A 44,861-nucleotide genomic window follows, 5' to 3' on the forward strand; every position below is an offset into this window, starting at 1 on the left:
TTCACAATGCCTCGATCTGCGCCGTGCAGCCGCTGTGGTACGAGCCGATCTACAACGTCACCAAGGCGGCGCTGATGATGTTTTCCAAGACGCTCTCCACCGAGCTCGTCAAGGACAAGATCCGCGTCAATTGCGTCAATGCCGGCCTTATCCTGACGCCTGACTGGATCAAGACCGCCAAGCAACTGACGGCCGAAACCGGCGGCGACTGGGAGGGTTATCTGCAGAGCGTGGCGGACGAACATGCCTCGTCCAAGCGTTTCGGCACGCCGGAGGAGTTGGCGAATTTCTTCGTCTTCCTCTGCTCCGACCGGTCTAGCTATAGCATCGGCTCTACCTATTTCGTCGATGGCGGTATGCTGAAGACGGTCTAAACGCGATTTAATGGTCCTACGCCGCGGGTCTGTGCGGGGCCGGCTGTCAGACGACGGAAGACTTTGTAGGCGCGGTTTTACGGCAACATAGAAGACCGAAATAACCTACTAAAAATGGTTATTTTGTTGTTTCTTCATGGTTCTGACTTTATTTCCCTGTTATTACTGAAGCATAGTGCCGCAAAGTGCAGGGCGACCCAGATGTTGACGAAAAAGGGAAAATACGGACTGAAGGCGCTGGTCGATCTGGCGCGGCTTGCGCCGGGCGAAACCGCCTTCATCAACGATATCGCTTCGCGCAATAATATTCCAAAGAAGTTCCTCGATACGATCCTGCTCGAACTGCGCAATGTCGGCATCCTGCGGTCGAAGAAGGGGCCGGGCGGCGGCTACTCACTTTCGCGGCCTGCGTCGGATATCCGCATCGGTCACGTCATCCGTACGCTGGATGGGCCGCTTGCGCCGATCCGGTGTGCCAGCCGGACGGCTTATGAGGCCTGCGACGACTGCGCCGATCCCGAGACTTGTCAGGTGCGGCGCTCGATGACCGAGGTCCGGGACGCGATCGCCGCCATTCTCGACAACATGACGCTCGAACAGTTCGTTGCCGGCGGCGGCATCGAGACGGTCGAGGAAAAGCTTCCTGTTTCCGCCGCAAGCTGATCCGTCTCATGTTGTTTTCACGCACGCTCCCGCTCAGCATATTGCTGCTGGGACTCCTTCAGCTTTCCCTGATTTTTTGAATATGGGCACCTGCCGCATCGAGCAGCGCCGCACGCGGGATTGCCATGTCGTGAATGCGGGCGTTGCGCCAGTGGCGGTCGAGGTTGAGTACGAGGCTGCCTGTCACGCTGCCTGCCAGTTCGAAGAGGGCATTCGCCGTATCCAACGCCACTTCGGTTGCGCCAAGGCAGACCGATGAGGCCGAGAAATGGGCTTCCGCCATGGCAGTTTCGGTGGGGCTGACCTGCGCGATATCGAGCTTGCGGCCTGCCTGTTCAAGCGCGCCGGTCGCGGTTTCAATGCGGATGGCGTGCTCGCCGATTTTGCCAAGGAGGCCAGAGGGAGCCTTCGCCATGACGAGCAGGTCGGCAAAGGCGGCGCGAGCGATGCCGAGGCTGACGGCCGCCTGCAGCAGAAGTCCCAAGGATTTTTCCGTGGCGTAATCGCCAGACAAAGCGGCGGCAACAGTCTCGGCATTCACATGCAGCTTGCCAGCAACCAGCGTCGCCGCGCCGTTGGTGCGCAGGCCGAAGGCGTCCCAATCGTCCACCGCCTGCAGTTCATCGCTGTCGTGCTGAAGATAGAGAATTGGTCTGCGGCGGTCGGGATCGATCGCTGCTGCGGCAATCCAGTCGGCGAAAAGAATGGCAGTTGCCTGTTCCGATCGGCCTGTCAGGCGAAAGCCGGAGCCCTCGGCAACGAGGCTTGCCTGATCGGCAAAACGGGCAGCAGCGAAACGGTCACCATCCAGCGCGCGGCTGAAAAGGGCGATCTTCAGTTCTTCCGAAGGCTGGCTACGCAGCCCTTCCAGCACCCGGAAGTGAGATGCCAGCACGTTGCCGATCGAGGCGTCGCTTTCGGCGATGATGGCGACGATCTCAGCGAGCAAGGTGTTTGAGATATCGATCCCGGTATATTCGGGGGGAACGGTGATTGCGGTAAGGCCGGATTGCGAGAGCATGTCGAGTTCGGCGTTCGGCATGAGGCGGGTGATGTCCCGTTCGCTTGCCTGCTGGCGAAAGGCGGTGGCAAGCTCGCGGGCCGCGGAGACGGCCTCCTCCTCAGTCTCGATGCGGTGCGCCGGAGAACGCATATTGTCGCGAAGTTGCGATACGGTGCCCATCTGCCACTCTTTCCTAATGCTAAAAAAGTGCGTGATTGCATTGGCTTGCGTAAGGCCGCTTTTTCCACAAAAGTCCGGCTGGGCGAATTTTCTTACCAACTTGATCGCCTTGCCGTATGCTCTACTTATGGTTAAGGGACGGCGAACCGATCAGGAATAATGATGAGCGATTCTCTTGCACGAAGCCGCGAGGGTTCGAAGGCTGGACGTCAGCCGCGTCCGCGCGTGAGCATGGATATAGCCGACATCCCGACCTATGCCATCGGCGACGTGCATGGGCGTCTCGACCTGCTGCAGAAAGCGGAAGAGGCGATCGTACGCGACGCCGAGCATCTGCCGGGAACCAAACTCATCGTCATGCTCGGCGACTATATCGATCGTGGTCCGCAATCCGCACATGTCATCAACCATCTCATGGATCCAGCGCCCGAAGGATTCGAACGCATCTGCCTTGCCGGCAATCATGAGATCGTCATGCTCGACTATATCGACGGCTGGGCATCCTATGACGACTGGATGACCATGGGTGCTGCTGAGCTTCTGCGATCTTACGGCCTCGATCCCGATCATCTGCCTCTCGTCTTCCGCTCGGGTGCGCAGCTCGACGCCTTCATCCGCCAGTCGCTGCCGCATACGCATATCGATTTCATCCGCTCTTTGCCGATCATGCTCGATACGCCCAACGTCGTCTTCGTGCATGCGGGCATCGACCCCCGGGTGCCACTCGACGAGCAGGCCGACGACGACCTGGCCTTTATCCGCCAGCGCTTCCTGGAAAGCCCGCTGCCGCTGCCGAAGCTCATTGTGCATGGCCACACGCCCGGCGACCAGCCGGATGTGCAACCGATGCGGCTGAACCTCGATACCCGCGCCTTCAAGAGCGGCAGGCTCTCCGTCGCCCGCTTCTGGCAGGGACAGGTTTACCTCTTCTCCACCTGAGCCTTAAGGTATTTCCAGTTTTCTTCGAAACACGAAATACTCTCTTTGTTTCACGGAGTTCCGGACGCAAGGTCGCAATGCACTTTTGCTGGAATTGCTCTAGGCAGCATTCTCCTCCGCATCGACGCGGGCCGGCGCTTCTGCCGGCTTTTTACGCCAGCGGCGCAGCACGACGTAAAAGACCGGCGTCAGGAACAGGCCGAAGATCGTCACGCCCAGCATACCGAAGAACACGGCCGTGCCGAGCGATTGACGCATTTCGGCACCTGGGCCGGTGGCGATGGCAAGCGGCAGAACGCCGAAGATGAAGGCGAAGGCCGTCATCAGGATCGGGCGCAGGCGCAGATGACTTGCCTCGATTGCAGCATCAACGACGCTTTTTCCTTCTTCCTCCGCCTGTCTTGCAAACTCGACGATCAGGATAGCGTTCTTCGCCGCAAGGCCGATCAGGACGATCAGGCCGATCTGGGTCAGGACATTGTTGTCCATTCCTCTGAGCCACACGCCGATCAACGCGGCGAGCACTGCGAGTGGGACAATAAGGATGATCGCCAGAGGCAGGACCCAGCTTTCATATTGTGCCGCAAGCGCAAGGAAGACGAAAATGACAGACAGGGCGAAGATGTAGACGGCGGTATTGCCGGTGTGGGTTTCCTGATAGGCAAGCTCCGTCCACTCGAAGGTCGTTCCCGGCGGCAGGATCTGCCCCGCCAGCGCTTCCATCTTCTTGATGGCATCGCCGGTCGATGTGCCGGGCGTCGGATTGCCCTGAAGCGGCACCGAGACATACATGTTGTAGCGCTGGACAAGTGCCGGACCGCTGGAATCCTGGATGTCCATCAGGGTGCCAAGCGGAACCAGTGCGCCGGTTGCCGAGCGAACTTTCAGGGCAAGAATATCGTCCCTGTCCATGCGGTATTGCCGATCGGCCTGGGCGCGAACCTGGTAGACGCGCCCGAACGCATTGAAATCATTCACATAGGCCACACCGAGGTTAATAGAGAGCGCGTTGAAGATGTTGGGGATCGGCACGTTCAGGAAACGTGCCTTGTCGCGGTCGATCGCGAGGAAATATTGTGGGCTCGCATCCGAGAATGTCGTGAAGACGCCTGTCAGACCCGGAGTCGTGGCCGCGGCGCCCATCATCTGGCGGGCCAGACCAAGGACTCGCGTCATGTCCGCGTTTTCAAGATCCGAAATCTGCATCTTGAAGCCGCCGGAATTGCCGACGCCGCGCACCGATGGAGGCGGGATGGCAATGATGAAGGCTTCCTGTATGCTCTGCAGCTTGCCATAGAGCTCGCCGATGATCTTGTTGGCGGTTTCGCCACCTTCCTCACGCTCGGCAAAGGATTTGAACGGGACGAAGACGACGCCAGCATTCGAGGCATTGGTGAAGGTCGCCCCGCTGAAACCGGCAAATTGCACGGCATTGCCCACACCGGGCACCGTGCGGGCAATTTCGCCCACCTGTTTGACGACGGCATCGGTACGCGCCAGCGAGGCGCCGTCCGGAAGCTGGATGACGACGATCGCGTAGCCCTGGTCCATGGTCGGGATGAAGCCGGAGGGAACCTTCTGGCCCATGTACCAGGTCGCGCCCAGCAAGCAGGCGAAGACGACGAGCGAAGAGATCAATCCAACCCAGCTGCTGACCAGATGCCGGACGATCCAGGAATAGCCCGAACTCATTCGATCGAACCCGCCGTTGAAGCCGTTCGCAAGTCCGCTTCCCAGCTGAGAGAAGATATTCTTGCGCTTGGCTTCGTGATCATGGGCTTTCAGCAATATGCCTGCGAGCGCAGGCGAAAGGGTCAGCGAGTTCAATGCGGAAATCGCCGTCGTGACCGAGATCGTCACCGCGAACTGCTTATAAAATTGCCCGGAAATGCCGGGAATGAACGCCGTTGGCACGAATACTGCGATCAACACCAGCGAGATGGCGACGACGGCGGTTCCGACTTCGTCCATCGTGACGTGCGAGGCCTGTTTCGGGGTCATGCCGCGCGCCAGGTTTCGCTCGACGTTTTCCACCACCACGATCGCGTCGTCGACGACGATACCGATCGCCAGCACGAGACCGAACAAGGTGAGCATGTTGAGCGAGAAGCCGAAGGCGAGCAGGACGGCGAAAGTACCGATCAGCGATACGGGGATGGCGATGATCGGAATGAGGGCGGTTCGCCAGGATTGCAGGAAGACGAGGACGACGATCGCCACGAGGATCGCGGCTTCGGCAATGGTCCTGTAGACCTCATTGATGGAATCCGAGATGAATTCGGTCGTATCATAGATGATACGGTACTCCAGACCCTGCGGGAAATTTTGAGACAGGTCCTTCATGATGCTTTGGATCTGATGGGCCGTGTCCAGTGCATTGGTTCCCGGCCGGGCGAATATGCCGAGAGCAACTGCGGGGTCGTTGTTGAGATAGCTGTTGGTGACGTAATCCTGTGCACCGAGCTCGATACGGGCGACATCCTGCAAGTTTACAAGCCGGCCGCCGGCTGTCGATTTCACGATGACGTAGCGAAACTGGCGCACGTCCGAGAAGCGTCCGTCCGTGCGCACCGTATATTCAAAAGCATTCTTGCCGGTCACGGGCGGGGCGCCGATCTTGCCGCCTGACACCTGGACGTTCTGGTCTCTCAACGCCGCAACAACGTCGTCAGATGTCATTCCGTAGGCGGAGAGCTTTTCCGGATCCAGCCAGATTCTCATCGAATACTGGCGCTCGCCGAAGAGCTGCACATCGCCGACGCCGTCAAGGCGCACGAGAACGTCGCGTATGCGGTTACGAGCGTAGTTCGAGACATAGAGCTGGTCATAGCGGTGCGACGGCGACAAAAGGTGCACCACCATCATCAGGTCAGGCGAGCTCTTGTCGGTGGTCACGCCAAGCCGCTGGACTTCCTCGGGAAGACGGGGCAGGGCGATGGAAACGCGGTTCTGCACAAGAACCTGAACCTTATCGAGATCGGTACCGAGCTTGAAGGTGATCGTCAGCGACATGGCGCCGTCGGCGCTGGAATAGGAAGACATATAAAGCATGTCTTCGACGCCGTTGATCTGCTGTTCGAGCGGGGTCGAAACCGTGTCGGCGATCGTCTGCGGATCGGCGCCTGGATAGGAGGTGCGCACGACGATGGTCGGAGGCGCGATCTCCGGATATTGTGAGACCGGCAATTGCGTATAGGCGATGCTGCCGACGACGAGCAGAACGATCGAGATGACCGCCGCAAAAATCGGCCGGTCGACGAAGAAATGGGCAAATCTCATTGGCCGCTCTCCGCACCGGCGGCTTCCGGCGGCGCGTCTGTCCGCTCCTTCGGCAGTTCGGTCATCTGAGATGTTACCTTTGCGCCGGGCCGGGCGCGTATCAGGCCGTTGACGATGATCGTCTCGGTGCCGTCAAGGCCTTCGCGGATCACGCGATAGCCGTAGAGCCGCGGACCGGGCCTCACGGGCTTGGTCGAGACCGTGCCGTCTGCGCCGACGACATAAACGACGCGCTCATTCTGGTCCGAGCCGATTGCCTCGTCAGGGACGAGAATGGCCTGATAGGTGTTGGAGGCTTCGACCTCGATGCGGCCGAAGAGGCCGGGCTGAAGGACGAGATCGGGGTTGGGGAAGCGGGCACGCAGACGAATGGTGCCACTCTCATTGTCGATCCGGTTCTCGGCGAAATCGAGTTTTCCCTTGAAGGGCTTGGCATTCGGATCCGAGATCGTGACCGTCACATCCAGTCCGCCACCCCCCTGCTGGAGATCCTTGCCGAGCTTGCGTGCCGTGTCGGCGAAATTCAGCAGGCGGCGCTCGTCGACGTCGAAATAGAAATCGATCGGGTCGAGTGAGACGATCGTCGTCAGCACCGTCTGATCTGTCTGCACGAGGTTGCCGGCGGAGATCAGGCGGCGGTCGATGCGGCCGCTGAGGGGCGCGGCGATCTCGGTATACTCCATGTCGAGAGCCGCACGATCGGCTGCAGCCTGCGCGCCGCGGACATTGGCCTGTGCCGAATCGAATTCGCGGCGGCGATCGTCCAGCGTCTGCGCCGACTGGCTGCCGCTCGAAGCAAGTGACTGGGCCCGCTTATACTGAGCATCGGCAAAGACCAGAGCCGATTTCGACGCCTCGAGCGCAGCATTGGCCTGATTGAGCGCGGTTACGAACGGCCTCTGATCGATGACAAAAAGCCGGTCGCCCTTCTTCACCAGGGCACCGTCGGTGAAGTCGATTTCCTGCAGGTAACCACCGACGCGCGAGCGGACGGAAACCTCGTCGACAGGCTCGAAGCGGCCGATGAACTCATCATTGTCGACCACATCGCGCACGACGGGCTTGGCGACGGTGACGGGCGGGGGAGCAGGCGCCTGCTGCGCCTCAGCAATGAGCGGCAGGAAGGCCGCAAAGCAGCCGAGCGCCAGTGTCTGTCGAAGCGAATAAGCCATTCCGGTCCCCCTTGCGGGCGGCCGAATGCAGCCGCCTGAACCTATGCCTAAGATAAGCTGTTCATGTCTGCTGGAACGAAAGCATGAGCCTCGTCCTAAGTCCGAATTCTACTCATGCGTGGCTGCCGGGAAGATGACAGATGCAAAACCAGCATCTCTAAATCAACCGGAGGGAGAAATTCTGCTTCTCCGTAACCCTCTGAAGGCAGACTATAAACGGGAGAATCCAAAAATTGCAAATGCCAATTGAGTGCACGGATTTGGAGTTCGGCAAACTCCCAGCATTTCCGGTGATATGCCACTTCATCACATTGTGGAGACGAATTTGCCCGCTGCTTGAACTTTTCAAAGACCGAAACGAAGGCTCTGCTTGGCCGTGAGCGCTGCGGCATTTTGGCCGCAGGTGCGGAATCTTACGGTTGCATCCTTGTGCATTGCATATGCTCAATATATGTACCGATATCATAAGGGTGCTTATTAATAGCCGGCGAAGGTACATGACCAACAATCCAACACTCGGTTTTCTTCTGCACGACGTTGCCCGTCTGCTGCGCAAGCGGTTCGAGCAGCGCGCAAAGGACCTTGGGTTGACACGGTCTCAGTGGCAGACGCTTGCCTATCTCGCCAACAATGAGGGCATCCATCAGAGCGGGCTTGCCGAAATCCTCGAAATCGAGCCGATCACGCTGGTCCGCATCCTCGACAAGCTCGCCGAGCGCGGCCTGATCGAGCGCCGCCAGCACCCGACCGACCGGCGCATCTGGCTGCTTTACATGCGCGAAGCTGCTCATCCGATTCTCGCCGAAATGCGAAAGATCGGTGACGTGACACGCGGCGAAGCGCTGGAAAGCATCGCACCCGAACAGCGCGAGCAGCTTTTCCATATCCTATCCGTAATGAAGACGAACCTGGTGCAGGCGTGCCGGTCCCCGGTCGCCGAGAATGAGACGAAACATGGCTGATCAATCCTCCCTGCGCGTCGTGTCCGACGCGAATGCCAAGAATCCTGCCGAAGAAAAAGAAATTCCCCAACAACCGGAAACGGTGGCTGAGGCGCCTTCATCCAATTCAGCGCCCGCGGCCGCCGCGGTGGCTGCGCCTGGCGGCAACAAGGTCCGCCGCCGGCGCAGCTTCACCCGACCCGTCCTATTTGCCCTGCTGCCCGTCGCGCTCGTCGTCGGCGGCTACTATTACGTCAACGGCGGTCAGGTCATGTCGACCGACAATGCCTATATACAGGCCGATATGGTGGGTATCACGACCGACGTTTCCGGTATCGTCGCGCAGATAAACGTGCATGAGAACGAGCAGGTCAAGGCCGGACAGGTGCTCTTCAGCCTGCAATCGGACGCCTTCAGGATCGCGCTTGATGGCGCCAAGGCGCAGCTCGGCGCACAGCGCAACCAGATCATGAACCTCAAGGCCAGCTATCAGCAATCGCTTGCCGAGATCACCCAAGCTGAGGCCGATCTGCCCTATTACCAGGATCAGTTCGACCGGCAGCAGAATCTTGTCAACAACGGCAGCGCGACCCAGTCGGCCTATGACGAAGCCAAGCACAATCTCGAGGCTGCGCAGCAGAAAGTTTCCGTCGCCAAGGCGGAAGCAGCAACGACGCTTGCCCAGCTCGGCGGGAGTGCCGACCAGCCGGTCGAAGAAAACCCGCTCTATCTGCAGGCCAAGTCGCAGGTCGACAATGCCCAGCGCGAGCTTGATCACAGCGTGGTCAGGGCGCCCTTCGACGGCATTGTCACCAATGTGAATGCGCTGCAGGTCGGCTCCTACCTCCAAGCTTCGCAGCAGGCCTTTTCGCTGGTTTCGACCTCGCATCTGTGGATTGCCGCAAGTCCGAAGGAGACGGAACTTACTTACGTGAAGCCCGGCCAAGCGGTAGATATCTATGTCGACACCTATCCGGGCGTCCTATGGAAGGGAAAGGTCGAGAGCATCAGCCCGGCATCGGGTTCTTCCTTCTCACTGCTGCCGGCGCAGAACACCACCGGCAACTGGGTAAAGGTCGTACAGCGCATTCCGATGCGCATCAGCATCGACAACTCTCAGGGCAAGCCACCGCTTCGCGTCGGCATGAGCACGGTCGTCGATGTCGATACCGGCCATGCGCGGGGCCTGCCTGACTTCGTCAGCAAGTTTCTGGGCGACATCAAGAGCCACGAGTAACGGCTATGAGTAATGCTCCGTCATCACCGGCAATCCCGGTTGCCAATCGCGGCGCGATCACGGCCTGCGTAATCCTGGCCGTCATTATGCAGGCGCTGGATACGACGATCGCCAACGTGGCGCTGCCTTACATTCAAGGCAGCGTTTCGGCGTCCGCCGACCAGATCAATTGGGTTTTGACCTCCTACATCGTCGCGGCCGCGATCATGACGCCGCCGTCGGGCTTTCTTGCTGCCAAGTTCGGCCGCAAGCGCGTGCTGTTGACGGCGATTGTGGGCTTCGTCGTCGCCTCCGTGCTTTGCGGTCTGGCGCAATCGCTGCCGCAGATTGTTGCTTTCCGTCTGCTGCAGGGCCTGTTCGGCGCCTCGCTAGTTCCGCTTTCCCAGGGCATCCTTCTCGACATTTATTCCGTCGAGGAGCGCGGTTCGGCCATGGCCCTATTCGGCGTCTCGGTCATGGTCGGGCCGGTTCTGGGTCCTGTCATCGGCGGCTGGCTGACCGACAATATCAGCTGGCGCTGGGTCTTTTACATCAACGTGCCGATCGGTGCGCTCGCCTTTGCCGGCATCGTCATCTTCGTTTCAGAGACGAAGAGGGATGCGCTCGCCAAGCTCGACTGGTTCGGCTTCGGGATGATGAGCCTGTTCATTGCCGCGCTCCAGCTCTTCCTCGACCGCGGCGAGCAGCTTGACTGGTTTTCCTCCGGCGAAATCGTCATCGAAGCGATTGTCTGTGCCGCAGCCTTTTATCTGCTCCTGGTGCATACGCTGACGGCGGAGAAATCCTTCGTCAATCCGCGGCTGTTCCTCGACCAGAATTTCACCGTCAGCATGATCTTCATCTTCGTGATCGGCATCACCTATCTCGCCTCGCTGGCGCTGATGACGCCATATCTGCAGACGCTGATGGGCTATCCGGTCATCACGGCGGGCATCGTCATGGGGCCGCGCGGCCTGGGGACCATGCTCTGCATGTTCATCGTCGGCCGGCTGATCGGCAAGGTGGATACGCGCTGGCTGCTGCTGCTCGGTCTCGGCCTGACGGCCTGGGCAATGTATGACATGACTGGCTGGACGCCTGACGTTTCGCAGTGGACGATCGTTTCGGTCGGCTTCATCCAGGGTGCCGGCCTCGGCTTCCTGTTCGTACCGTTGACGACAATCGCCTTTGCGACGCTGCCGGCGCAGATGCGCGGCGACGGGACCGGCCTCTACAACCTGTCGCGTAATATCGGGTCCTCTGTCGGCATCTCGATCGTCTCGGCGCTGATCGTCGAGAACACGCAGAGCAATCACGAGTCAATCGCAGCCTATGTGACGCCGTTCAACCACGCTTTCAATGCCACGGCGGCACAAGGCCTCAACCCGCTGACGGCGGTCGGCCGCGCGGCGCTTAACGACGTCATCACGCTGCAGTCGACAATCATTGCCTATATGGACGACTTCAAATTGCTGATGCTGATGTCGCTTGCCGTCATGCCACTGGTCCTGTTGCTGCGCAAGCCGAAGGCTGCGCCCGCCATGGACCATAGCGCCGTCATGGAATGAGGTTGAAGGTTCCCATTAGCGGAACGGCTTGCTCAGATATCGCGATCCCTGAATGCCGAAGCGCCATGGTGCTTCGGCATTTTTCGTAATGCCGATCCGCTTGCCTGAGACGATGGGCACAGGAGCGGAAGGCGAGATCGCATAGGGTGGCCGGTCGAGCGTCCGATCGTTGACGGAGATATCGATGTCGAGTGCCTGGCAGAGTTTGCCTGGGCCGCTGCAGAGCTGGGTCAGCACATCGGTGCCGCGCCGCTCCATCATGGCCGGCAGGCCGATTTCCGGCTCCAGCGCACGGATCAGCACTGCCGAGCCCGGTGTACAGACGAAGTTCAGGCACCAGTACATGCCGTAGATGCGGTAGATATAGACATTGCCTGGGCGACCGTACATGGCGCCGTTGCGCTTGGTCGGGCCGCGGAAACTGTGGGAGGCCTCGTCATCGGGGTAATAGGCTTCCGTTTCGGTAATGCGCCCGCCTGCGTCGTTAACCGTCAGATGGCAACCGAGCAGGTCGCGGGCGACCTCGACCGCATCGCGTTCGAAGAAATGGCGCAGGCTTTCCCCGGCAAGCGGACCGGCGCCGATCGCGCCATTGATCGTCTCTATGCTCATGGAGAGTGGCGATAGCATTCCCATCGACGATCTGTCACCCGAACAATGTATGGCTTATGATCTCGTCAGTATCATTTTGGCACGGATTCAGTGGCCGGCATTGGGGTCGCGCATTGGAATGGAGGATACGGTGACGGAAACCGGATCGCTTGCCGGGAAGGAATCTTCGAGGCCTTCGTTCAGTTCTTCCTCCAGCAGAGCGGCATCCTTGCTGCGGGCGCTGTCGCCGTGGACAGGTTCGAGTCCGGAAGAAAGCAATGCTTTTGCCCTGGCTACGGCATTTTCGTGCGTGAGGTCGGGGGCGCTGCGCAGCGTGACTGCTATCCTGTCTTCACCCTCGTTGCCGAACTCGACGACGAAGCCCTCATCCGTCTGGTAAACCATGATGTCGCTGAGTGCCATACTCGCTCCTCCGAGAACGCTAATATGAGTGAAGCGTGTTTTCGGAGTTTTGTCGAGCGAAGACCTTCACCAGCCAGTCTATGAAGACGCGCACGCGCGGCGAGAGCTGGCGGTTGCGCGGATAGAGCAGCGAGACCGGCGTCGGCGTGAGCGGAAAATCAACAAGAACTTGGACGAGGGTGCCGGCGGCAAGATCCTGTTCGGCGTGGTAACGCGGGATCTGGATCATGCCGAGACCCATACGTGCGGCGGAGATGTAGCTTTCGGCTGCGTTGACGGTCACGGTTGCGGGAATGGTGATGTTGTGGATGCTTCCATCGACGATGAATTCCAGGGGCAGGGGGCCGGTGCTGCCGGTCGCGCGGAAGCCGACCATGCGATGCGCATCCAGCCTGTCGGGATGTTCGGGCTGACCGAAAGCAGCGACATAGGACGGCGAGGCGAGGGTGATCTCTTCCAGCATGGTGACGCGCCGGGCGACCATGTCGCTGTCCTGCGGAGTACCGACACGCAGAACGCAATCGATGCCCTCGCGCACCAGATCCACCAGTCGGTCGCCCTCACTCATATAGAACTCGATATCAGGGTAGGCTTCCAGAAAGGACGGCAGGCTCGGCAGCACGAAATGGCGGGCGAGCGTGCCGTGGACGTCTACCCGCAGCAGGCCTTTCGGTTTGGCACCGGCAAAGGCACCCTCCGCGTCTTCGATGTCGGCGAGGATCGACAGACAACGCTGGTAGTATGCCTCGCCGTCGAGTGTCGGGCTGACATGGCGCGTGGTGCGCTGAAGCAGGCGCACACCGAGGCGGGCTTCCAGTTGTTTGACCGCGTCGGTCACCGTCGAGCGCGGCAGGCCGGTATCTTCGGCCGCGAGCGTGAAGCTGCGGCGTTCCACGACGCGGGAAAAGACCCGCATGGCATCAAATCTGTCCATGTTATTTGTTCGCATTCGCCGGATAGTGATGCCGAATAATGGCCGATTATCCGCAAAGTGAAAAGGGGCATCTTCTTCTCATCAAAAGGGCGCTGCGGCGCCGAACCAAAGGAGAAGAACATGTCTGCTAATCAAAACAAGGTCGCTCTCGTTACCGGCGCTTCCCGTGGCATCGGTGCTTCGATTGCTGAGCGACTAGCAAAGGACGGCTTCACCGTCGTCATCAACTATGCCGGCAATGCCGCTCTTGCCGAAGAACTGGCGCAAAAAATCGAAAAAGCTGGCAGCAAGGCACTGACGGCACAAGCTGACGTCGCCGATGCTGACGCCGTGCGCCGCATGTTCGATGCTGCAGAAGCAGCCTTCGGCGGTATCGACGTTCTCGTCAACAACGCCGGCATCATGTTGCTTTCGCGCCTTGCCGATGTCGACGACGCGACGTTCGACCGCCAGATCAGCATCAATCTCAAGGGCACGTTCAACACGCTGCGCGAAGCTGCCAAGCGTCTGCGTGACGGTGGCCGGGTCATCAACTTCTCGAGTTCGGTCGTCGGCTTGAAGCCGGAAACCTACAGCGTCTACGCTGCCACGAAAGCCGCCGTCGAGACGATGGGCGCTATCCTGTCCAAGGAAATGCGCGGCCGCCAGATCACCGTCAACACGGTCGCGCCAGGCCCGACAGCCACCGACCTCTTCCTTAACGGCAAGTCCGATGAGCTGATCGATCGTCTTGCCAAGGCAAACCCGCTCGAACGTCTCGGCACGCCCGAAGACATTGCAGCCGTCGTTGCCTTCCTTGCCGGCCCGGATGGGGCCTGGATCAATGGTCAGGTACTGCGCGCCAACGGCGGCATGGTTTGACATTGAATTCGTGGCGGCATGACGCGTCGCCACGCTCTTCCCTCGCATTCTTTCAACCAACCACTCTCACAGAAGGAATAGGACCATGAGCAGACAAGTCATCGTCATCACCGGCGCCTCCAGCGGTTTCGGCGCTCTTACCGCCCGCGCGCTCGCCAGGGCCGGCCACACGGTTTATGCCTCGATGCGTGAAACCCAAGGCCGCAACCGGCCGCAGGTCGAGGCCGTCGAAGCCTTCTCCAAAGAAAACGGTGTCGATCTGAAGGTCGTGGAACTGGATGTCGCCTCCGATGTCTCGGTCGAAGCTGGTATCGCCAAAGTGATTGCCGCCGAGGGTCATATCGATACCATCGTCCACAATGCCGGGCACATGTCCTTCGGCCCGGCTGAGGCCTTCACGCCGGAGCAATATGCCGAACTTTTCGATATAAACGTGCTCTCGACCCAGCGTGTGAACCGCGCGGTGTTGCCGCATCTACGCAAGCAGGGCAAGGGCTTGGTCGTCTGGGTCTCCTCCTCGAGTACTCGAGGCGGCACGCCTCCCTACCTTGCTCCCTATTTCGCTGCCAAGGCTGCTATGGATTCGCTTGCCGTCTCCTATGCTGGTGAACTGACCCGGTGGGGTATCGAAACCGCAATCATCGTTCCCGGCGCTTTCACCAGAGGTACGAACCACTTCGCTCATGCTGGCTCACCTGCCGATACGGCCCGCGTCGCCGAATATAGCCAAGGTCCGTACAGGGATGGGCCGGAACAGGCGCTGAAAGGTCTTGCCTCGCTCGAACCTGCCGATGCGGATGCCGCTACTGTTGCGACCGCCATCGTCGATGTGGTGAATATGCCTTTCGGCAAACGGCCGTTCCGCACCCATATCGATCCATCGGAAGACGGCGCAGAAATCGTCAATGGCGTTGCCGACCGCGTTCGCGCCGAACTCTTCCGCCGCATCGGCCTCGAGGATTTGCTGAAAGCCGTTGTCAGGAAATAACCGTCTGTAGCAAACTTGTGAACGGTCTGTTGGGTGCACCCCCTTATTATCTGGCGCAGCGCACCTATATCAAAATGGACGGAGGCGGACGGTATCTGCCGTCAGCCTCCCGACCTCCACTCCAGGGCCTGCCGCGCCTTTCCTGCGGTGCGACAGGCCTTCAAGTTTCAGACATCAGATCAAGGCCCGTGACGGTTATCCCTCCCATCACGGGCCGCTCTCCTCTGCGAATGATCTTTTGTCAGCGGGCGTTCAGTTTCGCGTCCGCCAGCAGTTTCACCAGCCAGTCGACGAAGACGCGAACCTTGTTGCTGAGGTGCCGGTTCGGCGGATAGACGACGTAGAGAGGCAGCGACTCGCGCGTCCATTCCGTCAGGGTCTGAACCAACTCGCCTTTCGCAAGTGGTTCACGCGCCATGAACACGGGGATTTGGGCAAGGCCGAGACCTGCGAGCGCTGCGGTCATGTAGGTGCGGCTGTCGTTGACCGAGAGAATGTAGCGCGGATTGACCTCGACAACCTCATTATCCTTGCGGAATTCGAACGGTACCGTACGATTGTTCTGAGCGCGGAAATAACTGACGGAATAATGTTCGGTTTCAAGCTCTTCCGGCCGCTGCGGCAGGCCGAATTTTTCCACATAGAGAGGCGCGGCGCAGGTGATCATCTCGATCTCCGAGACGCGCCTTGCAATGAGCGACTGATCGGCCGGCGTGCCAGCTCGCAGCGCGCAGTCGACGTTTTCAGCGAGATAATCGACGGTGCGGTCACCGACGCCGAGGTCGATGCGGATATCGGGATAACGCTGATAAAAATCACAGAGCGCCGGCACCAGAATGGAATCGGCAAAGGCGCCTGCCATCTCGACGCGCAGCCTGCCCGTCGGCAGGCTTTGGGAGTTTGAAAGACTGCCGTCCAATTCCTCGAGTTCGGAAATGATCTGCGCGGCGCGTTCGTAATAAAGTGCGCCATCCGTCGTCACCATGACCCGGCGTGTCGTGCGATTGAGGAGCTTGGTGCGCAGATGCGCTTCCAGCCCCTGAATGAGATTGGTCACCGTAGCCTTGGGCATGGCGAGCATGTCGGCGGCGCGGGTGAAATTGCCGGTCTCCACCACGCGGATGAAGACGCGCATAGCCGAGAGCTGATCCATCGGTTCAATTCCGCAGTTTGCATTGCAACATTGTTCAGGATTTGGAATAGTGTTATCGCGATATCGCTTCTTATTCCCCGATTTGAATAACAATATGTTTTTGGTTCAAAATGCAAGAGGCGGCTGTTGTCCGCCTATCGCAAGCAGCGAAGAGATAGAGACTATGGTGCCCGAAATCAAAGACATGATGCTGGAAAAGGTGGCTGCTGGCCCCGTTTCCGCGCGCGTCTATATGGGCGCCGATTTCGGCAAGGGTCCGCCGATCGTCCTCTATCTGCACGGCGGGGCGTTTCTCGACAGCGACCCTAAGGCCGATCGCCCGATTGCACAGAGCCTGGCAAAGGCAGGTGCGATTGTCGTTTCCGCCGACTACAGCACCCTTTCGGACAATGTCTTTCCAAAGGCGCTCGAAGTTTCCTTCTCGATCTTTTCTTACCTCGCTCTCAAGAAAGCTGGCCTGGGGGACCGTAAGTCGCTGCTCTTCGTTGCCGGCGAAGAGGCGGGCGGTAACGTCGCCGCCGGTGTCGCGCTGAAAGCGCGTGACCAGATGCCGGATGTGCTCGACGGCCAGATCCTGCTTTCTCCTCTTCTCGATCCTTTCATGGGGACGTCCTCGATCCGCAAGGCGGACAAGGTCGGCATGCGCCAGCGCTGGACGGAAGGCTGGAGCCATTACCTGAGCGGCGGCGGCTGCCATCCCTATGCTGCGCCGTGCCTGTGCTCGCGTATATCGGGCGTTGCACCGGCCCTGATTTTTACGGCGGAGGATGATCCGCTGCACGACGAAACCATCGGTTATGCCGCTCGCCTCAAGAAGGCAGGCGTTGGCGTGCGCCAGCATGTTCTTCCCGCCGGGACAGGCTGGCCTTCCATTTATGGCGGAAAATCTGAGGGAACTTCGAGCTGGCAGGACAACGTCAGCCGCCACTTCGGGGATTTCCTTCAGGACGTGAGCGTTCAGCCACTATTGCATTGACGACGAACTGATTTTTACGGCCATTTGGGCCGCAAGGAGAGTACCAATGACGTCCAAAAATAAACGCTGGGCCCTTGTGGGCGCTGGCCTGGGCCTCGCTGCGTCCGTTTCAGCAACGGCCATCTTTTTCGAACTGCCGATGAGCGCAACCGCTACGGCCGCCTCAGAGCCTGCACAGCCTCCGGCCGTGCCGGTGACCGTCGCTGTCGTCGCCAGCCGCGACGTGACGAACTGGGAGAGCTTCTCCGGTCGTCTGGAGGCCATCGATCGCGTGCAGATCCGTCCTCGCGTCGGGGGTGCGATCCAATCCGTGCATTTTCGCGAAGGCGCTTTGGTGAAGCAGGGCGACTTGTTGTTTGCCATCGATCCTGCTCCCTATCAGGCGGCGGTCTCGCAGGCACAGGGTCAGGTCGCTTCAGCCGAAGCCAAGGTCAGCCTGGCGCAGACCGAACTCGATCGCGGCCGCCGTCTCTCGGACAACCGAACGATCTCGCAGAGCGATCTCGACCAGCGCCAGAGCACACTGGCCGAAGCCAGGGCGAGCTTGCGCTCTGCGCAGGCGGCGCTGCAGTCCGCTCAACTCGATCTTGATTACACCCAGGTACGTGCTCCGGTTTCCGGGCGTATCGGCAAGATCGAGGTCACGGTCGGCAACATTGTCGCGGCCGGTTCGGCTTCACCTGAGCTGACGACGCTGGTCTCCGTCGATCCGATCTATGCAAGCTTCAATGCAAGTGAAGAGATGGTCACGAAGGCTCTTTCAGAGCTTCCGGCAACTGATGCCGCATTGCCGGCTGTTGAACAGATTCCGGTTGAAATCGGCACGCTTGCCGATGAGGGAACGCCGATCAAGGGCAAGCTTCAGCTCGTCGACAATGAAGTCGATGCTGCCAGCGGCACCATTGCAGTGCGAGCAGTCTTCGACAATCCCGGCGGCAAACTGATCCCCGGCCAGTTCGTTCGGGTGCGCATGGGCCAGCCGAAGGCCGAGAACAAGATCGTCATCAGTGACCGCGCTGTCGGAACCGACCAGGACAAGAAATTCGTCTTCGTCGTCGACGGTGAGAACAAGGTCAACTACCGGCAGATCAAGCTCGGTTCGCTGTTCGATGGCCAGCGCGTGGTCGAAGGGGGCCTCGAAGTCGGCGACAAGATCGTCGTCAACGGCCTTCAGCGTATTCGTCCGGGTGCAGTCGTAGCACCTCAGATGGAAGAGAAGGTCGCGACCGCTCAGTAAGAGTTGAGCCTCCTTCCCTCGGGGAGGCGGCCCTTACGCCAAATAACATGACCTGCCGGTGCGCCTTGGAGCCGCCGGCGAGGGACTTTGCATCCATGTTCACCCCGGAGAGGGCTTTGAAATGAACATATCCAGATTCTTTATCGACCGTCCGGTCTTTGCCGGTGTTCTTTCGGTCCTCATCGTGGTCGCCGGCCTCATCGGCCTCCGGGCGCTGCCGATCTCCGAATATCCCGAGGTTGTGCCGCCGTCGATCGTCGTGCATGCCACCTACCCCGGCGCAAACCCGTCCGTTATCGCCGAAACGGTAGCCACACCGCTCGAAGAACAGATCAATGGCGTCGAGGGCATGCTTTACATGGCGAGCCAGGCGACGTCTGACGGCGCCTTGAACGTCACCGTCACCTTCAAGCTCGGCACCGACCCGGACAAGGCGCAGCAGCTCGTGCAGAACCGCGTGTCGCAGGCCGAACCCCGCCTGCCGGCGGAGGTTCGCGCGCTCGGCATCACGACGGTCAAGAGCTCGCCCGACTTTATCATGGTCGTCAACCTTGTCTCCGACGGAGACAGCCACGACATCACCTATTTGCGCAACTATGCGACACTGAACATCAAGGACCGGCTCGCCCGCATCGCCGGTGTCGGCCAGGTGCAGGTCTTTGGCGCCGGTGACTATTCCATGCGTGTGTGGATCGATCCGCAGAAGGCCGCCGAGCATAATCTTGCCGCAAGCGACATCAGCAATGCAATCAGCTCGCAGAACGTCCAGGCCGCTGCCGGGATCATCGGCGCTTCGCCGAGCCAGCCGGGTGTCGATCTTCAGCTTAACGTGAACGCCCAGGGTCGTCTGCGCACGCCCGAGGAATTCGGCAGCATCATCGTCAAGACGGGCGCCAATGGCGAGATCACCCGCCTGCGCGATGTTGCCCGCATCGAACTTGGTGCCGCTGACTACACGCTGCGTTCGCTGCTCGACGGCAAGCCTGCTGTGGCTGTTGCCGTTCTCCAGGCACCTGGTTCGAATGCGATCGAGATCGCCGACAATGTTCGTGCCACCATGGACGAGCTGCAACTCGCCATGCCGACAGGCGTGAAATACGAGATCGTCTATGATACGACCAAGTTTGTTCGCTCCTCGATCGAGAAGGTCATCGACACGCTGCTCGAAGCAATCGCGCTCGTCGTTCTCGTCGTCATCCTGTTCCTGCAAACATGGCGTGCCTCGATCATTCCGCTGATTGCCGTTCCGGTATCGATCATCGGGACATTCGCGGTCATGTACATGTTCGGGTTCTCGATCAATGCACTCAGTCTTTTCGGCTTGGTGCTAGCGATCGGTATCGTTGTGGACGACGCGATCGTGGTCGTTGAAAACGTCGAACGCAACATCGAAGCCGGGCTCAGTCCGCGTCAGGCGACTTACAAGGCCATGAAGGAAGTCTCCGGCCCGATTATCGCGATCGCGCTGGTGCTTGTTGCGGTCTTCGTGCCGCTCGCCTTCATCTCCGGCCTGTCGGGTCAGTTCTATCGCCAGTTCGCGCTGACGATCGCGATCTCGACCGTCATTTCTGCCTTCAATTCGCTGACGCTGTCTCCGGCTCTGGCTGCTCTTCTCCTGAAGGGTCACCATGCGCCGAAGGACTGGCTGACGCGGTTCATGGACGCGATCTTCGGCTGGTTCTTCCGTGGCTTCAACCGCGCCTTCGGGGCCGGCTCGAATGCCTACGGCAAGGGTGTGGGCGGTCTCGTATCGCGCAAGAGCATCGTCATGGTGATCTATCTTGCGCTCGTCGGTGCGACCTACAGCATCTTCAATACGGTTCCGGGCGGCTTCGTGCCGTCGCAGGACAAGCAGTATCTGATTGGCTTTGCTCAGCTGCCGGATGCCGCAAGTCTCGACCGCACGGAAGACGTTATCAAGCGCATGACAGACATCGCCTTGAAGCAGCCGGGCGTTGCCAACGCGATCGCCTTCCCGGGCCTGTCGATCAACGGTTTCACCAACTCTTCGAATGCCGGCATCGTATTCGTGACGCTGAAGGATTTCGAGGAGCGCAAGACGCCTGACCTCTCGGGTGGGGCGATTGCCATGGCCCTGAACCAGAAGTTCGGCGCCATCCAGGATGCCTTCATCGCCATGTTCCCGCCGCCGCCGGTCAACGGCCTCGGCACGACCGGCGGTTTCAAGCTGCAGATCGAGGATCGTGCGGGTCTGGGCAATCAGGCGCTCGACGAGGCGACCAAGGCCGTGCTTGCCAAGGCCTATCAGGCGCCTGAACTCGCCGGCCTGTTCTCCAGCTTCCAGATCAACGTGCCGCAGCTCTATGCCGATCTCGACCGCGCCAAGGCCGAGCAGCTTGGAGTGTCCGTCACCGACGTTTTCCAGACGCTGCAGATCTATCTCGGTTCGCTCTATGTGAACGACTTCAACGCCTTCGGCCGCACATACAGCGTCCGTGTACAGGCCGACGCCAAGTTCCGCGCCCAGCCGGAAGATATCGGCCAGTTGAAAGTTCGCTCGGCATCGGGCCAGATGATCCCGCTTGCGGCCCTTCTGAAGGTGGATGCGAGCACGGGTCCGGAACGCGCGAACCGTTACAACGGCTTCCTCGCTGCCGATATCAACGGCGGTCCGGCGCCGGGCTTCTCGTCCGGCCAGGCTCAGGCGGCGATCGAGAAGATCCTGCATGAAACCCTGCCCTCGGGCATCGACTTCGAGTGGACGGACCTGACCTACCAGCAGATCCTTGCCGGTAACTCCAGCGTCGTCGTCTTCCCGCTGGCCCTGCTGCTCGTCTTCCTGGTACTCGCTGCCCAGTATGAAAGCCTGACACTGCCGCTTGCGATCATCATGATCGTGCCGATGGGCGTTCTGGCCGCCTTGACCGGTGTCTGGCTCACCGGTGGAGACAACAACATCTTCACGCAGATCGGCCTTGTCGTCCTTGTCGGCCTATCGGCGAAGAACGCGATCCTGATCGTGGAATTCGCCCGCGAGCTGGAATTCGAAGGCAGGACGCCGCGTGAAGCTGCAGTCGAAGCCAGCCGCCTGCGTCTGCGCCCGATCCTAATGACCTCGATGGCCTTCATCATGGGCGTCGTGCCGCTCGTCACCTCGACCGGTGCCGGTTCGGAAATGCGTGCGGCGATGGGTATCGCGGTCTTCTCGGGCATGATCGGCGTCACCTTCTTCGGCATCTTCATGACGCCGGTGTTCTATGTGCTTCTGCGTCGGATGACGGGCAACCGTCCGCTTATCCAGCACAACGACAATCATCCGCAGGACGAGGACGACCATATGAAGGTCGCTGCGGAGTAACTTCTCCTTTGTCGGGTAAATCGGGCGGGGACCTTGGTCCTCGCCCGTTTCGTTTTGGGGATGCGACAAAAATGCGTTACGTCCATCAAAACGGTTGCATGCTGGGGCGAGGGAGATATCAAGGGCAGGCAACATTTCGGGAGAGCTGGAATGCCCGACCGGGAGGAAAGAAATGACCGATAGCAAGACCGCCAAGCGCCGCCTGCGTTCGCAGGACTGGTTCGATAACTCCGATCATATCGACATGACGGCGCTCTACCTGGAGCGCTTCATGAATTACGGGGTAACGCCTGAGGAATTGCGCTCCGGCAAGCCGATTATCGGCATCGCCCAGAGCGGCAGCGATCTGACGCCCTGCAATCGCGTCCATATCGAGTTGGCAAAGCGCGTGCGTGACGGCATCCGCGATGCTGGCGGCATCCCGATCGAATTTCCGACGCACCCGATCTTCGAGAACTGCAAGCGCCCGACGGCAGCACTCGATCGCAATCTCGCCTATCTCGGCCTTGTCGAAATCCTCTACGGCTATCCGCTCGACGGCGTCGTGCTGACGACCGGCTGCGACAAGACCACGCCTTCGGCGATCATGGCGGCTTCGACGGTCGATATTCCGGCGATCGTTCTCTCCGGCGGGCCGATGCTCGACGGCTGGCACGAGGGCAGGCTTGCCGGCTCCGGTATGGCGATCTGGCAGTCGCGCCGGAAGCTCGCGGCAGGTGAGATTGATGAAGAAGAATTTCTGCAGACGGCGCTCGATTCGGCACCCTCCGTCGGCCATTGCAACACGATGGGCACGGCCTCGACCATGAATGCGCTGGCCGAGGCGCTCGGTCTGTCGCTGACGGGCTGCGGCAATATTCCGGCCGCCTATCGCGAGCGCGGTCAGATGGCCTATCGTACCGGCCGGCGTGCCGTCGAGATCGTATTCGAGGATCTGAAGCCGTCGGATATCCTGACGCGGAACGCCTTCCTCAATGCCATCAAGACCAATTCTGCGATTGGAGGATCGACGAACGCCCAGCCGCATCTTGCCGCCATGGCGAAACATGCAGGAGTCGAGCTATACCCCGAGGATTGGCAGTTGCATGGTTTCGACATTCCACTGCTGGCGAATGTGCAGCCGGCGGGTGTCTATCTCGGCGAGAAGTTCCATCGTGCGGGCGGCACCCCTGCCGTCATGTGGGAATTGCTGCAGGCGGGCAAGCTCGACGGTGACTGTCGCACGGTCACCGGCAAGACCATGGCAGAGAATTTGCGAGGGCGTGAGCCAAGGGACCGCGACGTCATCAAACCCTACGGTGAACCTCTGAAGGAGCGTGCGGGCTTCCTCGTGCTCAAGGGCAACCTCTTCGATTTCGCCATTATGAAGATGAGTGTCGTATCCGAGGATTTTCGCAAGCGTTACCTGCAGGAGCCGGGTCGAGAGGGCGTCTTTGAAGGCAAGGCTGTCGTTTTCGATGGTTCGGAAGATTATCACAAGCGCATCAACGATCCGGAGCTCGGTATCGACGAGAACACGATCCTCGCCATCCGTGGCGCCGGTCCCCTCGGCTGGCCGGGCTCTGCGGAAGTGGTCAACATGCAGCCGCCGGATCATATTCTGAAGCGCGGCATCAAGAGCCTGCCGACGATCGGCGACGGGCGCCAGTCCGGCACTTCGGACAGTCCGTCGATTCTCAATGCCTCGCCGGAAAGTGCGGCAGGCGGGGGGCTAGCATGGCTCAGGACCGGCGACATCATTCGCATCGATTTCAATCAGGGGCGTTGCGATATGCTGGTTGATGAGGTCGAAATCGAGCGGCGCAAGGGCGATGGAATCCCGCTGGTGCCTGATGATGCGACGCCGTGGCAGCGAATCTACCGCAAGACGGTGACGCAGCTGTCAGATGGTGCGGTGATCGACGGCGCGGTCGACTTCCGGCAGATTGCCAGGAACCCACCGCGACACAATCATTGATTAAAACAATACTGATCGAAAAGAAGGCAGTCGTAACGAACGGTTCACCTAGTAACTAGTTCGGTACTTACGAAAAGGCTTCATTAATGAGGCTTGCGACTATATTATGAATTCTTGCAGGCTTCGAAGGCTGAAACGAATTGCCCGAGAATAGACCAACGCGATCAGAGAGAGAGTTCCAGGATCTTCTTCGGCGACTGGAGCTGGCGCTTGATGCTTCGCAAATTGGTGTGTGGGAGCACAGCATCAATAAGGATTCTATTCTCTGGGATGCGCAGATGCACCGTCTTTACGGCACCGGTCAGACAGATCGAGAGGTGTCTACGCGTATCTGGTCGAACGCCATACATCCTGACGATAGGGAACAGGCCGAGCGGGATTTCGAAAAAGCGGTTGCCGCCCGCGGCGCCTATAATTCTCAGTTTCGCATCATTCTGCCAAGCGGCGAGATCCGCTATCTGCGGTCACGTGCGCATTTCTATGTCGATGAGGAGGGCACTCCCTCCTTCATCGGTGCCGAATGGGACGTGACATCCGATGTGCTGCTCAATGCCGAGCTTGGCAAGCAGAAAATGATGGCCGAGGCCAGGGCGCTGGCGCTTGAAGAAAGCAATGCCCGGATCGAGCATGTCGCCAATCATGATTATCTGACCGGCATGCCGAACCGGCGCCTGCTCGACAGGCGGCTGGCAGCGCTGCTGGCGGACAAGAATGTGTCGACGCTTGCCGTTCTGCATCTCGATCTCGACCAGTTCAAACAGATCAACGACAGCCACGGTCACGCAGCTGGCGATGCCGTGTTGCGCACCGCATCGCTCAGAATTGCCGCAGCCATTCCCTCGGATGGTATGGCCGCCCGTGTTGGCGGCGACGATTTCGTCATCGTGCTCATCAATTTCGCCGGCCTCGATGCGCTGAAGGCGATCGTCGAGGATGTGCAGCGGCGACTGCGGAAGAAAATCCGCTTCGGACAGGAGATGCTGCAATCCGGTGCGTCGATCGGCGTATCCTGGAGCAGCGATAAAAGGGCACGCAACCTGCTCGCCGAATCCGATCTGGCTCTCTATCAGGCAAAAAAACTCGGACGCAACCGCATCGAATTCTTCAGCCGACAGCTTCAGGAAGACTTGCGCGGCAAGCGTCGCCTGGCCGAGGATCTCGCCCAAGCCCTAGAACAGGGCGAGATCATTCCCCACTATCAGGTGCAGCTCGATGCGCGCACCCGCGAGATCACCGGGCTGGAAGCGCTGGCACGTTGGAACCACTCGGAGAAGGGCGTGCTTGCGCCGAGCTTTTTTCTGCGCCTTGCGGATGAATACGGGCTTTCGGCGGAGATCGATGCCGCTGTCCTGCAGCGCGCGCTTGAAGATCGCGTCACATGGCTGGCGATGGGTTGCCACGTGCCGCGCATCGCCGTGAACATTTCGCCTGGGCGTCTTACCGACCCCGCTTTGCTGGATAAGCTGCGCCGATTGGCTATCCCACCGGGTGCCATCGTCTTCGAGCTGGTAGAAACGATCTTCCTCGACGATTGCGACGAGAAATTCCTCGTCAATATCGACCTCATCAAGCAGATGGGCATTGATATCGAGATCGACGATTTCGGCTCCGGCCATGCTTCGCTCATCGGCCTTGTACGGCTGAAACCGAAACGCCTCAAGATCGATCGCCAACTCGTCACCGATGTGGTGGAATCGGCCGAGCAGCGGCGCGTCGTCGGGTCGATCGTCGAGATCGCCAAGGCACTCGATGTGGAGGTGATTGCCGAAGGGGTGGAAACCGAAGCCCATGCCGTGACGCTGTCGTGGCTCGGCTGCGACAGCCTGCAAGGTTTTGCGCTTGGCTATCCATCCAGCGCTGCCGATACGGCTCGCCTTCTCGCATCGACCGGCCACGACGGCAAATCCCCGAATGTGGCGGCTGAGATTGGGGCTGAAGTTTTGTCGATGAATGGAATGTGAGGCCGATTTCGGTTCGAACGATACGCTCGGTACCGACACGGCACGCCTCGGGTGCGTGCCGTATTTCTCAGGTAGTGCGGAAGCGGCCCCGGATCTGGCTCATGTAGAAGTCGCCAGGAGATGCTGCTGCGGTCAGTCCGACGACGACGCCTTCGGGGACATCCTCGTAATGACGGCGTTGGCCGTTGGTCAGATAGAGCGTGAGATGTCGAGTCTCGCGCTCGTAATCGATCGCTTCGATGAGTTTGGACTGCAGTCTAGTTTCCATCCGGGACTCCCCGATGTGTTTCGCGCGAGAGAGGTGGCTGCTGGATCCGACGAGCGGTTCAAAGCAGCCTCAAAGCTAATCTCTGGTCGATTCGAGTCAAGGATCGAAAGAGTTGAGCCGCACCTATTTTGAGTTAAATGCGTCTGGAAGTTTGACGCACTATATTATCGGCTTATCGGCCATCGCCATGAAAATGGAGCACGCCCTGCAATGGCGCAAGCGCCTCCAACCTAATCGCCTCGCTGGTCGATGCGATTAGGTTGGATGAGGGGCACGCGGCCGCAACTCGTTGTCAGCGAATTGATCAGGCGCGTCGCCAGAAGATGAGTTCCGGCACTTGCCAGGAGCGATCGGGCGCTGGCAGCCAAGTCTTCGGGGAAAAGTAATCCTTCGTGCGGCGCTGTTGGGCGGAGCTCTCCTGAAGCAGGAGCGTGAAGTTGAAGGCGCCCGACCGCGAATATTCCTGGGTGAAGTTGATGAGGGCACCGAAGCCTTCCTCCTTCACATTCCTGAGATTGCGGATTGCCGTCAGCGCATCATGGAAATCCAGCCACGCCGGTTGCGTCAGCATGGTTTCGAAGATGCGCAATATGGCCGGATCAAGCTGCCCGTTACTGTCGGTCGCGGGACCGACGAGTTTCACGCGCATGCTTGTAATCATGCCTCTGCCATTGCCGCGCACGACGAGGAAGAGCGAGCTGACGACATGCTCCTTCTCCTTCTTGTAGACATGTTCGTAGGAACATTCGAACGTATCGGAATTGAAGGCCGTTTCCGCCCATTCGCTGGTTTCGACGCCGGCTGAGCGCAGCGCCTCGCACATGACAGGGCCGGAAATCCGCCAGGTGCGCAGGAAAGCGCCCGCAAGCGCCGGCTGCGGCGGATCGAACATGCGCGGCGCGATCTTGATGCTGACGGGTTCGGTGCGGCGGAAGATCTTAGGTGGCGGAGGAGGTGGGGGTGCCGCGGGCGGGAAAAGCTCTATACCGAAGGAGTGAGCCAGTGACTTCAGATGCCGCATGTCATTCGACAGCAGCACCGTTGCCCCGACAATTGAAACGGACAGAACAATCAGCAGCCACATGACGGCGCGGCCGTTTCGCGGCTGCGGCGCCAGTTTCATGTTCTGATCGGACGACGGCATCGTCAGTTCGCGAGACCTCGGACAATGGAAGTCATCATTTATAAGGCTCGCGTTGATGTGGCAATCGATCTCGACCGGAGCAAGGCACAATCGATTAAGGCCGCTCCGATGCAGCGATCGAAGTCTGTCAGGCCGCGATACGGCGATACCGTGTTCTAATCCGGTCGATATAATACTGGCCCGGAGAGGGCGCCGCCACCATGGTGCTGACGTCGCTGGCCGGTACGCCGTCGAACAGGCGCTCTTCGCCGTTGCGGAAGCGGATGCGCAAGCGCCCGTCTTCCTGGCTGAAATAGACGTTCTGGATAATCCGGGATTTAACTGGAACTTCGTGCATTGTTTTTGTCCCTGTTTCGTTTTGCGGCACCTTAAAAGTAAGGATGCGAAAATACCGTCAAGGCGTATGGTAAAGATTGTTTCTATCGGAACAGAGACAGTCTAAAAAATCGCGTTTCAATAAAATTGTACGGATCGACTTAAAAAGCCTGCAAATACCGGCATGTAGAGTGACCCTCATGAAAGCGGCCGGGCATGGACAGATGCGACCGTCGCTACGGCCAGGCGGAAATCGCCGACCGAACGGAAACGGGGACTTTAAGATGAGCAAACTTCTTCTCGCCGCCGCACTCGCAATCACAATATCGGCTGCGAGCCAGCCGGCCTTTGCCTTCGGCCCGGGCGGCTTCGGCCGCGATCTCATATACACCTCGGCTATCGGCCATCTGCCTGAGGAGCCGTTGACAACGAGCGCCGGTTTCGTTCGCCCGAACGTGCCCTTTGCTCTGCGTGCTCCGTTACAGGTGGATAGCAGGCTCCCCCAGCTCAAGGCCTATTCGCGGCAGCTGACCATCGCCGTCAGCTTCGTTTTCGACAGCGTTCTCAGCCAGGCTGCCCAGACTATCGGTACTGCCGAAGCGTTGGGTCCATTTCTGCGCTAGGGTTTAAATACTAGATACTGCAGTTTTTCGATTTGCACTCGCCGGAAGGATCCTGCGGGCGCAGTAATTTTCTTGAGATTGCAATTACATTGTTTCATGGTAAGGCGGGATCGAAGTTCTTTTGCATTGCATTTCAAAACGACGATACGCATCGTTCAAGCCGTGAACGTGAGTTCATCATGACCGGTCTGAGCGCCGCGGCAATCGACTCGACGATTGCTTGGCGCATGGCGGAATGGACTAGCGGGTTTCAATCTGGGAAGGTTGCATGAATTCGGAATTTGCCGTTCGTTCGATGCGGCCCGGCGAACTGGAGCTCGCGCTGGAATGGGCACGCCAGGAAGGCTGGAATCCCGGCCTCGACGATGCGATCGCATTCCACGAAGCCGATCCTTCCGGATTTTTTGTCGGTGCCATCGGTGAGGTGCCGGTCGGTTCTATCTCCGTCGTCAAATATGGCGACAATTTCGCCTTTCTCGGTCTTTATATCGTGCATCCGGAGTTCCGCGGCCAAGGCTTCGGCAAGGCGATCTGGAATGCCGGCATCGCTTCGGCAGGAGACCGTACGGTCGGCCTCGATGGCGTTGCGGCCCAGCAGGCAGCCTATCGCAGAGCCGGTTTCGAGCTTGCCTATCGCACGATCCGCTATGGCGGCGTGCCGGCATCGGTGCCGCAATCATCACTCGCCGCGCAGCCGGTTCCGGATGCGCGGCTCGAAGGTCTGCTGCGCTATGACAGCAGTATCTTTCCGCAGCCCCGTGCCGCTTTCCTTGCCGCCTGGTGCACGGCCCGCAAGGGGCGGAGCTCGCTCGTCGTGCGCAGGAGCGGCAAGATCCGCGGTTACGGGACGATCCGCCGCTGTTATGAGGGCTACAAGATCGGCCCGCTTTTTGCCAGCGACGCAGATAGCGCTGCGGCCCTTCTGGCGAGCCTCATTCCGCAGGCACACGGCGCGTCGATCTATATCGATATCCCCGCCGCCAATGCCGAGGCGATTGCACTTGCAGAAAGCGTAGGGCTCGAGCCAGTCATGGAAACCGCGCGCATGTATCGCGGTCCGGCGCCGGAAATCCCGCTGAAAAACGTCTATGGCGTCACGACGCTGGAGCTTGGTTAGTCGACAGGCGAAGCCGCCACGGTGGGCGCAGCCGACTTCGGCCGCCCTTTTTCAGCGATGGCGATGCCGCCGAGGGTCAGCACCAAGGCAATCATGTGGAAAAGCTGCAGGGTTTCGCCGAGCAGGGCGACGGACAGCAGCGTGCCGAAAACCGGGACGAGGTTGATGAACAGGCCGGCGCGATTGGCGCCAATCTCCTCGACGCCCCTGATGTAGAGTATTTGCGCCAGCAGGGAGGCGAAGATTGCCGTGTAGAAGGCAATCGCCCAGCCTTCGCCATCCGGCCATTGAGCCGCGCCGCGGGAGGCTTCCCAAAAAAGCAGCGGCAAGGCAGTCAGGGCCGCGCCGAGTGCCGGGATCGCCATCAGCGTGCGCCAGTCGACGATGGGCTTCCAGCGCAGAAAGATCGTATAGACGGAATAGGCTGCCACCGCGATCAGCATTAGGCCATCGCCGCGGTTCAAGTTGAGCTGCAGGAGCGTCGCGAGATCGCCATGGGCAGCCGTCAGCGCGACGCCGACGAGGGTCATGCCGAAGCCGATAATCTGGGCCAGCGAGACGCCGGTGCGGAAAAAGACGAAATTCAGCAGGAAGATCAGCATGGGAATGCCGGCCTGCTCGATCGCGACATTGATCGCCGTCGTGTATTGGACAGCCGAATAGAGCATCGCGTTGAAAGTCGTGTAGCCGATGACGCCATAGAAGAAGAGGAGAGGCAGGTTCCTGCGCACCACCGGCCAGTCCTTCCTCAACTGCGGCAGCGAGATTGCGGCGATCAGTACGACGGCCAGGAACCAGCGCAGGAAGGTCAGCATCATCGGGCTGACATGACCGAGCGCGAGCTTGCCTGCGACCGCATTGCCGCCCCAGCAGAGAGTTGCAACGACGAGGCAGATATAGGCTGTTGCTTGCAAGGTGCTCTTTCCGTCTTTTTCGTCTCTGGCGGCTTTTGTGATCGGGCTTAGCCTGCCGGCGGCTGATTTGTCACGTAAAAAGCCGAATCTGCTGTGACAACAGGGTCGCTTTCCCAAAAACAAAGCTTTATAGATGCGCGGGTTTGAGCAGGTGTGCGGTTCTCCGCCGGTAACAGGAAGAGTTTGATGACGAACGTGGTCGTGGTCGGTTCGCAGTGGGGCGACGAAGGCAAGGGCAAGATTGTCGATTGGCTTTCGGAGCGCGCCGATATTGTTGTGCGCTATCAGGGCGGACACAATGCAGGCCATACGCTCGTCATCGACGGCACGAGCTACAAGCTCTCGCTGCTGCCTTCCGGCGTCGTACGCCCCGGCAAGATGGCGGTCATCGGCAACGGTGTTGTGGTCGATCCGCATGCGTTGATCGCCGAGATCGGCCGGCTGGAAGCACAGGGCGTGAAGGTGACGCCTGAGAACCTGCGCATCGCCGACAACGCGACCCTCATCCTTTCTTTGCACCGCGAGCTCGATGCCTATCGCGAAGATGCAGCTTCCAACAGCGGCACCAAGATTGGCACGACCCGCCGCGGCATCGGCCCGGCCTATGAAGACAAGGTCGGCCGCCGCGCCATCCGCGTCATGGACCTTGCGGACCTCGAAGCCCTGCCAGGCAAGGTCGACCGCATTTTGACACACCACAACGCACTCCGCCGCGGTCTCGGCGTTGCCGAAGTCAGCCACCAGACGATCATGGACGAGCTGACCTCGATCGCGGACCGCGTGCTGCCCTTCCGCGATACGGTCTGGCTTTTCCTCGACAGAGAGCGCCGCAAGGGGGCCCGCATCCTTTTCGAAGGTGCGCAGGGCAGCCTGCTCGATATCGATCATGGCACCTATCCCTTCGTGACCTCGTCCAACACGGTGGCCGGCCAGGCCGCTGCCGGTTCGGGCATGGGTCCGGGTTCGCTCGGCTATATCCTCGGCATCACCAAGGCCTATACGACGCGAGTCGGCGAAGGTCCGTTCCCGACCGAGTTGACGGACGAGATCGGTCAGTTCCTCGGTGAGAAGGGCCATGAGTTCGGCACGGTGACGGGCCGCAAGCGCCGTTGCGGCTGGTTCGACGCCGCACTCGTGCGCCAGTCGGTCGCCACCAACGGCATCAGCGGCATCGCGCTCACCAAGCTCGATGTGCTCGATGGCCTTGATGAATTGAAGATCTGCGTCGGTTACATGCTCGATGGCGACCAGATCGACCATCTTCCGGCAAGCCAGGCGGCTCAGGCTCGTGTCGAGCCGATCTACATCACGCTGGAAGGCTGGAAGGGATCAACGGTCGGTGCCCGCAGTTGGGCGGATCTGCCGGCGCAGGCGATCAAATATGTTCGCCAGGTCGAAGAGCTGATCGGCGCGCCTGTCGCGCTTCTTTCCACCAGCCCCGAGCGTGACGACACCATACTTGTGACCGATCCGTTTGAGGATTAATGTCGCGGGTCACCTAAGGCGACCGTTCGGGAGCATGCCGGACTTCTTGAGAAAGTACTGATGGCGGATTTTATTGCAGTTATTCGGCGGGCAGTCGACGGCCTGTCTGAAAATACGCCCGAGATGCGGGTGAAGGTCTACGAGCGTGCGCGCGGCGCGGTGCAGCGGCAGCTCGAGAACATGAAGCCGCGTCCGCCGGAAGCAATGCTGCAACGCCAGCTCGACAAGCTTGAGGCCGCAATCCGCGAAGTCGAGGGCGAACACTCGGAAGCGGTGCCTGTCGAGGAGCCGATCGCAGTCGCTCCCGAACCTGAAGTCCACGAGGAGCCTGCGCTGGAGCATGAGCCTGCAGCAGAGACGGCCCCTGTTGCTGAGGCACCTGACCACGAAAGTCACGAACAAGAGGATGCGGAGCATCCCGTCTATGAGCAGCCTGCTGAGGCCGAAGAGGTCGTTCAAGAGGCCGTTCCCGCCGAAGAGGCGGTGCCCGAGCATGCTGAATGGCATCCGCCTCATGAGGAAGAAACGCCTGCAGAAGAATGGCGCGCCCCGGAGCAGGCAGAAGTTCATGCCGAGCCCGAGCGCGCTCATGAGCCGGGGGAGGAATATTATCCGGAAGAACCACGGCCGGACGAAGTCGCAGCCGAGCCGGTAGCCGAATCCGCCCATGAGGTGGAGGAAGAGCTTCAGCGCGAAGAGGACCATCAGCCGATTCCACGCGGCATTGACCGTGCGTCCAATCGGCTGGTCGAGCCGATGGCCGATTTCGAACCGCAATCGCAGCCGCAAACCAGCGACTTCATCGAGCATACGCGCGAAGAGCCGGTCGCAATGGATGCGGCGGCGCATTTCGATCGCATGTGGTCCGAACCGGTTGCCGAGACGCCAGCTCCTCTACCGCAGGAAGCCGAGACTGAATGGGCGCGGGAAGAACTCCATTCCTTTGCCGAGGCCGCGCCCGCCGTTCCCGCCGATGCTTCGGCACGCGCTTTCGATGAGGTTTCGACGCTCGCAAACAGTGCTTCGCCGGTAGTCATGCCGGCCGCCAAGGAAAACTTTTCCTGGGAGGCGGCCGCTTTCGACGATCTGCCGCCGATCGAGGCCGGCACGGGCAAGAAGACACCAGCTGCCGCGCATTTCGACGATGTCGATATCTTTGCGGAAGTACATGCCGGCAATGGTTCTGCGACACCCCAACCGACAGCTCCCGGTGAGGGCTGGCGTGAGGCGCGTGCGCTGCGTGGCTATGACCGGCCGAACGCTGTCACCGATGACGACGACAGCAATCCGCCGATGGATCTCGACCAGATCGTCGCTTCCAAGCTGCAGGGCAAGAACTTTCGCATGGAGCCGAAACGCCGCCGCTTCGGCATCGGCACGATTCTGGCGATCCTCGTGACGCTGGGCGTTCTTGGCGGTGGCGCTTATGCCGGCTGGATGAACCGCGAAGCTGTCATGGAAATGGTCGACGGTCTCGTCAGCTCCGCACCGTCGCAGGCCGTGCGCGACGATCCTGCGACGTCTCCCGCGCAGCAGAACAGCACGCCGGCCGCGAGCCAGCCAACAGATCAGAGTGCCGCCAGGCCGCCGGCGCGACCCAACCAGGAAGTTGCCTCGCTGGACGGATCGGCTGCCAATGCCAAGTTCACCCAGCGGCTGCTTGCCGATGGCACCGAGGTCGATAACGGCCCGGCAGCAGTGCCGGGAACGCCGACAGCGGAAGGCAAGTCGGTTGCCGAGCAGAACGTTGCTGCAGCCGATACCAGCACGCCGAGCGTCCAGTCCGATGCCGCGCCTGCGGAAAACCTGACGCCGAATGGCCCGGTTGCGGCACCCGCGGCGCAGAACACGCCGGTCGGTGCTACAGAAAAGATGTTCCTCTATGAAGAGCGGATTGGTGAAAGCTCACCAACGGCAATCGAAGGATCGGTTGTCTGGACCGTGCAGCATGAAGCCGGGCAGGGCGGCCGCCAGGAAGCTACGGTGCAGGGCAACGTCACCGTGCCAGAGCGCAATCTTTCGGCACTCCTGACCTTCAAGCGCAATTCCGACCCGTCGCTGCCGGCAAGCCATCTCGTGGAAATCGTCTTCTCGGTTCCGCCGAATTTCGAAGGCGGCAGCATCGACAGCGTTCAGCGCATTTCGATGAAGCGCACGGAACAGGACCGCGGCGATCCGTTGATTGCGGTGCCGGCCAAGATTACCGACGATTTCCACATGATCGCGCTCAACGACTATCCGGACGCGCGCAAGGCCAACCTGGACCTGCTTGCCACCCGCGACTGGATTGATGTTCCGATCACTTATCGCAACGGCCGCCGGGCGCTGCTGACCATGCAGAAGGGTGCCACTGGGGGGAATGCCTTCGGTACGGCGATCAAGGAATGGACGGCGCTCGGAGATCTCTCGACCAGCCAGTGAGGTCAATTCCGGAGCCCCGAGAAATCATACATAACAAAAGGCGGGCCGCAAGGACCCGCCTTTTTCATATCATACGGACAATGGCTTATGCTGTGGCTTCGACCACACGCACGGCTTTGGCACGCTCCAGCGCTTCCTTGCGAACCGCATCCTGCACCTTTTCAAAGGCGCGGACTTCAATCTGGCGGACACGCTCGCGGCTGATGTCGAACTCAGCCGAAAGGTCTTCCAGCGTCACAGGATCTTCGGCGAGGCGGCGGGCCTCGAAGATGCGGCGTTCGCGGTCGTTCAGCACGCTCATGGCCTTCGACAGCATACGGCGACGGGTGTCGAGCTCGTCCTGCTCGATCAGCACGTCTTCCTGGCTGTCGTGGTCGTCCACGAGCCAATCCTGCCATTGGCCGCTGTCGCCTTCGGAGGCCTTGATGGGGGCGTTCAGCGATGCGTCGCCGGAAAGGCGGCGGTTCATCGAAACGACCTCTTCCTCGGAGACGTTCAGCTTTGTCGCGATCTCGGTCACATGCTCCGGCTTCAGGTCGCCTTCGTCGATGGCCTGGATACGGCCCTTCAGGCGGCGCAGGTTGAAAAACAGGCGCTTCTGGTTGGCGGTCGTGCCCATCTTTACCAGGGACCACGAACGCAGGATATATTCCTGGATCGAGGCCTTGATCCACCACATGGCGTATGTGGCAAGGCGGAAACCGCGTTCCGGATCGAACTTCTTGACGGCCTGCATGAGGCCGACGTTACCTTCGGAAACGACTTCACCGATCGGCAGGCCGTAGCCGCGATAGCCCATGGCAATCTTCGCGACGAGGCGAAGGTGGCTGGTAACGAGCCTGTGTGCGGCGTCGCGATCGCCGTGCTCGGAGTAACGCTTGGCGAGCATGTACTCTTCCTGCGGCTCCAGCATCGGGAATTTGCGGATTTCGTCGAGATAACGATTGAGACCGGCTTCGCCGGCGGTAATGGACGGCAAGTTATTTCGGGCCATGATGCACCCTCCTTATATGGATTCCGGTTCCCGATGGAACGCGCCCTCGCGTTAAAGGCAAACCGGGACATGCGGCTCTCTCCAAGCCCGCAATAAGTCTATTTACAGATAAGTATGGCGAAAGAGGGATTCAAGGCCGCTTCGGCGTTCACGAGAGCGTTATCCGGCTTTTGCCAGAGCCAACCAGAGGCATTGATTTTATTGGCGGCTGCCGCATTTTTCCAGTGGCGGCGGTACTCTTGTCCAGCCGCTTTCACGAGGGGGACCAGATGATCAGACCAGCCTTTGCCGCCATCCTGCTGCTTTTAATTTCGGCCGCTCTTTCGTCCTGCGGAAATACCGCGAGGGGGCTGGCGCAGGACGGGCGCGACACCAGCCATGCTCTCGACAATGCCACTCATCGGGTCCTGGGCGCCGGCGCCAAGAAATAGCGAAGCCTGATCTCAGCTTCGCAGCGCCTCGGCAAGCTCCACCATATCGACCGGCAGCGGCACTTCGAAATGCATCACTTCGCCGGTGCGCGGATGCTCGAACTGCAGCATGAAGGCGTGCAGCGCCTGTCGGTCGAAAGCCTTGACGATCTTGCCGGCCTCGTCGGGCAGAAGATTGGCCTTGGTCTTGAAGCCGGCGCCATACACGGTATCACCGAGCAGCGGATGGCCGATATGGGCCATATGGACACGGATCTGATGCGTGCGACCGGTTTCCAGGTGGCATTCGACGAGCGAGGCAAGCGCACTGGCATCCGGGCTTTCGTGGAAGCGCTCGAGCACTTCGTAATGGGTGATCGCCTCGTCGGCACTCTCGTTTTCGGGGCGCTTGACGGCACGGCGGGTGCGGTCGCCGGTGGCGCGGCCGAGCGGTGCGTCGATCGTGCCCGAGAGCGAGCGCGGACGACCCCAGACGATCGCCTGATAGGCGCGTTCCAGCGGCATGGTGCGGCCGTGGTCGGCGAACTGCAGCGAGAGATGGCGATGTGCCATATCGTTCTTGGCGACGACCATGACACCGGTCGTATCCTTGTCGAGGCGGTGAACGATGCCGGGGCGGCGCACGCCGCCGATGCCGGAGAGGGTGTCGCCGCAATGGTAGATCAGCGCGTTAACGAGCGTACCGGTCCAGTTGCCGGGACCGGGATGGACGACGAGACCAGCGGGCTTGGAGATGACGATGACGTCATCATCCTCGTAGAGGATATCGAGTGGGATGTCCTCGCCCTTTGGCGCCGGGTCTTCCGGTTCAGGCAGGATGATCTCGTAGCTGTCGCCGGCTCGCACCTTCTTTTGAGGATCGGTAATCGGCACACCCTTCAAAAAGACCTGACCATCTTTGATCAGCGCTTTGATGCGGCTGCGGGAAAATTCCTCGCCGACCTGCGCGGTCAGCCAGGCGTCGAGGCGGCCTTCGGCTGTCTCATCGGCGGTCAGGACTTTTCTATTGTCATCTGCTTGTTTAAAGGGGTCGCTCAAGACGCTTCTTCTCCGACGTATTTTAAGAACGGGACGCCATAGATGACGAAATTCGAGCCAGCCGACGATGAGCAGGAAGAAAAGCCTCTTGATCCGGCTATGGAAAGTGTCCGGCGCAAGATGGTTCGCCTGCAGATCGTCTCGGGCGCCATCATGTTCGTGAGCCTTATGGCGGTCTTCGGCGCTGTTGTCTACAAGGTGACCCGTACCGAACCTTCGCAGACTGCAACGTCCGCAGGCTCTTCCGGTGTTCCCTCCGACGCGCCGGTGAATTCGACGGCCTCGCTGCCGCTCGGCTTCAAGATCGAGCAGACATCGCTTTCGGGCGGACAGATCCTGTTTTACGGCACAGCGGTCGATGGCAAGCGCAAGGCCTTGGTCTTCGATATCAAAACAAGTCGCATCGTGGCTGACATTACCCTGACGGGCAATTGAGCCGGTATGGCCGGACAGCCCCTCACGATCGAAACCCCGGACGATCTGCGGATCGCGGAGTTTCGTGATATTCGCGAGCGCGACCTGACGGGCCGGCAGAGCCGCTTCATCGCCGAGGGTACAGTCGTGCTGCGCATGCTCGCCGATGCGCATGTGGCTGGTAGAGGATTTTCAGCCGAGAAGATCTTGCTGCTCCGCAATCGGCTCGACGGCGTGGCGGAGATTCTCAAGCGCTTTCCGAAAGACGTACCCGTTTATGTGGCCGACGCCGATGTTCTCGATGGTATCGTCGGCTTCAACATGCATCGCGGCGTGCTTGCACTCGGTCGCCGCGTGCAGACGACGGAAACCATGCTTCTCGATGCGCTACCCGAGGAGGCGCTGGTTCTCGTCGGCTGCGGCATTTCCAATCACGACAATGCCGGGTCGATGTTCCGCAACGCCGCTGCCTTCAAGGCGGATGCGATCCTTCTTGATGAGACCTGTTGCGACCCGCTCTACCGCAAGGCACTGCGCGTTTCGGTCGGCTCGGTCCTGAGCATGCCCTACCATCGCGGCGGCGATGCGCTCGCTCTTCTCTCTGGTCTTGCCGAGCGCGGCTTTGCAATCTGGACGCTTTCGCCCCGCGGCGAAGCCGATATCCGGCAGATACCGGCCTCCAATCGCATGGCGCTCGTCGTCGGCACTGAGGGCGAGGGGCTGCCGGAGGCGGTGCTTTCCCGTTTCCGCAGTGCGCGCATTCCGCAATCTGATGGGCTGGACAGTCTCAACGTGGCGACGGCGACGGGCATTGCGCTCTTTGCCATATCTTCGGCGATGGCACGGATCTGACGAGGATCAGCGCTGCGGATCGGCGATGATCGCAGCTGCGCGGTCAGCGAGGTTCACGCGGTCGTTCGGTCCTTTCTTCTCCCCGCCTTCAGGCAGAAGGGACCGGATCGGAGAAGATGAGCCTTCCTTGAGCGCAGTGAGCGCCACGACGCTGGCGGCGATCGAGGTGATTTCCTCACGAAGGGCGCCATCACGACCGGTGTTGTTTCTTGCCTTCTGCAGGTGGTCGGCAAGTGCCGCACTGCGCCGGCGCGCATTATCGCTCATCTGCTCTGTGATAGCAGCGAGATCAAATTCAGAGGTTTCTGCTTCGTTGGTTGTGTCGGCGCCCAGATCGACAATAGCTTTCGAGAGGCCGGCATCACGCAGGACCTTGGCGGCCTTGCGAAGTTCGGCATTTGCAGCCTTCAGCTGATCCTTCAGTTTGACGATTTCCTGCTGACGGCGGCCGAGCAGGGCTTCCTTGTCCGCGGCAGAGGCGGCCTCACGGGCGGCTCTGTCTTCCAGGCGAATGACCATGTGCTGCTGCTGGCTGAGCTTCTGTTCGGCGTCCTTGGCGCGCTTCTGCAGTACGGTGACGTCCTGGCGCATCGTATCGCGTTCGTCGCGCAGGGCGTTGGCGCGGAACTTCAGGTTCTCGGCCTCGGTCTCACGCGCGGCAAGGTCGATCTTCAGGTTGTTGGCCTGTTCCGTGATCTTGGAAAGCCGCGCCCGCAGCGTTTCCAGCTCACTATCCTTGTTGGAGCCGGCCTGTTCGGCAATATGCAGGCTCGTCTTCAACTGGCTGATATAGTTCTCGTCCTTGCGCAGATGGGAGCGCTGCTCGGCGGCCTCTACCTGCATTTCGCCGATCTGTGCGCGCGCCTCATTGAGTTCAGAGGCAAGCCTGCCGGCATCGACGGCGAGTGCGTCGTGGCGAAGCTGCAGGGAGAGCGACTTCTCGCGTTCGCGGTGCAGGTCCTGCGCGGTGCGGGCGTTTTCAGCGGCGTAGAGGGCGCGTGCCATGTCCTTCTGCGCCCGCACTTCCTGCGGGCTCAGCGGCATCGTCGCCTTGAGGCGGTTTTCCGTATACCAGACGATGCGGCGATGGACGGCGGGCGAAACCAGAAAGACGAGAAAGGCCGCGGTCAGGAAGCCCAATCCGAACAAAAGAGCATATTCGATCACGGCACGGCCATCGATTCAAAGGTTGATACGGGTCAGTCCAGTTGATTAAGCACGCAGGGGGCACATCGGCAAGGCTGCGGGCACCGGTAAGACCATATTCCCAGGGATAGTAGCGCCGATTTCAGCTTTTCAAAAGGGGTTCCAGGTCGGGTTCGGGGTGACCTTCAGATAGCCGACATTGATGCCGAGGCGGGCGCCGATACCGGTGCGGATCGGAACGACGAGAACATTGTTGTTCTTCAGAAGCGTCATGCCGAAGCCGGCAATGACATAGGCCGAGCCGCTGACGCCGCCGAAACGTGCATAGATGGAGTCGATGGACGGAAGGTCGTAGACCAGCATCATGACGCGGGAGCCCTGGCCACCATAGTCGATGCCGAGAGATGGACCCTGCCAGTAAAGCGGATGTTCGCCAGCATTCTTGGTATTGAGCTGGCCTTCGCCATAGGTGAGGCCGGCAATGAACGCGCCTCCGCCTTCCTGACCGAGAATATAGCCGTTCGGCAGGCCGTATTTCTGGAAGGCGCTTTCAACGACTTTGGCAAGGCCGCCACTGGTTTCGCCGAAGAAGGAATGACCGGCATCGACGATTTCCTGCATCGTGTACTGGCCGTTGTTCTGCTGGGCTGCGGCCTGTCCGGTAACGATTACCGACGATACCATGATAGCGGTCAGCAACCTGCAGAAGCCGATAAATCTTCCCAGAAATTGGAGGCGCATGATGTCATCCATTCGTCATTGTCGGGGGCATTGGCATTTGATGCATTTTGCGCCGATCGTCTTAACAATCGGTTTACCAAATATGGTGTCATTATGGCGGCGAGTACGGTCGCAAACTTCGCGCAATTTTGATCAGGCACACTACCGGGCGGAATGACACTGCCGCCCTCAGGAGACGATGATGTCCAAGAATCCGAATCTCACCCTGTCCGGCCCGGACTTGGCAGCACTTCTTTGCAGTCGTGTGTGTCATGATGTGATCTCGCCCGTCGGCGCGATCAACAACGGCCTGGAGCTTCTCGACGAGGGCGGAGCAGATTCGGACGCGATGGATCTTATCCGCACGAGCGCCCTCAATGCTTCGGTCCGTCTCAAATTCGCACGCCTTGCCTTTGGCGCATCCGGTTCCGTCGGCGCCTCGATCGATACCGGCGAGGCCGAACGTGCAGCCAAGGACTTCGCGATGGCCGAAAAGAAGACCGAGGTAACCTGGAACGGTCCGCGCGCGATCGTCGCCAAGAACAGGGTCAAGCTGCTCCTGAACCTCTTCCTGGTCGCATATTCTTCCATTCCGCGTGGCGGCAATCTGGAAATCACCCTGGAAAATCCGGAATTCGATGCGAGCTTCAAGCTCGTCGCCAAGGGCAAGCTGATGCGCGTGCCGCCGAAATACGTCGAAATCGCCACCGGCACCGTCGAAGAGGCAATCGATGCGCATTCGATCCAGCCTTACTATACCGTACTGCTGGCCGAAGAATGCGGCATGGTTCTGGATCACGCGGTTAGCGCCGAAGAGATCGTCTTCACCGCCAAGATCGCTGCCGCGTAATTCTCCGATTGCTGATCGCGGTGGTAACGATTCTTTAGCCTGATCAACCTATGCTCGAAGGTTAGAGAAGGCCCTCGACGGAGACAGCGAGGGGTCAGGAGCGCCATGCAGAGATTCATGATCACCGACAGTTCGGACATCGTTCGCAAGGTCGGCAAGCGAATCCTTTCCGAACTCGATTTTCTGGTCAGCGAAGCTTCGAACGCCGAGGAGGCGCTGCAACGCTGCCAGGCCGAGCTTCCCGAATATCTGATCGTTGATTCAGGTATGGAAGGAGCGCTCGATCTCATCGCCGCCATTCGCGCCATGGACGGCGGCAAAGAGGTGAAGATCTATTATTGCGTCATCGAGGCCGACCTGAAGAAACTGATGGCCGGCAAGCGGGCGGGGGCCACCGACTTCCTGTTGAAGCCCTTCGATCGCAAGATACTCACCGCCGTGTTCGGAAATCGCGCAATCGCCGCCTGAGCAGTCGCGCAAATCGTCAACGTGAGCCGTCCTCCTGGGCGGCTTTTTATTTTGGAGATGGCGGCGCCAAAACAAAAATCCCGCCACGCAGGCGGGATTTTAAGGATAAGGGGATTTCGGCGGATCAGGCGGTTTCGGCGTATTCGGCGCCGTCGGGCTCGCGCAGCACATAGCCACGTCCCCAGACGGTTTCGATATAGTTGGCGCCGCCGGCAGCATTTGCGAGCTTCTTGCGCAGCTTGCAGATGAAGACGTCGATGATCTTCAGCTCCGGCTCGTCCATACCGCCATAGAGGTGGTTCAGGAACATTTCCTTGGTGAGCGTGGTGCCCTTGCGGAGCGAGAGAAGCTCCAGCATCTGATATTCTTTGCCCGTCAGGTGAACGCGCTGGCCGCCGACTTCGACGGTCTTGGCGTCGAGGTTGACGATGAGCTCGCCCGTGATGATGACCGACTGGGCATGGCCCTTGGACCGGCGAACAATCGCGTGGATACGGGCGACGAGTTCGTCCTTGTGGAACGGCTTGGTCATGTAGTCGTCGGCGCCGAAGCCGAGGCCACGAACCTTGTCTTCGATGCCGGCCATGCCCGAGAGGATGAGGATCGGCGTCTTGACCTTCGACAGGCGGAGAGTGCGCAGCACTTCGTATCCGGACATGTCTGGAAGGTTCAGATCGAGAAGGATGATATCGTAGTCATACAACTTGCCCAGATCCACGCCTTCTTCGCCGAGATCTGTCGTATACACATTAAAACTCTCAGATTTGAGCATCAGTTCGATGCTCTGCGCCGTAGCGCTGTCATCCTCGATGAGTAGTACCCGCATAATTATCCCCTTTACCGCCGCCGAAAGGTGGCATGGCCCCCTACGCGATACCGAATAAGCTACGTGATTTGGAAGCTGCCACGAAATGGTTAACAAATTCTAATTCACTCTGGCAAGGAATATCGAATTTATTAAATAATTTTTCCATTTCTCTGTTTTCCAATGAGAATCTCTGAACCTGCTTCTCAACTCTGACATTAAGAAATCAAGCTAAGTGATTCATCCGACTCGCTAATGAAAAGGTTCGGGTTCCTGTCCTGGCATTTACCGAGCCTTAAATCATCGGGCCTATCATTAACGATGCCCGTAAACGAAAGGTTACCAGCGGTAGGTTTTTGTTAATATCGCAGGAAATTTTTCGGCAAACCGTGTCAAAGCGGCGCGCAAGGGCGGTTTCTAGTTGAGCCGGGGTCTCGCATCACGGGAGTAATGCGTATGAAGTCGCGTGAGAGCCTCGTTCGCCTGAAAGAGTTTCAGGTTAACGAAAAACGTCGTCAGTTGCAGCAGTTGCAGATGATGATGTCTGAATTTGAACGGATGACGAAGGATCTGGAGAGCCAGATCGTCGTCGAGGAAAAGAAGTCCGGTATTTCCGATCCGAATCACTTTGCGTATCCGACCTTCGCGAAGGCCGCACGTCAGCGCGCCGACAATCTTCAGGTTTCGATCAAGGAACTGAAGGTTCAAGAGGAGGCGCTGGAACTGGCGCTCGAGGAAATGCAGGCGGAATATGCCAGGGCAACGGCGCTCGAAGAGCGCGACGGCGCAGTTCGCGTCCGGGCCTGACGAATATTGCAGGCGCCGGTCCCGGCGCCTTGGGTATAAACCACAGAAGCCATGCATGACGGGCGCGGTGTCCGTCATGCATGGCTTTTGGAGTTTCCATCTATGACGGCTGCCCTCAATTTACCACGTCATTCCATTCCGGATGGCGTTGCGCTTGCGATTTGAAGAAGGGGCACAGCGGGATGATCTTCCAGCCGCCCTCGCGAGCCGTCTCGACCGCATGAAGGGCGAGCGCCAGGCCGACGCCCTTGCCGCGTAAAGCATCCGGTACCCCTGTGTGATCGATGATGATGAGTTTCGGCGATGTGCGGGAATAGGTCATTTCCGCTTCATGGCCTTCCAGCGCCGCAACATAGCGGCCGCCGGAAGTGGTTTCCTCAATTCTGATATCCATCTCTATCTCCTGACGAATTCGAATATGTGATCGGGAACGTGACATGGCGGCGTCGGCATGCCAACCGCGGCGGCAGGAGACAGTGTGTTCAAACGGAGAGGATTGAACGGGCTCTCGCTGGTCCCGCTCGCGCGGCGCCGTTTCTTCTGGCGCTTGGCCTCGCGCTGCCGCTCATCTCGCTTCGAGAGGTTCTGGTTTTTTGATGAGACGCCGTCACCGCCGGAAATCGTGTCATCGCTCCGGAATGGGTGAGTGGGCGGGGCGGCACTGGTTACGCAATCGTATTGGCGGTTTTGAAAGTGACCGGAATCGCCGCTTAATCCATGGCTGCCGGGGCAGCCTGTTTTATCGCACCGTCGTACCGCCGCCGTGATGGTGATTGCGGCATCGATCGCCGGGACCTGCGAACAGGTTTATGCAGACCCGTGCGCGACCTCGGCAATGATTTCGGGCCTTCTTCATTCCCTCAAGGGAAATGCGTCCGGCCCGAAATAATCAACTCGAATGGAGTGGGATCAGTGGCGGTACTGCTGGATGCGCGTGGTGCGCAGGCCGGCAAGACCGTGGCTGTTGATAGACGACTGCCAGGAAAGGAATTCTTCGACAGTGAGCGTGTAACGCTCACAAGCTTCTTCCAAGCTCAACAGGCCACCGCGAACAGCCGCGACAACCTCTGCCTTCCGGCGGATGACCCAGCGCCGCGTATTCGGCGGCGGAAGATCCGCAATCGTCAGGGGGCTGCCATCGGGGCCGATGACATATTTCACTCGGGGACGTATCATTTCGGTCATTGGACTCTCTACACAACGCAAGACCACGGGCGCCACTCTAACTTGCCACATTTAAAAATTGCCTAAACGCATCGTAAGACTTTGATAACAACTTTAGACGCTGCCGAGGGGCCTGATTTGCGGACTCCTGCCGCTACGTCAATTTGATACGGCTGCATGGGAGCCATGCGGAATAAATGTTAGATGTTTCCCCCGGACAATCTTATAAGCGCTGCAACATAAGTATGAGCGCAAAGACTTCGTCTTCGTTCTTCTCGCAGCATCATAAAGCTCGCCATTTGAATGGTTCGTATCCTTCGGATGCGAGGCACATAGCGTCTTTCCTGATCGTCCGGCGCGTCCGATCCGCGGCTGGTTGCGAGGTCGAGCCGAAGCCAGGCCCGTGAAGGAACGAGAGAATGAAGAGACGTGAACGCGCAGTCCGCGACTGCGCCGATGATACCGCATTTTCAGCGTTCAGGGCCTGTTCTGCGGGCATTTCCGCTGTCGACGGTGCAAGCCGCCTGGATGAGCTGACGAAAGCCGCCGGGTTCGAATTCCACCTGTTTTCCGTATTCCCGCGCGGGGACCGGACGGCCTTTCTCGAAAACAAAGTAATCAGCAACTGGCCGCAGAGCCTCGTCAACTTTTACGAGGAGGCGGACCTCTTCTATTGTAGCAAGCTGGTCGCCGCCATGAAGCGCACGATCATGCCTGTTTTCTGCGAAGAGGGGCCTTTTGGCGGCACTGCAGCGAATCAGGAAAACCGCCGTCTGAACGCGATGTTTCAGATGCACGGCCTGAAGCAAACGTTCGCGTTCGCGCTCCACGACGCTGACCTGAAACAATACATCTTCGCGTTTTCGGGATCGGGTGGCATGCCTTGCCGGGATGCAGCGATGGCGCTGGTTTATGGGTGCATGGAGCTTCTGGACAGGCTGGCGAGCGACGAGAAGCCGCAAGACCGGCCATCGGAAAGCCTCACCCGGCGGGAGATCGAATGCCTGCGCTGGTCGGCTGCGGGCAAGAGCAGCGACGAGATTGCGATCATTCTCGATCTGTCGTCGCATACGGTGGTGGGATATCTGAAGAGCGCGATGCGCAAGCTGGATTCGGTCAACCGCATGCAGGCGGTCGCCCGGGCATTCCG

41 protein-coding genes and 2 pseudogenes (1 of these 43 cut by a window edge) are annotated in these 44,861 nt (G+C 59.7%); 25 read left to right on the top strand and 18 right to left on the bottom strand.

Translation table 11 applies throughout. The annotated features are described in order from the left end of the window. Positions 1–374, top strand: partial view of an SDR family NAD(P)-dependent oxidoreductase gene (locus FHT92_RS28200; RefSeq protein WP_183831385.1) — the 3' portion only. 415 nt of this gene lie to the left of the window's left edge; only the last 374 of its 789 coding nucleotides appear in the window; its start codon lies beyond the left edge, outside the window; the stop codon is at positions 372–374. Between the two features lie 201 nt (positions 375–575). Beyond that, a complete protein-coding gene (locus FHT92_RS28205; RefSeq protein WP_183741628.1) occupies positions 576–1,037 on the top strand; it encodes an RrF2 family transcriptional regulator in 462 nt (153 codons plus the stop codon). Positions 1,038–1,095: 58 nt separating this feature from the next. On the opposite strand, the gene FHT92_RS28210 is transcribed toward FHT92_RS28205, so the two are convergent. After that, positions 1,096–2,220 (bottom strand): acyl-CoA dehydrogenase family protein, encoded by a 1,125-nt coding sequence (locus FHT92_RS28210; protein ID WP_183831387.1) that lies wholly within the window; start codon positions 2,218–2,220, stop codon positions 1,096–1,098. A 162-nt stretch (positions 2,221–2,382) separates the two neighbouring features. Between FHT92_RS28210 and FHT92_RS28215 the strand changes: the two genes are divergently transcribed. Further along, on the top strand, positions 2,383–3,159 hold the full coding sequence (locus FHT92_RS28215) for a metallophosphoesterase (RefSeq protein ID WP_183741624.1): 777 nt from the start codon (positions 2,383–2,385) through the stop codon (positions 3,157–3,159). Between the two features lie 99 nt (positions 3,160–3,258). Here FHT92_RS28215 and FHT92_RS28220 read toward each other — a convergent pair whose 3' ends face one another. Beyond that, positions 3,259–6,438 carry an efflux RND transporter permease subunit gene (locus FHT92_RS28220; RefSeq protein ID WP_183741622.1) on the bottom strand — a complete coding sequence of 1,060 codons (3,180 nt, stop codon included), beginning with the start codon at positions 6,436–6,438 and terminating at the stop codon, positions 3,259–3,261. Then, positions 6,435–7,610, bottom strand: a complete 1,176-nt coding sequence (locus tag FHT92_RS28225; RefSeq protein ID WP_183831389.1) for an efflux RND transporter periplasmic adaptor subunit — start codon at positions 7,608–7,610, stop codon at positions 6,435–6,437. Before FHT92_RS28225 ends, FHT92_RS28220 begins: the two co-directional genes overlap by 4 nt. 497 nt (positions 7,611–8,107) lie before the next feature. Here FHT92_RS28225 and FHT92_RS28230 point away from each other — a divergent pair, with 497 nt between their 5' ends. From FHT92_RS28230 to FHT92_RS28240, 3 genes are read left to right on the top strand one after another with little or no spacing between them, the layout of a single operon-like run. Further along, positions 8,108–8,572 (top strand): MarR family winged helix-turn-helix transcriptional regulator, encoded by a 465-nt coding sequence (locus FHT92_RS28230; RefSeq protein ID WP_183741618.1) that lies wholly within the window; start codon positions 8,108–8,110, stop codon positions 8,570–8,572. Continuing rightward, positions 8,565–9,788, top strand: coding sequence for an HlyD family secretion protein (locus tag FHT92_RS28235; RefSeq protein ID WP_183831391.1), 1,224 nt, complete (start codon positions 8,565–8,567; stop codon positions 9,786–9,788). The genes FHT92_RS28230 and FHT92_RS28235 overlap by 8 nt, the downstream gene beginning before the upstream one ends. Positions 9,789–9,793: 5 nt before the next feature. Beyond that, positions 9,794–11,335: a DHA2 family efflux MFS transporter permease subunit gene (locus FHT92_RS28240; protein WP_183831393.1), complete on the top strand. Its 1,542-nt coding sequence runs from the start codon at positions 9,794–9,796 to the stop codon at positions 11,333–11,335. 15 nt (positions 11,336–11,350) lie between these two features. On the opposite strand, the gene FHT92_RS28245 is transcribed toward FHT92_RS28240, so the two are convergent. From FHT92_RS28245 to FHT92_RS28255, 3 genes are all read right to left on the bottom strand, one after another. Next, positions 11,351–11,965 carry a DNA-3-methyladenine glycosylase gene (locus FHT92_RS28245; RefSeq protein WP_183741869.1) on the bottom strand — a complete coding sequence of 205 codons (615 nt, stop codon included), beginning with the start codon at positions 11,963–11,965 and terminating at the stop codon, positions 11,351–11,353. 69 nt (positions 11,966–12,034) lie between these two features. Continuing rightward, on the bottom strand, positions 12,035–12,349 hold the full coding sequence (locus FHT92_RS28250; protein ID WP_183831395.1) for a hypothetical protein: 315 nt from the start codon (positions 12,347–12,349) through the stop codon (positions 12,035–12,037). A 19-nt stretch (positions 12,350–12,368) separates the two neighbouring features. Beyond that, the gene (locus tag FHT92_RS28255; RefSeq protein WP_183831398.1) at positions 12,369–13,283 is read right to left on the bottom strand and encodes a LysR family transcriptional regulator; all 915 of its coding nucleotides are present in this window, start codon (positions 13,281–13,283) and stop codon (positions 12,369–12,371) included. 120 nt (positions 13,284–13,403) lie between these two features. Here FHT92_RS28255 and FHT92_RS28260 point away from each other — a divergent pair, with 120 nt between their 5' ends. After that, positions 13,404–14,144, top strand: coding sequence for an SDR family oxidoreductase (locus FHT92_RS28260; RefSeq protein ID WP_183741609.1), 741 nt, complete (start codon positions 13,404–13,406; stop codon positions 14,142–14,144). A gap of 85 nt (positions 14,145–14,229) precedes the next feature. Next, positions 14,230–15,132, top strand: a complete 903-nt coding sequence (locus tag FHT92_RS28265; RefSeq protein ID WP_183831400.1) for an SDR family oxidoreductase — start codon at positions 14,230–14,232, stop codon at positions 15,130–15,132. A 241-nt stretch (positions 15,133–15,373) separates the two neighbouring features. Here the strand turns inward: FHT92_RS28265 and FHT92_RS28270 are convergent, their stop codons facing one another. Beyond that, positions 15,374–16,285 (bottom strand): LysR family transcriptional regulator, encoded by a 912-nt coding sequence (locus FHT92_RS28270; RefSeq protein ID WP_183831402.1) that lies wholly within the window; start codon positions 16,283–16,285, stop codon positions 15,374–15,376. A 163-nt stretch (positions 16,286–16,448) separates the two neighbouring features. Between FHT92_RS28270 and FHT92_RS28275 the strand changes: the two genes are divergently transcribed. The 5 genes and pseudogenes from FHT92_RS28275 (at position 16,449) to FHT92_RS28295 (ending at position 25,735) form a co-directional block, all read left to right on the top strand. Continuing rightward, complete coding sequence (locus tag FHT92_RS28275) at positions 16,449–17,261, top strand: alpha/beta hydrolase fold domain-containing protein (RefSeq protein ID WP_183831404.1); 813 nt, start codon at positions 16,449–16,451, stop codon at positions 17,259–17,261. A 46-nt stretch (positions 17,262–17,307) separates the two neighbouring features. After that, positions 17,308–18,498, top strand: coding sequence for an efflux RND transporter periplasmic adaptor subunit (locus FHT92_RS28280; RefSeq protein WP_183741601.1), 1,191 nt, complete (start codon positions 17,308–17,310; stop codon positions 18,496–18,498). Positions 18,499–18,619: 121 nt separating this feature from the next. Further along, a complete protein-coding gene (locus tag FHT92_RS28285; RefSeq protein WP_183741599.1) occupies positions 18,620–21,817 on the top strand; it encodes an efflux RND transporter permease subunit in 3,198 nt (1,065 codons plus the stop codon). A gap of 172 nt (positions 21,818–21,989) precedes the next feature. Continuing rightward, positions 21,990–23,774: an IlvD/Edd family dehydratase gene (locus tag FHT92_RS28290; RefSeq protein WP_183831406.1), complete on the top strand. Its 1,785-nt coding sequence runs from the start codon at positions 21,990–21,992 to the stop codon at positions 23,772–23,774. Between the two features lie 114 nt (positions 23,775–23,888). Further along, a pseudogene (locus tag FHT92_RS28295) lies at positions 23,889–25,735 on the top strand (putative bifunctional diguanylate cyclase/phosphodiesterase). Between the two features lie 67 nt (positions 25,736–25,802). Here the strand turns inward: FHT92_RS28295 and FHT92_RS28300 are convergent. The 3 genes from FHT92_RS28300 to FHT92_RS28310 all read right to left on the bottom strand — a co-directional run bounded on the left by FHT92_RS28300 (position 25,803) and on the right by FHT92_RS28310 (position 27,484). Continuing rightward, entirely contained in the window at positions 25,803–26,003 is a 201-nt protein-coding gene (locus FHT92_RS28300; protein ID WP_183831410.1) for a KTSC domain-containing protein, read from the bottom strand. A gap of 304 nt (positions 26,004–26,307) precedes the next feature. Continuing rightward, complete coding sequence (locus FHT92_RS28305) at positions 26,308–27,147, bottom strand: DUF6030 family protein (RefSeq protein WP_183831412.1); 840 nt, start codon at positions 27,145–27,147, stop codon at positions 26,308–26,310. A gap of 127 nt (positions 27,148–27,274) precedes the next feature. Next, on the bottom strand, positions 27,275–27,484 hold the full coding sequence (locus tag FHT92_RS28310; RefSeq protein ID WP_183741593.1) for a KTSC domain-containing protein: 210 nt from the start codon (positions 27,482–27,484) through the stop codon (positions 27,275–27,277). A 262-nt stretch (positions 27,485–27,746) separates the two neighbouring features. Here FHT92_RS28310 and FHT92_RS28315 point away from each other — a divergent pair, with 262 nt between their 5' ends. Together FHT92_RS28315 and FHT92_RS28320 are read left to right on the top strand one after the other, a co-directional pair. Continuing rightward, on the top strand, positions 27,747–28,085 hold the full coding sequence (locus FHT92_RS28315; protein WP_183831414.1) for a hypothetical protein: 339 nt from the start codon (positions 27,747–27,749) through the stop codon (positions 28,083–28,085). 268 nt (positions 28,086–28,353) lie between these two features. After that, complete coding sequence (locus FHT92_RS28320; protein ID WP_183831416.1) at positions 28,354–29,202, top strand: GNAT family N-acetyltransferase; 849 nt, start codon at positions 28,354–28,356, stop codon at positions 29,200–29,202. Here FHT92_RS28320 and FHT92_RS28325 read toward each other — a convergent pair. Further along, a complete protein-coding gene (locus FHT92_RS28325) occupies positions 29,199–30,116 on the bottom strand; it encodes a DMT family transporter (protein WP_183741588.1) in 918 nt (305 codons plus the stop codon). The two genes, FHT92_RS28320 and FHT92_RS28325, sit on opposite strands and share 4 nt — an antisense overlap. A 186-nt stretch (positions 30,117–30,302) precedes the next feature. Between FHT92_RS28325 and FHT92_RS28330 the strand changes: the two genes are divergently transcribed. Together FHT92_RS28330 and FHT92_RS28335 are read left to right on the top strand one after the other, a co-directional pair. Further along, positions 30,303–31,601 carry an adenylosuccinate synthase gene (locus tag FHT92_RS28330; protein WP_183741586.1) on the top strand — a complete coding sequence of 433 codons (1,299 nt, stop codon included), beginning with the start codon at positions 30,303–30,305 and terminating at the stop codon, positions 31,599–31,601. Between the two features lie 60 nt (positions 31,602–31,661). Continuing rightward, positions 31,662–34,022, top strand: a complete 2,361-nt coding sequence (locus FHT92_RS28335; protein WP_183741584.1) for a hypothetical protein — start codon at positions 31,662–31,664, stop codon at positions 34,020–34,022. Between the two features lie 85 nt (positions 34,023–34,107). Here FHT92_RS28335 and rpoH read toward each other — a convergent pair whose 3' ends face one another. Beyond that, positions 34,108–35,016 (bottom strand): RNA polymerase sigma factor RpoH, encoded by a 909-nt coding sequence (gene rpoH / locus FHT92_RS28340; protein ID WP_183741582.1) that lies wholly within the window; start codon positions 35,014–35,016, stop codon positions 34,108–34,110. Between the two features lie 269 nt (positions 35,017–35,285). On the opposite strand from rpoH, the gene FHT92_RS28345 reads away from it, so the two are divergent. Continuing rightward, a complete protein-coding gene (locus FHT92_RS28345) occupies positions 35,286–35,447 on the top strand; it encodes an entericidin (protein WP_183831418.1) in 162 nt (53 codons plus the stop codon). A 12-nt stretch (positions 35,448–35,459) separates the two neighbouring features. On the opposite strand, the gene FHT92_RS28350 is transcribed toward FHT92_RS28345, so the two are convergent. Then, positions 35,460–36,485: an RluA family pseudouridine synthase gene (locus FHT92_RS28350; RefSeq protein ID WP_183831420.1), complete on the bottom strand. Its 1,026-nt coding sequence runs from the start codon at positions 36,483–36,485 to the stop codon at positions 35,460–35,462. A 42-nt stretch (positions 36,486–36,527) separates the two neighbouring features. Between FHT92_RS28350 and FHT92_RS28355 the strand changes: the two genes are divergently transcribed. After that, positions 36,528–36,920 (top strand): hypothetical protein, encoded by a 393-nt coding sequence (locus tag FHT92_RS28355; protein ID WP_183831422.1) that lies wholly within the window; start codon positions 36,528–36,530, stop codon positions 36,918–36,920. Between the two features lie 6 nt (positions 36,921–36,926). Then, a complete protein-coding gene (locus FHT92_RS28360) occupies positions 36,927–37,751 on the top strand; it encodes a TrmH family RNA methyltransferase (protein ID WP_183741574.1) in 825 nt (274 codons plus the stop codon). Positions 37,752–37,757: 6 nt separating this feature from the next. On the opposite strand, the gene FHT92_RS28365 is transcribed toward FHT92_RS28360, so the two are convergent. Beyond that, a complete protein-coding gene (locus FHT92_RS28365; protein ID WP_183831424.1) occupies positions 37,758–38,918 on the bottom strand; it encodes a hypothetical protein in 1,161 nt (386 codons plus the stop codon). 129 nt (positions 38,919–39,047) lie between these two features. After that, positions 39,048–39,638, bottom strand: a complete 591-nt coding sequence (locus FHT92_RS28370) for a DUF1134 domain-containing protein (protein WP_183741570.1) — start codon at positions 39,636–39,638, stop codon at positions 39,048–39,050. Positions 39,639–39,819: 181 nt separating this feature from the next. On the opposite strand from FHT92_RS28370, the gene chpT reads away from it, so the two are divergent. Continuing rightward, positions 39,820–40,467 carry a histidine phosphotransferase ChpT gene (gene chpT, locus FHT92_RS28375; protein ID WP_183741568.1) on the top strand — a complete coding sequence of 216 codons (648 nt, stop codon included), beginning with the start codon at positions 39,820–39,822 and terminating at the stop codon, positions 40,465–40,467. A 105-nt stretch (positions 40,468–40,572) separates the two neighbouring features. Beyond that, positions 40,573–40,935, top strand: coding sequence for a response regulator (locus tag FHT92_RS28380; protein ID WP_112562834.1), 363 nt, complete (start codon positions 40,573–40,575; stop codon positions 40,933–40,935). 124 nt (positions 40,936–41,059) lie between these two features. Here FHT92_RS28380 and ctrA read toward each other — a convergent pair whose 3' ends face one another. Then, entirely contained in the window at positions 41,060–41,761 is a 702-nt protein-coding gene (gene ctrA, locus FHT92_RS28385) for a response regulator transcription factor CtrA (protein WP_007815188.1), read from the bottom strand. 435 nt (positions 41,762–42,196) lie between these two features. On the opposite strand from ctrA, the gene FHT92_RS28390 reads away from it, so the two are divergent. After that, the gene (locus tag FHT92_RS28390) at positions 42,197–42,547 is read left to right on the top strand and encodes a hypothetical protein (RefSeq protein ID WP_007815190.1); all 351 of its coding nucleotides are present in this window, start codon (positions 42,197–42,199) and stop codon (positions 42,545–42,547) included. 115 nt (positions 42,548–42,662) lie between these two features. Here FHT92_RS28390 and FHT92_RS28395 read toward each other — a convergent pair whose 3' ends face one another. Further along, positions 42,663–42,941 (bottom strand): GNAT family N-acetyltransferase, encoded by a 279-nt coding sequence (locus tag FHT92_RS28395; protein WP_183831426.1) that lies wholly within the window; start codon positions 42,939–42,941, stop codon positions 42,663–42,665. Positions 42,942–43,042: 101 nt separating this feature from the next. On the opposite strand from FHT92_RS28395, the pseudogene FHT92_RS29535 reads away from it, so the two are divergent. Next, positions 43,043–43,436 (top strand): annotated as a pseudogene (locus FHT92_RS29535) (paraquat-inducible protein A). Between the two features lie 20 nt (positions 43,437–43,456). Here the strand turns inward: FHT92_RS29535 and FHT92_RS28400 are convergent. Continuing rightward, complete coding sequence (locus tag FHT92_RS28400; RefSeq protein ID WP_007533628.1) at positions 43,457–43,732, bottom strand: DUF1153 domain-containing protein; 276 nt, start codon at positions 43,730–43,732, stop codon at positions 43,457–43,459. A 398-nt stretch (positions 43,733–44,130) separates the two neighbouring features. Here FHT92_RS28400 and FHT92_RS28405 point away from each other — a divergent pair. Beyond that, positions 44,131–44,861: helix-turn-helix transcriptional regulator (locus FHT92_RS28405; RefSeq protein WP_183831428.1), on the top strand; the 731-nt coding region annotated here is incomplete at its 3' end.

The organism is Rhizobium sp. BK377 (assembly GCF_014193935.1).
Lineage (GTDB): Bacteria > Pseudomonadota > Alphaproteobacteria > Rhizobiales > Rhizobiaceae > Rhizobium.

What these genes read in the sequence shown, in the direction of transcription:
- FHT92_RS28335 (WP_183741584.1), top strand. Translation starts at nt 31,662, where the DNA reads ATGGCGGATTTTATTGCAGTTATTCGGCGGGCAGTCGACGGCCTGTCT.
- FHT92_RS28270 (WP_183831402.1), bottom strand. Translation starts at nt 16,285, where the DNA reads ATGGATCAGCTCTCGGCTATGCGCGTCTTCATCCGCGTGGTGGAGACC.
- FHT92_RS28225 (WP_183831389.1), bottom strand. Translation starts at nt 7,610, where the DNA reads ATGGCTTATTCGCTTCGACAGACACTGGCGCTCGGCTGCTTTGCGGCC.
- FHT92_RS28240 (WP_183831393.1), top strand. Translation starts at nt 9,794, where the DNA reads ATGAGTAATGCTCCGTCATCACCGGCAATCCCGGTTGCCAATCGCGGC.
- FHT92_RS28205 (WP_183741628.1), top strand. Translation starts at nt 576, where the DNA reads ATGTTGACGAAAAAGGGAAAATACGGACTGAAGGCGCTGGTCGATCTG.
- FHT92_RS28400 (WP_007533628.1), bottom strand. Translation starts at nt 43,732, where the DNA reads ATGACCGAAATGATACGTCCCCGAGTGAAATATGTCATCGGCCCCGAT.
- FHT92_RS28285 (WP_183741599.1), top strand. Translation starts at nt 18,620, where the DNA reads ATGAACATATCCAGATTCTTTATCGACCGTCCGGTCTTTGCCGGTGTT.
- FHT92_RS28250 (WP_183831395.1), bottom strand. Translation starts at nt 12,349, where the DNA reads ATGGCACTCAGCGACATCATGGTTTACCAGACGGATGAGGGCTTCGTC.
- FHT92_RS28215 (WP_183741624.1), top strand. Translation starts at nt 2,383, where the DNA reads ATGAGCGATTCTCTTGCACGAAGCCGCGAGGGTTCGAAGGCTGGACGT.
- FHT92_RS28255 (WP_183831398.1), bottom strand. Translation starts at nt 13,283, where the DNA reads ATGGACAGATTTGATGCCATGCGGGTCTTTTCCCGCGTCGTGGAACGC.
- FHT92_RS28230 (WP_183741618.1), top strand. Translation starts at nt 8,108, where the DNA reads ATGACCAACAATCCAACACTCGGTTTTCTTCTGCACGACGTTGCCCGT.
- FHT92_RS28275 (WP_183831404.1), top strand. Translation starts at nt 16,449, where the DNA reads ATGGTGCCCGAAATCAAAGACATGATGCTGGAAAAGGTGGCTGCTGGC.
- FHT92_RS28355 (WP_183831422.1), top strand. Translation starts at nt 36,528, where the DNA reads ATGACGAAATTCGAGCCAGCCGACGATGAGCAGGAAGAAAAGCCTCTT.
- FHT92_RS28320 (WP_183831416.1), top strand. Translation starts at nt 28,354, where the DNA reads ATGAATTCGGAATTTGCCGTTCGTTCGATGCGGCCCGGCGAACTGGAG.
- FHT92_RS28315 (WP_183831414.1), top strand. Translation starts at nt 27,747, where the DNA reads ATGAGCAAACTTCTTCTCGCCGCCGCACTCGCAATCACAATATCGGCT.
- FHT92_RS28265 (WP_183831400.1), top strand. Translation starts at nt 14,230, where the DNA reads ATGAGCAGACAAGTCATCGTCATCACCGGCGCCTCCAGCGGTTTCGGC.
- FHT92_RS28380 (WP_112562834.1), top strand. Translation starts at nt 40,573, where the DNA reads ATGCAGAGATTCATGATCACCGACAGTTCGGACATCGTTCGCAAGGTC.
- FHT92_RS28210 (WP_183831387.1), bottom strand. Translation starts at nt 2,220, where the DNA reads ATGGGCACCGTATCGCAACTTCGCGACAATATGCGTTCTCCGGCGCAC.
- FHT92_RS28245 (WP_183741869.1), bottom strand. Translation starts at nt 11,965, where the DNA reads ATGCTATCGCCACTCTCCATGAGCATAGAGACGATCAATGGCGCGATC.
- FHT92_RS28300 (WP_183831410.1), bottom strand. Translation starts at nt 26,003, where the DNA reads ATGGAAACTAGACTGCAGTCCAAACTCATCGAAGCGATCGATTACGAG.
- FHT92_RS28345 (WP_183831418.1), top strand. Translation starts at nt 35,286, where the DNA reads ATGATCAGACCAGCCTTTGCCGCCATCCTGCTGCTTTTAATTTCGGCC.
- chpT (WP_183741568.1), top strand. Translation starts at nt 39,820, where the DNA reads ATGTCCAAGAATCCGAATCTCACCCTGTCCGGCCCGGACTTGGCAGCA.
- FHT92_RS28360 (WP_183741574.1), top strand. Translation starts at nt 36,927, where the DNA reads ATGGCCGGACAGCCCCTCACGATCGAAACCCCGGACGATCTGCGGATC.
- FHT92_RS28330 (WP_183741586.1), top strand. Translation starts at nt 30,303, where the DNA reads ATGACGAACGTGGTCGTGGTCGGTTCGCAGTGGGGCGACGAAGGCAAG.
- FHT92_RS28235 (WP_183831391.1), top strand. Translation starts at nt 8,565, where the DNA reads ATGGCTGATCAATCCTCCCTGCGCGTCGTGTCCGACGCGAATGCCAAG.
- rpoH (WP_183741582.1), bottom strand. Translation starts at nt 35,016, where the DNA reads ATGGCCCGAAATAACTTGCCGTCCATTACCGCCGGCGAAGCCGGTCTC.
- FHT92_RS28280 (WP_183741601.1), top strand. Translation starts at nt 17,308, where the DNA reads ATGACGTCCAAAAATAAACGCTGGGCCCTTGTGGGCGCTGGCCTGGGC.
- FHT92_RS28310 (WP_183741593.1), bottom strand. Translation starts at nt 27,484, where the DNA reads ATGCACGAAGTTCCAGTTAAATCCCGGATTATCCAGAACGTCTATTTC.
- FHT92_RS28390 (WP_007815190.1), top strand. Translation starts at nt 42,197, where the DNA reads ATGAAGTCGCGTGAGAGCCTCGTTCGCCTGAAAGAGTTTCAGGTTAAC.
- FHT92_RS28305 (WP_183831412.1), bottom strand. Translation starts at nt 27,147, where the DNA reads ATGCCGTCGTCCGATCAGAACATGAAACTGGCGCCGCAGCCGCGAAAC.
- FHT92_RS28260 (WP_183741609.1), top strand. Translation starts at nt 13,404, where the DNA reads ATGTCTGCTAATCAAAACAAGGTCGCTCTCGTTACCGGCGCTTCCCGT.
- FHT92_RS28370 (WP_183741570.1), bottom strand. Translation starts at nt 39,638, where the DNA reads ATGCGCCTCCAATTTCTGGGAAGATTTATCGGCTTCTGCAGGTTGCTG.
- ctrA (WP_007815188.1), bottom strand. Translation starts at nt 41,761, where the DNA reads ATGCGGGTACTACTCATCGAGGATGACAGCGCTACGGCGCAGAGCATC.
- FHT92_RS28220 (WP_183741622.1), bottom strand. Translation starts at nt 6,438, where the DNA reads ATGAGATTTGCCCATTTCTTCGTCGACCGGCCGATTTTTGCGGCGGTC.
- FHT92_RS28395 (WP_183831426.1), bottom strand. Translation starts at nt 42,941, where the DNA reads ATGGATATCAGAATTGAGGAAACCACTTCCGGCGGCCGCTATGTTGCG.
- FHT92_RS28290 (WP_183831406.1), top strand. Translation starts at nt 21,990, where the DNA reads ATGACCGATAGCAAGACCGCCAAGCGCCGCCTGCGTTCGCAGGACTGG.